The 55,789-nt window shown below is 66.7% G+C and carries 56 protein-coding genes and 4 tRNA genes (1 of these 60 cut by a window edge); 30 read left to right on the forward strand and 30 right to left on the reverse strand.

The window, feature by feature from the left end:
- Positions 1-666, reverse strand: the 5' end (the start) of a protein-coding gene (locus QK291_RS06245; RefSeq protein WP_282380113.1) for an Rne/Rng family ribonuclease. 2,625 nt of this gene lie to the left of the window's left edge; 666 of the gene's 3,291 nt are visible here — the first part of the coding sequence; its start codon is at positions 664-666; its stop codon lies beyond the left edge, outside the window.
- A gap of 472 nt (positions 667-1,138) precedes the next feature.
- Between QK291_RS06245 and QK291_RS06250 the strand changes: the two genes are divergently transcribed.
- A complete protein-coding gene (locus tag QK291_RS06250; protein WP_282380115.1) occupies positions 1,139-1,810 on the forward strand; it encodes a vitamin K epoxide reductase family protein in 672 nt (223 codons plus the stop codon).
- A gap of 145 nt (positions 1,811-1,955) precedes the next feature.
- Here the strand turns inward: QK291_RS06250 and ndk are convergent, their stop codons facing one another.
- Genes ndk through ileS form a run of 4 tightly spaced genes read right to left on the reverse strand, consistent with a single transcriptional unit; the run spans position 1,956 to position 7,668 of the window.
- Positions 1,956-2,375, reverse strand: coding sequence for a nucleoside-diphosphate kinase (gene ndk / locus QK291_RS06255; RefSeq protein WP_282380118.1), 420 nt, complete (start codon positions 2,373-2,375; stop codon positions 1,956-1,958).
- 40 nt (positions 2,376-2,415) lie between these two features.
- Positions 2,416-2,859 (reverse strand): DUF4233 domain-containing protein, encoded by a 444-nt coding sequence (locus QK291_RS06260; protein WP_282380121.1) that lies wholly within the window; start codon positions 2,857-2,859, stop codon positions 2,416-2,418.
- 3 nt (positions 2,860-2,862) lie between these two features.
- Positions 2,863-4,221 carry a folylpolyglutamate synthase/dihydrofolate synthase family protein gene (locus QK291_RS06265; protein ID WP_282380125.1) on the reverse strand — a complete coding sequence of 453 codons (1,359 nt, stop codon included), beginning with the start codon at positions 4,219-4,221 and terminating at the stop codon, positions 2,863-2,865.
- A gap of 3 nt (positions 4,222-4,224) precedes the next feature.
- Entirely contained in the window at positions 4,225-7,668 is a 3,444-nt protein-coding gene (gene ileS, locus QK291_RS06270; protein WP_282380126.1) for an isoleucine--tRNA ligase, read from the reverse strand.
- 327 nt (positions 7,669-7,995) lie between these two features.
- Here ileS and QK291_RS06275 point away from each other — a divergent pair, with 327 nt between their 5' ends.
- Positions 7,996-9,054 (forward strand): endonuclease/exonuclease/phosphatase family protein, encoded by a 1,059-nt coding sequence (locus tag QK291_RS06275; protein WP_282380128.1) that lies wholly within the window; start codon positions 7,996-7,998, stop codon positions 9,052-9,054.
- Positions 9,055-9,185: 131 nt separating this feature from the next.
- Here QK291_RS06275 and QK291_RS06280 read toward each other — a convergent pair whose 3' ends face one another.
- Both QK291_RS06280 and QK291_RS06285 read right to left on the reverse strand, forming a co-directional pair.
- On the reverse strand, positions 9,186-9,959 hold the full coding sequence (locus QK291_RS06280; protein WP_282380129.1) for an SDR family oxidoreductase: 774 nt from the start codon (positions 9,957-9,959) through the stop codon (positions 9,186-9,188).
- A 93-nt stretch (positions 9,960-10,052) separates the two neighbouring features.
- Positions 10,053-10,424 carry a DUF488 family protein gene (locus QK291_RS06285; protein ID WP_282380130.1) on the reverse strand — a complete coding sequence of 124 codons (372 nt, stop codon included), beginning with the start codon at positions 10,422-10,424 and terminating at the stop codon, positions 10,053-10,055.
- 94 nt (positions 10,425-10,518) lie between these two features.
- On the opposite strand from QK291_RS06285, the gene valS reads away from it, so the two are divergent.
- Positions 10,519-13,137: a valine--tRNA ligase gene (gene valS, locus QK291_RS06290; RefSeq protein ID WP_282380132.1), complete on the forward strand. Its 2,619-nt coding sequence runs from the start codon at positions 10,519-10,521 to the stop codon at positions 13,135-13,137.
- Between the two features lie 97 nt (positions 13,138-13,234).
- Here valS and QK291_RS06295 read toward each other — a convergent pair whose 3' ends face one another.
- The 8 genes from QK291_RS06295 to QK291_RS06330 all read right to left on the reverse strand — a co-directional run bounded on the left by QK291_RS06295 (position 13,235) and on the right by QK291_RS06330 (position 21,245).
- Entirely contained in the window at positions 13,235-13,528 is a 294-nt protein-coding gene (locus tag QK291_RS06295) for an antibiotic biosynthesis monooxygenase family protein (protein WP_282380134.1), read from the reverse strand.
- 148 nt (positions 13,529-13,676) lie between these two features.
- Positions 13,677-15,515, reverse strand: coding sequence for a glycoside hydrolase family 15 protein (locus QK291_RS06300; protein WP_282380136.1), 1,839 nt, complete (start codon positions 15,513-15,515; stop codon positions 13,677-13,679).
- A 391-nt stretch (positions 15,516-15,906) separates the two neighbouring features.
- Positions 15,907-16,518 carry a DsbA family protein gene (locus QK291_RS06305; protein ID WP_282380138.1) on the reverse strand — a complete coding sequence of 204 codons (612 nt, stop codon included), beginning with the start codon at positions 16,516-16,518 and terminating at the stop codon, positions 15,907-15,909.
- Positions 16,519-16,623: 105 nt separating this feature from the next.
- Positions 16,624-17,904 carry an ATP-dependent Clp protease ATP-binding subunit ClpX gene (clpX, locus tag QK291_RS06310; RefSeq protein ID WP_282380141.1) on the reverse strand — a complete coding sequence of 427 codons (1,281 nt, stop codon included), beginning with the start codon at positions 17,902-17,904 and terminating at the stop codon, positions 16,624-16,626.
- A 214-nt stretch (positions 17,905-18,118) separates the two neighbouring features.
- The gene (locus QK291_RS06315) at positions 18,119-18,778 is read right to left on the reverse strand and encodes an ATP-dependent Clp protease proteolytic subunit (protein WP_282380489.1); all 660 of its coding nucleotides are present in this window, start codon (positions 18,776-18,778) and stop codon (positions 18,119-18,121) included.
- A 38-nt stretch (positions 18,779-18,816) separates the two neighbouring features.
- Complete coding sequence (locus tag QK291_RS06320; RefSeq protein ID WP_282380143.1) at positions 18,817-19,458, reverse strand: ATP-dependent Clp protease proteolytic subunit; 642 nt, start codon at positions 19,456-19,458, stop codon at positions 18,817-18,819.
- Between the two features lie 245 nt (positions 19,459-19,703).
- Positions 19,704-21,101 carry a trigger factor gene (tig, locus tag QK291_RS06325; RefSeq protein ID WP_282380145.1) on the reverse strand — a complete coding sequence of 466 codons (1,398 nt, stop codon included), beginning with the start codon at positions 21,099-21,101 and terminating at the stop codon, positions 19,704-19,706.
- Positions 21,102-21,170: 69 nt separating this feature from the next.
- Positions 21,171-21,245, reverse strand: a tRNA-Pro gene (locus tag QK291_RS06330).
- A gap of 131 nt (positions 21,246-21,376) precedes the next feature.
- Here QK291_RS06330 and QK291_RS06335 point away from each other — a divergent pair.
- A tRNA-Gly gene (locus tag QK291_RS06335) sits at positions 21,377-21,447 on the forward strand.
- Between the two features lie 245 nt (positions 21,448-21,692).
- Here QK291_RS06335 and QK291_RS06340 read toward each other — a convergent pair.
- From QK291_RS06340 to QK291_RS06350, 3 genes are all read right to left on the reverse strand, one after another.
- Positions 21,693-22,631, reverse strand: a complete 939-nt coding sequence (locus tag QK291_RS06340; protein ID WP_282380147.1) for a DNA-formamidopyrimidine glycosylase family protein — start codon at positions 22,629-22,631, stop codon at positions 21,693-21,695.
- The gene (locus tag QK291_RS06345; protein WP_282380149.1) at positions 22,631-23,122 is read right to left on the reverse strand and encodes a ribose-5-phosphate isomerase; all 492 of its coding nucleotides are present in this window, start codon (positions 23,120-23,122) and stop codon (positions 22,631-22,633) included. The genes QK291_RS06340 and QK291_RS06345 overlap by 1 nt, the downstream gene beginning before the upstream one ends.
- 167 nt (positions 23,123-23,289) lie before the next feature.
- Entirely contained in the window at positions 23,290-24,291 is a 1,002-nt protein-coding gene (locus QK291_RS06350) for a hypothetical protein (protein WP_282380151.1), read from the reverse strand.
- A 145-nt stretch (positions 24,292-24,436) separates the two neighbouring features.
- On the opposite strand from QK291_RS06350, the gene pepN reads away from it, so the two are divergent.
- On the forward strand, positions 24,437-26,992 hold the full coding sequence (pepN, locus tag QK291_RS06355; RefSeq protein WP_282380153.1) for an aminopeptidase N: 2,556 nt from the start codon (positions 24,437-24,439) through the stop codon (positions 26,990-26,992).
- Positions 26,993-27,137: 145 nt separating this feature from the next.
- On the forward strand, positions 27,138-27,647 hold the full coding sequence (locus QK291_RS06360; protein WP_282380154.1) for an OsmC family protein: 510 nt from the start codon (positions 27,138-27,140) through the stop codon (positions 27,645-27,647).
- Here QK291_RS06360 and QK291_RS06365 read toward each other — a convergent pair.
- Complete coding sequence (locus QK291_RS06365) at positions 27,644-28,507, reverse strand: sialate O-acetylesterase (protein WP_282380155.1); 864 nt, start codon at positions 28,505-28,507, stop codon at positions 27,644-27,646. The genes QK291_RS06360 and QK291_RS06365 overlap by 4 nt on opposite strands.
- 322 nt (positions 28,508-28,829) lie before the next feature.
- Between QK291_RS06365 and QK291_RS06370 the strand changes: the two genes are divergently transcribed.
- The gene (locus tag QK291_RS06370; protein ID WP_282380157.1) at positions 28,830-29,489 is read left to right on the forward strand and encodes a mechanosensitive ion channel domain-containing protein; all 660 of its coding nucleotides are present in this window, start codon (positions 28,830-28,832) and stop codon (positions 29,487-29,489) included.
- A 4-nt stretch (positions 29,490-29,493) separates the two neighbouring features.
- Positions 29,494-29,952: a globin gene (locus QK291_RS06375; protein ID WP_282380160.1), complete on the forward strand. Its 459-nt coding sequence runs from the start codon at positions 29,494-29,496 to the stop codon at positions 29,950-29,952.
- Between the two features lie 43 nt (positions 29,953-29,995).
- Here QK291_RS06375 and QK291_RS06380 read toward each other — a convergent pair whose 3' ends face one another.
- A complete protein-coding gene (locus QK291_RS06380) occupies positions 29,996-30,703 on the reverse strand; it encodes a Pr6Pr family membrane protein (protein ID WP_282380162.1) in 708 nt (235 codons plus the stop codon).
- 39 nt (positions 30,704-30,742) lie between these two features.
- Positions 30,743-31,402 carry a hypothetical protein gene (locus QK291_RS06385; RefSeq protein WP_282380164.1) on the reverse strand — a complete coding sequence of 220 codons (660 nt, stop codon included), beginning with the start codon at positions 31,400-31,402 and terminating at the stop codon, positions 30,743-30,745.
- A gap of 63 nt (positions 31,403-31,465) precedes the next feature.
- On the opposite strand from QK291_RS06385, the gene QK291_RS06390 reads away from it, so the two are divergent.
- Positions 31,466-32,446 (forward strand): acyl-CoA thioesterase II, encoded by a 981-nt coding sequence (locus QK291_RS06390; protein ID WP_282380166.1) that lies wholly within the window; start codon positions 31,466-31,468, stop codon positions 32,444-32,446.
- A 139-nt stretch (positions 32,447-32,585) separates the two neighbouring features.
- On the opposite strand, the gene ettA is transcribed toward QK291_RS06390, so the two are convergent.
- Together ettA and ssb are read right to left on the reverse strand one after the other, a co-directional pair.
- Positions 32,586-34,268 carry an energy-dependent translational throttle protein EttA gene (gene ettA / locus QK291_RS06395; protein ID WP_282380168.1) on the reverse strand — a complete coding sequence of 561 codons (1,683 nt, stop codon included), beginning with the start codon at positions 34,266-34,268 and terminating at the stop codon, positions 32,586-32,588.
- Positions 34,269-34,379: 111 nt separating this feature from the next.
- Entirely contained in the window at positions 34,380-34,958 is a 579-nt protein-coding gene (ssb, locus tag QK291_RS06400; protein ID WP_282380169.1) for a single-stranded DNA-binding protein, read from the reverse strand.
- 263 nt (positions 34,959-35,221) lie between these two features.
- On the opposite strand from ssb, the gene QK291_RS06405 reads away from it, so the two are divergent.
- A tRNA-Arg gene (locus QK291_RS06405) sits at positions 35,222-35,294 on the forward strand.
- Between the two features lie 79 nt (positions 35,295-35,373).
- Here QK291_RS06405 and QK291_RS06410 read toward each other — a convergent pair.
- The 3 genes from QK291_RS06410 to QK291_RS06420 form a co-directional block, all read right to left on the reverse strand.
- Complete coding sequence (locus QK291_RS06410) at positions 35,374-35,901, reverse strand: hypothetical protein (RefSeq protein WP_282380171.1); 528 nt, start codon at positions 35,899-35,901, stop codon at positions 35,374-35,376.
- Positions 35,898-36,968, reverse strand: coding sequence for a site-specific integrase (locus QK291_RS06415; protein WP_282380173.1), 1,071 nt, complete (start codon positions 36,966-36,968; stop codon positions 35,898-35,900). Before QK291_RS06415 ends, QK291_RS06410 begins: the two co-directional genes overlap by 4 nt.
- Before the next feature lie 124 nt (positions 36,969-37,092).
- Positions 37,093-37,719 carry a helix-turn-helix transcriptional regulator gene (locus QK291_RS06420; protein ID WP_282380175.1) on the reverse strand — a complete coding sequence of 209 codons (627 nt, stop codon included), beginning with the start codon at positions 37,717-37,719 and terminating at the stop codon, positions 37,093-37,095.
- 117 nt (positions 37,720-37,836) lie between these two features.
- Here QK291_RS06420 and QK291_RS06425 point away from each other — a divergent pair, with 117 nt between their 5' ends.
- The 14 genes from QK291_RS06425 (at position 37,837) to QK291_RS06490 (ending at position 46,497) form a co-directional block, all read left to right on the forward strand.
- The gene (locus tag QK291_RS06425; protein ID WP_282380177.1) at positions 37,837-38,070 is read left to right on the forward strand and encodes a helix-turn-helix domain-containing protein; all 234 of its coding nucleotides are present in this window, start codon (positions 37,837-37,839) and stop codon (positions 38,068-38,070) included.
- A 317-nt stretch (positions 38,071-38,387) separates the two neighbouring features.
- Positions 38,388-38,732: a hypothetical protein gene (locus QK291_RS06430; protein ID WP_282380179.1), complete on the forward strand. Its 345-nt coding sequence runs from the start codon at positions 38,388-38,390 to the stop codon at positions 38,730-38,732.
- Positions 38,729-38,854, forward strand: a complete 126-nt coding sequence (locus tag QK291_RS06435) for a hypothetical protein (RefSeq protein ID WP_282380180.1) — start codon at positions 38,729-38,731, stop codon at positions 38,852-38,854. The genes QK291_RS06430 and QK291_RS06435 overlap by 4 nt, the downstream gene beginning before the upstream one ends.
- Positions 38,855-38,887: 33 nt before the next feature.
- Complete coding sequence (locus QK291_RS06440) at positions 38,888-39,637, forward strand: helix-turn-helix domain-containing protein (protein WP_282380181.1); 750 nt, start codon at positions 38,888-38,890, stop codon at positions 39,635-39,637.
- Positions 39,634-39,786 (forward strand): hypothetical protein, encoded by a 153-nt coding sequence (locus QK291_RS06445; RefSeq protein WP_282380182.1) that lies wholly within the window; start codon positions 39,634-39,636, stop codon positions 39,784-39,786. The genes QK291_RS06440 and QK291_RS06445 overlap by 4 nt, the downstream gene beginning before the upstream one ends.
- Positions 39,787-40,002, forward strand: coding sequence for a hypothetical protein (locus tag QK291_RS06450; RefSeq protein ID WP_282380183.1), 216 nt, complete (start codon positions 39,787-39,789; stop codon positions 40,000-40,002). It begins immediately after the preceding gene.
- The gene (locus tag QK291_RS06455; RefSeq protein WP_282380184.1) at positions 40,002-40,268 is read left to right on the forward strand and encodes a hypothetical protein; all 267 of its coding nucleotides are present in this window, start codon (positions 40,002-40,004) and stop codon (positions 40,266-40,268) included. Before QK291_RS06450 ends, QK291_RS06455 begins: the two co-directional genes overlap by 1 nt.
- Positions 40,265-40,660 (forward strand): hypothetical protein, encoded by a 396-nt coding sequence (locus tag QK291_RS06460; RefSeq protein ID WP_282380187.1) that lies wholly within the window; start codon positions 40,265-40,267, stop codon positions 40,658-40,660. The genes QK291_RS06455 and QK291_RS06460 overlap by 4 nt, the downstream gene beginning before the upstream one ends.
- A gap of 25 nt (positions 40,661-40,685) precedes the next feature.
- The gene (locus tag QK291_RS06465; RefSeq protein WP_282380189.1) at positions 40,686-41,531 is read left to right on the forward strand and encodes a hypothetical protein; all 846 of its coding nucleotides are present in this window, start codon (positions 40,686-40,688) and stop codon (positions 41,529-41,531) included.
- A gap of 2 nt (positions 41,532-41,533) precedes the next feature.
- Positions 41,534-41,710: a hypothetical protein gene (locus QK291_RS06470; protein ID WP_282380191.1), complete on the forward strand. Its 177-nt coding sequence runs from the start codon at positions 41,534-41,536 to the stop codon at positions 41,708-41,710.
- 166 nt (positions 41,711-41,876) lie between these two features.
- On the forward strand, positions 41,877-42,251 hold the full coding sequence (locus tag QK291_RS06475) for a hypothetical protein (RefSeq protein WP_282380193.1): 375 nt from the start codon (positions 41,877-41,879) through the stop codon (positions 42,249-42,251).
- Entirely contained in the window at positions 42,241-42,489 is a 249-nt protein-coding gene (locus QK291_RS06480) for a hypothetical protein (protein WP_282380195.1), read from the forward strand. The genes QK291_RS06475 and QK291_RS06480 overlap by 11 nt, the downstream gene beginning before the upstream one ends.
- A gap of 102 nt (positions 42,490-42,591) precedes the next feature.
- Positions 42,592-45,924, forward strand: coding sequence for a phage tail tape measure protein (locus QK291_RS06485; RefSeq protein ID WP_282380197.1), 3,333 nt, complete (start codon positions 42,592-42,594; stop codon positions 45,922-45,924).
- Between the two features lie 108 nt (positions 45,925-46,032).
- A complete protein-coding gene (locus QK291_RS06490) occupies positions 46,033-46,497 on the forward strand; it encodes a hypothetical protein (protein WP_282380199.1) in 465 nt (154 codons plus the stop codon).
- A gap of 350 nt (positions 46,498-46,847) precedes the next feature.
- Here the strand turns inward: QK291_RS06490 and QK291_RS06495 are convergent, their stop codons facing one another.
- Together QK291_RS06495 and QK291_RS06500 are read right to left on the reverse strand one after the other, a co-directional pair.
- Complete coding sequence (locus QK291_RS06495) at positions 46,848-47,138, reverse strand: hypothetical protein (RefSeq protein WP_282380201.1); 291 nt, start codon at positions 47,136-47,138, stop codon at positions 46,848-46,850.
- 366 nt (positions 47,139-47,504) lie between these two features.
- Positions 47,505-48,521, reverse strand: coding sequence for a magnesium and cobalt transport protein CorA (locus QK291_RS06500; protein ID WP_282380203.1), 1,017 nt, complete (start codon positions 48,519-48,521; stop codon positions 47,505-47,507).
- A gap of 215 nt (positions 48,522-48,736) precedes the next feature.
- On the opposite strand from QK291_RS06500, the gene QK291_RS06505 reads away from it, so the two are divergent.
- Entirely contained in the window at positions 48,737-49,231 is a 495-nt protein-coding gene (locus QK291_RS06505; protein WP_282380205.1) for a lipopolysaccharide assembly protein LapA domain-containing protein, read from the forward strand.
- Between the two features lie 565 nt (positions 49,232-49,796).
- On the opposite strand, the gene map is transcribed toward QK291_RS06505, so the two are convergent.
- A complete protein-coding gene (gene map / locus QK291_RS06510; RefSeq protein WP_282380207.1) occupies positions 49,797-50,564 on the reverse strand; it encodes a type I methionyl aminopeptidase in 768 nt (255 codons plus the stop codon).
- A 44-nt stretch (positions 50,565-50,608) separates the two neighbouring features.
- Here map and QK291_RS06515 point away from each other — a divergent pair, with 44 nt between their 5' ends.
- Positions 50,609-51,289, forward strand: coding sequence for a DNA alkylation repair protein (locus QK291_RS06515; protein WP_282380209.1), 681 nt, complete (start codon positions 50,609-50,611; stop codon positions 51,287-51,289).
- On the opposite strand, the gene mptB is transcribed toward QK291_RS06515, so the two are convergent.
- Positions 51,282-52,838: a polyprenol phosphomannose-dependent alpha 1,6 mannosyltransferase MptB gene (gene mptB, locus QK291_RS06520; RefSeq protein WP_282380211.1), complete on the reverse strand. Its 1,557-nt coding sequence runs from the start codon at positions 52,836-52,838 to the stop codon at positions 51,282-51,284. The two genes, QK291_RS06515 and mptB, sit on opposite strands and share 8 nt — an antisense overlap.
- Positions 52,839-52,997: 159 nt before the next feature.
- On the opposite strand from mptB, the gene orn reads away from it, so the two are divergent.
- The 4 genes from orn (at position 52,998) to def (ending at position 55,789) form a co-directional block, all read left to right on the forward strand.
- Positions 52,998-53,651, forward strand: coding sequence for an oligoribonuclease (orn, locus tag QK291_RS06525; RefSeq protein ID WP_282380212.1), 654 nt, complete (start codon positions 52,998-53,000; stop codon positions 53,649-53,651).
- A 192-nt stretch (positions 53,652-53,843) separates the two neighbouring features.
- Positions 53,844-53,916, forward strand: a tRNA-His gene (locus QK291_RS06530).
- Positions 53,917-54,022: 106 nt separating this feature from the next.
- On the forward strand, positions 54,023-55,177 hold the full coding sequence (locus QK291_RS06535) for an acyl-CoA dehydrogenase family protein (protein WP_282380213.1): 1,155 nt from the start codon (positions 54,023-54,025) through the stop codon (positions 55,175-55,177).
- Positions 55,178-55,216: 39 nt separating this feature from the next.
- Positions 55,217-55,789, forward strand: a complete 573-nt coding sequence (def, locus tag QK291_RS06540; RefSeq protein WP_282380214.1) for a peptide deformylase — start codon at positions 55,217-55,219, stop codon at positions 55,787-55,789.

Below are 55,789 nucleotides of genomic sequence, written 5' to 3' on the forward strand. Positions count from 1 at the left end.
CACGGTGGCCAGGTCGGGGGCCTGGAAGATCATCGAGGTGACCGCTCCGGGCTCAAGGAAGAGCGAGGCGGCGGAGGCTGCCGCGGCGGGTGTGTCGGTGGCGTCTGTTGCTGCTGGCGCAGCGGTTTCGGCGGCTGATTCCACGGGGGCTGCCGCTGCTGCCGCTTCCGGAGTCGCGGCGGAGTCTGCTGCTGCAGGGGTCTCAGGGGCGGGGCTGTCGGCGGCGGGGGCAGCCGCGGCGGGGGCAGCGGCCTTGGCGCGGCTGGCGCGGCGCCGGACCGGCTTCTCAACCGGAACTTCAGCGGCGGCAATGGCGGCGGCGCTCTCCGCTGCTGCCGGGGCGGCCGCCGCTGCGGCGTCGTCGGCGAAGGCCGGGAGGGGTTCGGTCGGTTCGGCGACCTTGCGGGCGCGGGTCCGTCGGGCGGGTGCTTTGGCCTTGGCTTCCGCAGCCGGAGCCTCGGTTGCCTCCGAAGGGACTGCCGCGTCGGCAGCGTCCGCGGAAGCGGCTGCCGTGTCCGCTGCGTCCGCGGGGGCCTCCTTCTTCGGCAGGGCCTTGCGGCGGGTCCGGACCGGCCGCTTCGGCGGCGTTGCCGCAGCTGCGGTTTCTGCTGAGTCCTCGGCACCGAGGGCGTTGTCGTTGGCCGTTACAACCTGGTCATTATCCATATGTGGCGACACTCCTGCCCCTGAGTTGCCGCCACATCCGGCACCCGTTGGGGCAAATATTTGTCAACACCCGCAGGCATTGACAGAAGTCAATTGGATACCCTCAGGTTCGCACCGGCAGTGGGGTGCGGCAGCCCTGGAGGGCCGGCGGAATTGTTCTGAAACCCGTTGATCTACACGTCACAACCAGGTGCCGTCCAATGGCATTGCGGGACAGCCTGGATCAGAGGATCCGTGGCTCCCTGCTCATCATTGGCGGTCTTGGGAACAAAGTCGCCGGACCGGAATCCGGATGTGGATCGGGTTCCAGCCACGATCATTGTCTCACAGGACCTGCGAAATCAGGCGTAAGGGAGGCATCCGGCCTGCACCGTGGACCGAATCACTGGGGACCGCACCACACTTCCCCGGCTTCATCCAGTCTCCGGCGATAGAATCGGACCAGTTGCACCGACCAAAGGACTTTCATTCCATGCCCACCATCTCCAGTGCCACCAGTGAGGCGGCCGCGCAGCAGCAAGGCTCCAGTGAGTTGGCCGCTGAACGGCCGTTGCCTCCGATGACCCGCGACCGTCCGTTCGCGTGGCTCCTGCTGATCACCGGCGTCGTCGGCTGGCTTGCCTCCGGGGCGCTGGTGCTGGAGAAACTGGCGGTCCTTAAGGATCCCAGCCATGTGACGGTGTGCGATGTGAACCCCTGGATCTCCTGCGGGCAGGTCATGCAGACCTGGCAGGGTTCGGTGTTCGGTTTCCCCAACATGTTCATGGGGATTGTGGCGTTCGCCGTCATCATCACCACGGCCATGGGCCTGCTCGCGGGCGCCTCGTTTGCCCGCTGGTACTGGCTGGGCCTGCAGGCCGGCGTGACGCTGGGCTTCGCGTTCGTGGTGTGGCTCTGGTCCCAGGCGCTGTACTCCATCCACATCCTGTGCCCGTTCTGCATGGTCGTCTGGGCGGCGATGATTCCCCTGTTTGTCTGGGTCACCGTCCGCAACGTGACCCACGGCATGATCCGCCTGCCCGCGGGCGCAACCCGGGTCCTGGGCGACTCGGGCTGGATCATCACGGCGCTGCTCTACGTCGCCGTGATCGCCACGATCTTCTTCGCCTTCATCCAGGTCTTTATCGGGACCTCCGGCTACTAGGCGCACGACCCGCAGACCTACGGGGCGCACGACCCGCGTCCAACCTCCGCGAGGTGACAGTTAAGGCCCATGTTCGTCACGAACATGGGCCATAACTGTCACCTCGGCGGAAGGGTGGGTCCGGAGGCAAGGGTGGGTCCGGAGGTTAGTCCTGGAACCAGATTTTGATCTCGCGCTCCGCTGATTCCACGGAATCCGAGCCATGGACCAGGTTCTGCTGCACCTTCAGGCCCCAGTCGCGGCCGAAGTCGCCGCGGATGGTCCCGGGGGCCGCCGTCGTCGGGTCCGTGGTGCCGGCGAGCGAGCGGAAGCCCTCAATCACGCGGTGGCCCTCGAAGATCGCGGCGACCACAGGTCCGCTGAGCATGAACTCGACCAGCGGCTCGTAGAACGGCTTGCCCACGTGCTCCTCGTAGTGCTGCTCGAGCAGTTCGCGGCTCGCGTCGACCTTCTTGAGCTCGGCCAGGGTGTAGCCCTTGGCCTCGATGCGGGCGAGGATGCTGCCGGTCAGGTTGCGGGTGACGCCGTCGGGCTTGATCAGGACGAGGGTGCGCTCAATGCTCACAGCTGCTCCAATGTGTTGGGGGCGGGATTCGGAAATAAGTCTAGTTGCTTTGATCTTCGGGGTGGGCTGCGTCCCAGGCGGCCTGATCGCGTTCGCGCTGGGCGGCCTCCCGGTCGATCCGGATGCCGGTGCGGATGCCGTACCACCAGGCCACGGCGAAGAGGCCGCCGACCAGGAACATGGCCGGCTCCAGGATGCCGGTCAGGATCAGCACGATCTGCAGGATCCAGCCGAGGGCCACTCCCCACGGTTTGGTCAGCACCGCGCAGGTCAGGGCGTAGACCAGGCACAGCGTGATCCCGACCGCGAAGATCAGGACCGGCGGGAATTCATCCCGCCGCAGCCCGAAGACGGTGAGGATGCCGAAAAGAACCACAAAAGCTTCCAGCAGCAGCACCGTCGAGGCAAACAGGACCTTGGTGGAGCGGCGCTTCTTGGGCATGCCGGGCTGCCAGTCGCGCTGGGCTTTGGTGAGTTTCGCCATGGGCTACGCCTCCGCCTTTCCGAGCAGGATCCGGGCTTCCGCGACGAGCGTGATGGACCCGGTGACGAGGACGCCGCCGGCGAGGTCGTCGTTGGCTTCGGCGCGTTCCACGGCCCATTCGAGGGCGTCGTCGAGCTTCTCCGCCACGTGGATGTTGTCCTCGCCGAAACCGAGCTCCAGCGCGAGTTCCGCCAGGTCCTCGGCCGGAACCGCGCGGGGCGAGTTGGACTGCGTGAAGCAGTATTCGGCGGCCAGGTCGCCGAGGAATTCCTTGAGCTGCCGGAGGATTTCCTCGGCGTCCTTTTCCCGCAGGACCCCGACCACCACCACCAGTTTGGTGAAGCTGAACGCCTCGTGGATGGCCTCGGCGGAGACCCGGATCCCTTCGGGGTTGTGCGCGGCGTCCACGATGATGGTCGGCGCGGTGCGAACCACCTCCAGCCGGCCCGGCGCGGTGACGGAGGCGAACGCCTCCTGCACCAGCCCGGCGTCGAGCGCCTTTTCGGCGCCGAAGAAGGCCTCTAGCGCGGCGATCGCGACGGCGGCGTTCTCCGCCTGGTGCGCGCCGTGCAGCGGCACCAGCAGGTCCTCGTAGCGGCCCGCGATGCCCTGGATGGTGACCATCTGGCCGCCGACGGCCACGGTGCGGGATTCGACGCCGAACTCGACGCCTTCGAAGCGGAACGGGACGTTGGTTTCCTTGGCTTTTTCCAGCAGCACCTGGGCCGCGTCGCGGGGCTGCGCGGCGCTGACCAGGAAGCCGCCGGGTTTGATGATGCCAGCCTTTTCGTGGGCGATGTCCTCGGTGGTGTCGCCCAGCAGTTCCGTGTGGTCCAGCGAGATCGGGGTGACCACAAAGACCTGGCCGTCGCCGACGTTGGTCGCGTCGGTGATCCCGCCCAGGCCCACCTCGATAACGGCGACGTTGACCGGCTGGTCCGCGAAGACGGCGAAGCCCAGGATGGTGAGGCATTCGAAGTACGTCAGCCGGGGCTGGCCTTCGGCCTCGAGTTCGCTGTCCACGATGGCCAGGTAGGGGCGGATCTCGTCCCAGATCCGGACGAAGGTCTCATCCGGCACCGGGGCGCCGTCGATGCTGATCCGCTCGGTGACCTTGGACAGGTGCGGGCTCGTGTACCGCCCGGTGCTGAGCCCGTGCGCGCGCAGCCCGGCCTCGATCATGCGGGCCGTGGAGGTCTTGCCGTTGGTGCCGGTGACATGGATGATCGGGAACGCCTTGTTCGGCTCCCCCAGGATGTCCATGGCCCGGTGCAGCGGGGCCAGCCGCGGTTCCATCTTGTTTTCCGGCGCCCGGCCCAGCAGCTCGGCGTAGACGCTTTCTACGGAGAATTCGTCGGTCATGGACTACGCCTCAACTTTCTTGGCAACGCTGACCTGGGGTTCCTTGACGTCGGCCGCAACAGTTTCCAGCTCGATAGTCAGGGTTTCGGTCTTGACGAGTTCCGCGTTGGCCAGCAGGTCGTCGATGACGTCCTGCTGTGCGGTGACGGTGGTGCGGATCCGGTCGCTGACGTTGAGTCCGGCGTCCTTGCGGGCCTGCTGGATGGCGCGGACCATGTCGCGGGCCGCCCCTTCGGCCTCGAGCTCGGGGGTGACCTCGGTGTTGAGGACCACGAAGCCGCCGCCGGGCAGGACCGCGGCTGCCCTTGTGGCAGGACCAGATCCCTCGCCGTCCGCGGCTTCCGCCACGACGGTTTCCAGGGTGAATTCCTGCGGCTCGAGTTCGAGGCCGCCGGCGGTGACCACTCCGTCGTCGCTGAGCGACCAGTCGCCTGACTTGGCGCCCTTGATGGCCTGCTGGACGTTCTTGCCCAGCCGCGGGCCGGCGGCCCGGGCGTTCACTACGAGCTTCTGCTCGATGCCGAACTCCGCCGGGGAGGCGCTGTCGGCGTCGAGCAGGCGGACGGAGCGCAGGTTCAGTTCATCGGCGACGACGGCGGCGAAGCCTTCCAGCGCGTCCGCGCCGGGTGCCACGACAGTGAGTTCCTGCAGCGGCAGCCGGACGCGCAGGTTGGCGGCCTTGCGAAGCGAGGAGCCGGTGGAGCAGATCTGCTGGACCCGGTCCATGGCCTCGACGAGGCCCGGGTTGGCCGGGAACAGTTCCGCGTCCGGCCAGTCGGCCAGGTGCACGGAGCGCCCGCCGGTGAGGCCGCGCCAGATCTCCTCAGAAACCAGCGGCAGCAGCGGGGCCGCGACCCGGCAGACCGTCTCCAGCGCGGTGTAGAGGGCGTCGAAGGCGTCCACGTTCTCGTCGAAGAAGCGCTGGCGGCTGCGCCGGACGTACCAGTTGGTGAGCATGTCCAGGTAGCTGCGCAGTTCATCGCAGGCGCCGGAGATGTCGTAGCTGTCCAGCTGCGCGGTCATGTTCCGGACCAGGTCCCCGGTGTTGGCCATCAGGTACCGGTCCAGGGTGTCGGCGTAGCCGTCGTAGCGCAGCTGCGCGTCGTAGCCCTTCGCCTGTCCACCGGCTGCGCCGGCCGCGTTCGCGTACAGCGTGAAGAAGCTGTACACGTTCCACAGCGGCAGGATGACCTGGCGGACGCCGTCGCGGATGCCCTGTTCGGTGACGACGAGGTTGCCGCCGCGCAGAATCGGGCTGGACATCAGGAACCAGCGCATCGCGTCGGAGCCGTCGCGGTCCAGGACCTCGGAGACGTCCGGGTAGTTGCGCAGGCTCTTGGACATCTTCTGCCCGTCCGAGCCCAGCACGATGCCGTGGCTGATGACATTGCGGAACGCCGGCCGGTCAAACAGCGCGGTGGAGAGGATGTGCAGCATGTAGAACCAGCCGCGGGTCTGGCCGATGTACTCGACGATGAAGTCCGCGGGGTTGTGGGTGTCGAACCATTCCTCGTTCTGGAACGGGTAGTGGACCTGGCCGTAGGGCATGGAGCCGGAGTCGAACCAGACGTCCAGGACGTCCTCGACGCGGCGCATCACGGACTGGCCCTCCGCCGGGGTGCGGGGGTCGTCCGGGTTGGGGCGGGTGAGCTCGTCGATGAACGGCCGGTGCAGGTCCACCTCGCCGGCCTTGTTCAGCGGCAGGCGGCCGAAGTCGGCCTCGATCTCCGCGAGCGAGCCGTAGACGTCGGTGCGCGGGTAGTCCGGGTCGGTGGACTGCCAGACCGGGATGGGGCTGCCCCAGTAGCGGTTCCGGCTGATCGACCAGTCGCGGGCGTTGGCGAGCCACTTGCCGAACTGGCCGTCCTTGACGTTGCCCGGGATCCAATTGATGTCCTCGTTGAGCTCGGACATGCGGTCCTTGAACTTGGTGACCTCGACGTACCAGGAGGACACAGCGCGGTAGATCAGCGGGTTCCGGCAGCGCCAGCAGTGCGGGTAGCTGTGCTCGTAGCTGGCCTGGCGGACCAGCCGGCCCTGGGCGCGGAGCACCTGGGTGATCGGCTTGTTGGCCTCGAAAACCTGCAGCCCGGCGATCTCGGACAGCGGGCCGTGGCTGAACAACGGCAGGAACCTGGCGCCTTCGTCCACGGAGAGGACGACGGGGATGCCGGCCTCTTCACAGACCTTCTGGTCATCCTCGCCGTAGGCGGGCGACTGATGGACCAGGCCGGTACCGTCGGTGGTGGTGACGTAATCGGCCACAAGGAAGCGCCAGGCGTTCTGGTTGCCGTACTTCTCGTCGTCAGCGAAGTAGTCCCAGAGCGGCTCGTAGGTCAGGCCCTCGAGTTCGGTGCCGGTGTGGCTGGAGGTGACCGCGGCCTCGGCCGCGGCGGCACCCTCGGCGCCGTCGCCGTAGCCCAGATCCTTGGCGTAGGCGCCGAGCAGTTCCGCGGCCAGCAGGAAACTGCCAGTGACGGGTGCGTCCGTGGTGGCGGCCTTGACGCCGTGGGGTCCGGCCGGCAGGACCACATACTTGATGGCGGGCCCGACGGCGAGCGCCGCGTTGGTGGGCAGCGTCCAGGGCGTGGTGGTCCAGGCGAGCGCCTGCACACCGGCGAGCTGCCTGGACAGCTCCGACTCCCCTGCCGTGATCGGGAAGGTGACCGTGACGGTCTGGTCCTGGCGGTTCTTGTAGACGTCGTCATCCATGCGCAGTTCATGGTTGGACAGCGGCGTCTCGTCCTTCCAGCAGTACGGCAGCACGCGGTAGCCGTTGTAGGTGAGGCCCTTTTCGTGCAGCTGCTTGAAGGCCCAGAGCACGGACTCCATGTACTCCACGTTGAGCGTCTTGTAGTCGTTCTCGAAGTCGACCCAGCGCGCCTGGCGGGTGACGTAGCTCTTCCACTCGTCGGCGTACTTCATCACGGAGGCACGGCAGGCGTCGTTGAACTTGTCGATGCCCATGGCCTCGATCTGGGTCTTGTCCGTCATGCCCAGCTGCTTCATCGCTTCCAGCTCGGCGGGCAGCCCGTGGGTGTCCCAGCCGAAGCGGCGCTCGACGCGGCGTCCGCGCTGGGTCTGGTAGCGGCCCACGAGGTCCTTGGCGTAGCCGGTCAGCAGGTGGCCGTAGTGCGGCAGGCCGTTGGCGAAGGGGGGACCGTCGTAGAAGACGAATTCGTTGCTGCCACGCTCCCCGCCAGGAAGGTCAGAGGGGCGCTGGTCGATGCTGGCCTGGAAGGTGCCGTCCTCGTCCCAGTACTTGAGGATGCGCTCTTCGACCTCCGGGAACCTCACGGAGGCGGACACACCAGAGGTGTTGGAAGCTGCGTTGGACGCTGCGCTGGAAGCAGAGGTGTTGGAAGCTGCGTTGGACGCTGCGCTGGAAGCAGAGGTGGTGGCGCCTGCGCCGGACGTGGCGGCGGAGGCCTTCGGGTAATAAGTCATCTCGACATCCTGGGTTGAGCTGGTGAACAAAAGGATTCATTCAGGATGCGAGGACGGCCCCTGCACTGTCTTTCGACAACACCGGCACCGCGGTACCACCTCACTTACCGTCGCCGGGCCCCTCAGCGGGACAGAGCACCGGCGTCGGCCGCTCATTACTGCTGTGACGGGCTTACCCGTCCGGTTCTACCGGCCCTGGCGCACTATGTTGCGGGAAACTCGTGGCGCCGGGGCGTTCTTCCGGAAGCTCACCGGTGATGGCCGGGTCAAAGCTGCTGTAAGAAGTCTAACAACTGGAACGGGCCTGCAATGCCTACACTGAATCCCATGATGTTCCGGACCCGGGGCCGCGCTGCCCCGCGAATGCCGGCGGGCGGGGCAGCCGCCGGCTGGCGGTGGCTGGCTGGGCTGGCGGCGGCACCCGTTGTGGTGGTCTCGGTCTTCCGTGCCGTGCCGCGCGAATGGCCCATCACCGCGGTCCAGCTGGTGTCCTTCACACCGTGGCTGGTGCTGCCCGCGGGCGCTTCGCTGCTGTTCGCAGTGCTGGGCCGGCGGCGGTGGATGGCAGGCGCCGCGGCCGGCCTCGTCGCCGTACAGCTCTTCTGGCTGGTCCCGCTGGACTACGCCCGCCCAGCGACGGACCCCGCGGCGGGCCCCGCGCCGGATGCTGTCGCTAACGCCGAGGACGGAACAGTGGAGCTGCGGACCATGAGCCTGAACGCCAAACTGGGCAAAGCGGACGCGGCGGAAATCGTCAGGCTGGTCCGCGCGAACGGCGTCACCCTGCTGGCCCTCCAGGAGTACACCCAGGGCCTCGAGGACCGGCTGGCTGCTGCGGGTCTGCCCGCTCTGCTGCCGAACAGGATCAGCGATCCCGCAGGCCGCGCCGCCGGCACTGCCGTCTACTCGGTCCACGGACTCGTTGCCGCCGGGGAAGTACCCGACTCCCACTTTCCGATGCCGCTGATCCGGCTCACCGCCGAGGCCAACGGGCGACGCGCCGTCGTCGAACTGACGAACGTCCACGTACGTGCACCCGTGGGCGTGGGCCTGCCGAAGTGGCGCAGCGACCTGGCGGCCCTCGGCCGGCTCGCGTCACAGCCCGGGAACGTGGTGCTGGCCGGCGACTTCAACGCCAGTTATGACCATGCCGAGTTCCGGGAGATCCTGCAGGGTGGGGCCCGGACACTGGTGGACGTGGGAACGGCCGCGGGCTCACGCCTGGTCCCCACCTGGCCGATGGGTGACCTGTTCCTCCCCGGCATCACGATCGACCACGTGCTGACCAGCCCGTCGGTGCGCAGCGCGGACTATGCCGTGCACCGCGTGCCCGGGACGGACCACGCCGCCATCATGGCCACGCTCACCGTCCCGGCCACCGGCTGAGCCACGCAACGCGGGGTCACTTTCGGCCCATAAACGCCCGGTTTATAGGCCGAACGTGACCCCGCGTTGCCGCTCCGGGGCCGGGTAAGCGCTGGGCCGCCTCCCGGTATGCGGCGCGCCGGGGCTGAAGGCTAGGCCTTGCGGATCAGTTTGTGGTTGGCGGCCTGCGCCACCGGGCGGATCACGATCTGGTCCAGGTTGACGTGGTGGGGCGCGGTGACGGCGTAGCGGACGACGTCGGCGACGTCCGCCGCGGTGAGGGGCTTCTCGACGCCCTGGTACACCTTGGCGGCGGCCGACTGGTCGCCGAGGCGGTTCAGCGCGAACTCCTCCGTCTGGACCAGGCCGGGGGCGACCTCGATCACGCGGAGGTTGTGCTCGGCCTCCTCGAGGCGCAGGGCGCCGGTGAGCGCGTGCTGGGCGAACTTCGCCGCGTTGTAGCCGCCGCCGCCCTCATAGGCGGAGAGCCCCGCCGTCGAGGTCAGGTTAAGGACGGTGCCTTCACCGCCGGCCCGCAGCATCGGCAGGAACGCCCGGGTGAGCTTCAGGGTGCCCAGGACGTTGACCTCGAACATCCATTCCCAGTCCTCGGTCTTGGCCTCGGCCACCTTGTCCGCGCCCCGGGCGCCGCCGGCGATGTTGATGAGCGTGTCGACGCCGCCGGCACGGGTCACCTCATCGAGGAGCCGGGCGATGTCGGCCTCGTCGGTCACGTCCGCCGGCAGCGCGATGGCGCCGGTGTCCGCAGCGAGCGCCTCCAGCCGGTCCGCGCGGCGGGCGACGGCGTACACGGTCCACCCCTCGGTCCGGAGCGCCCGCACGGTGGCCTCGCCGATTCCGGTGCTGGCGCCGGTGACAACTGCTGCTTTGGCTGCTGATGTCTTGATATCGATTCCTTCAGTCATGGCACCACCCTAACGGCAAGTCCCGCCCCCACGCCGGGCTCCCCCGCGGGAGAACCTGAATGAAGCCGATGGACTCGGCCGACCCAGGAGCGGTCAGCGGGCCAGGAATTCCTGCAGTACCCGGGCATGGTTGGTCTGCGGGTCCCTCGCCGCGAACAGCAGAGTCACCTTCCCGTGCTCGGCGGCCAGGTCCCGCAGCGTCTGCACGGCCGGGTTGCCGTCGAGTTCGGCCTCATAGGCGGCCCGGAAGTCGGCAAAGCGTTCCTGCATATGGGCGAACCCGGTCCGCAGCGGCGGCGAGGGCGCCACGTCCTTGAGCCACAGCTCCAGCTGCGCGCGTTCCTTGCTGATCCCCCGCGGCCAGAGCCGGTCCACGAGGACCCGGCAGCCGTCGTCGTCCGCGGGTTCGTCATAGATGCGCTTGATCGCGAAGGGTCCGGCAGGACTTCCCTGAGAATTGCCCATCTGCGCATGCTACTTCACGCCGCTTCCGCTCCGGCTACACCCGGACAACCCCTCCGGTGTCTTCGACGGTCGAACTAATGGAAGAATTGGGCCCATGGCTGAAGACACGCAGGGTACAGACACGCCCACCACCGCCCCCATCAACGTTCCGGACAAGCCCGCCCTCGAGGGGCTGGAAGACGCCCTCACCCGGCGCTGGCTTGACGAAGGGACCTACAAGTTCAACCCGGACACCACGCGGGAGCAGGTGTACTCGATCGACACTCCCCCGCCCACGGCGTCGGGTTCGCTGCACGTCGGCCACATGTTCTCCTACACCCAGACCGACGTCCTGGCCCGCTACCAGCGCATGACCGGCAAGAACGTTTTCTACCCGATGGGCTGGGACGACAACGGGCTGCCCACCGAGCGCCGCGTGCAGAACTACTACGGGGTGCGCTGCGACCCGACCACCGCGTACGACGCCGGCTACCGGCCCCCGGCCGAGCCCGCCAAGAACCAACGCGACTTCGACGTCGTCTCGCGCCGGAACTTCATCGAACTGTGCGAGGAACTCGCCGTCGAGGACGAAAAAGTCTTCGAGAACCTGTTCCAGACGCTCGGCCTGTCTGTGGACTGGGACCTGACCTACCGCACGATTGACGACAAGTCCCGCGCGATCTCCCAGCGCGCCTTCCTGGCGAACCTCGCGGCCGGCGACGCCTACATGGCCGAGGCACCCACCCTGTGGGACGTCACCTTCCGCACCGCCGTGGCCCAGGCCGAACTCGAGGACCGCGAGGTCGCCGGTGCGTACTACCGCTACCCGTTCTTCACCGAAGACGGCGAGAAGATCTACATCGAGACCACCCGCCCGGAACTGCTGGCCGCCTGCGCCGCCCTGGTGGCGAACCCCGACGACGAGCGGTACCAGCCGCTGTTCGGCAAGAAAGTCACCTCCCCGCTGTTCGGCGTGCAGGTCGAGGTCAAGGCCCACCCGCTGGCCAAGGCGGACAAGGGCTCCGGCGTCGCCATGGTCTGCACCTTCGGCGACCTGACCGACGTCACCTGGTGGCGGGAACTCCAGCTGCCCACCCGGGCGATCGTGGGCCGCGACGGGCGCATCATCGGCGAGACCCCGGAGTGGATCACCACCGCCGAAGGCCGCACCGCCTTCGAGTCGATCGCCGGCAAGACGGTCTTCAGCGCCAAGGAAGGCGTCGTGGAGCTCCTGGCCGCCGACGGACTCCTCGACGGCGAACCGAAGAAGATCATGCACCCGGTGAACTTCTTCGAAAAGGGCGACAAGCCCCTCGAAGTGGTCACCTCCCGGCAGTGGTACATCCGCAACGGCGGCCGCGACGCCGAACGGCGCGAGCGGCTCATTGCCCGCGGCCAGGAAATTGAGTTCCACCCGGCGTTTATGCGGTCGCGGTACGAGAACTGGATCTCCGGACTGAACGGCGACTGGCTGGTCTCCCGCCAGCGCTTCTTCGGTGTGCCCGTACCGGTCTGGTACCCGCTCGACGCCGACGGGAACCCCGACTACGACGCACCGGTGGTTCCCTCCGACACGCAGCTGCCGGTGGACCCTGCCGCGGACGCGGCTCCGGGTTACGAGGAGGCCCAGCGCGATGTGCCGGGCGGCTTCACCGGCGACGCCGATGTGCTGGACACGTGGGCCACGTCCTCGCTGACCCCGCAGATTGTGGGCGGCTGGAGCACCGACGAGGCGCTCTTCGCCAAGGTCTACCCCTTCGACGTGCGCCCGCAGGGCCACGACATCATCCGGACCTGGCTGTTCTCCTCCGCGGTGCGCGCCGACGCCCTGCAGGACTCCGCGCCGTGGAAACACGCAGCCATCTCCGGCTGGATCCTGGACCCGGACCGCAAGAAGATGTCCAAGTCCAAGGGCAACGTCATCGTCCCCACCGATGTGCTTGAGGAATACGGCTCGGATGCCGTGCGGTACTGGGCGGCCTCGGCCAAGCTCGGCGCGGACACGGCCTACGAGATCGCGCAGATGAAGATCGGCCGCCGGTTGGCGATCAAGCTGCTCAACGCCTCCAAGTTTGTGCTGAACCTGGGCGCCACGGAGAACTCGGTGGTGTCCGGTGACCTGTCCGTTCTGGGCAACCCGCTGGACCGGGCCGTGCTGGCGCAGCTCTCCGACGTGGTCCAGCAGGCCACGAAGGCGTTCGAGAACTATGACTATGCCCGGGCCCTGCAGATCACCGAGAGCTTCTTCTGGCACTTCACCGATGACTACGTGGAGCTCATCAAGGACCGCGCCTACGGTGCCGCCGGCGAGGCCGAGCAGGCGTCCGTCCTCGCAGCACTGGCAACGAGCCTGGACACGCTGCTGCGCCTGTTCGCCCCGTTCCTGCCGTTCGCCACGGAGGAAGTCTGGAGCTGGTGGCGCACCGGTTCCGTGCACCGCGCCGCCTGGCCGTCCGCCATTACGATCGACGGTGACACGAACCTGCTGGCCACCGTCGGGACCGCGCTCAGCGGCATCCGCAAGGCCAAGTCGGAGGCCAAGGTCAAGCAGCGCACGGAGGTGCTGTCCGCGACCATCACGGCCTCGGAGTCCCTCACCATTCAGCTCAAGGCCGGCCTTGCCGACCTCAAGGCGGCGGCCAACGCCCGCGAGCTGACCCTGGCGGTGGGCGACGGCGACCTGACCGTCAGCGACGTCGTCCTGGCGCCGGCCGAGGAGCCCGCGCAGGCATAAGGACGGCCGTAACGGCATCCACAACGGGGGCTCTCCGCCCGGCTGAGGCCGGGCGGAGAGCCCCCGCTTTTGTTCCAAAGGTCGTGCGGACCGGGCCTCAGGCCTCGAAGGAGGTCTCGAAGTGCGTCAGCACCGGTGGGGCGGCCAGGATGTCCCCCAGTCCGCTCGCGCCGTCGCCGGCCCGCCACGCGCGGTAGGCGGAGTCGTGCTCCAGCGACGCCCACTGTTCGACCACAAGAAAGTGCGCCGGATCGTTGCTGTCGACCAGGACATCGACACCGAGGCATCCGGCGAACGCCCGTGTGTCGGAGAGGATCTCACGGAGCACGGCCGGCGCTGTGGGCAGGGCTTCCGCTTTGAGGGTCAGGTCAAGGTGGGCTGTAATGGGCATGGCGCTCCAATGTTCGCAGGTGGGCAAAGGCCACAGGACACTACCGGGCAGGATGCCTGGACCTCCCGGCTCCGGGACCGGTGCCCTGCCATTGGAGGCAACAGCGGCGCCGCCGGGCTTGTTCCTTCGGATCTGCTCAACGGGCCTTCTACCGCTGCTGCCCCCCGGAACCCCGGCTGCGCCGTTCCGCTTCGCTGATGGCCCAGGCGGCATTGACGAGGCCGATGTGGCTGAACGCCTGCGGGAAGTTTCCGAGCAGTTCGCTGCTGTCCGGTGCGACCTCCTCGGCCATCAGGCCAAGGTCGGTGGCGAACCCGGCGGCCCGATCGAAGACGTCCCGCGCGCGTTGCGTCTCTCCGGCCAGGGCCAGGGCATGGGCCAGCCAGAACGTGCACAACAGGAAAGTCCCTTCCTCCCCCGCGAACCCGTCCTCGTCCCGGTAACGGTAGACGAGGCCCCGGGAATCTGTGAGCCGTTGCTCAACCGCCTCGATCGTGGCGCGCATCCGCGGGTCGTCCGCCGGGAGGAACCCTACGATGGCGAGCATCAGGGCCGAGGCGTCGAGGTCGTCGGAGCCGTAGGCCTGGGTGTAGGCATTGGCGGCGGGACTCCAGCCATCGGTGCGGATGGAGGCCGCGATCTGCCCGCGGGCCGCGGTCCAGCGCCGGACCCTCCCGGGCGTCCCGAGGATGTCGGCGAGTCCGATGGCCCGGTCGACGGCCACCCAGCACATGAGCTTGGAGTGCAGATAGTGGCGTGGCTCCCCGCGCACCTCCCAGATGCCGTGGTCGGCTGAGCGCCAGCGGGAGGCGGCGGCATCGGCGGCGTCGGCCAAAAACCGCCGGGTGTCCGGTGCGAGCTCCGCGAGGTACTCCGGCAGCGTGGCGGCGGCGTCGAGCAGTTCACCGTAGACGTCGAGCTGGCGCTGGTTCCACGCGCCGTTGCCCACCCGGACCGGGGAGCTGGCGCGCCAGCCGGGCAGGTGCGCCAGGTTCCGTTCGGGCAGCTCGCGTTCCCCGCCGACGCCGAACATGACCTGCAGCTCCTCGCCGGCGGCGAGCTGGCGTGCCGCCGCCGTCGCCAGGAACTGGAAGAATTTTCCAGCCTCGTCCGGGCAGGCGGCCACCCAGAGTGCCTGCAGGGTCATGCTCGCGTCCCGGATCCAGGTATACCGGTAGTCCCAGTTGCGCGTGCCTCCGGTGACCTCCGGCAGCGACGTCGTCGGGGCGGCCACGATTGCCCCGGTCGGGTAGTAGGTGAGCGCCTGCAGCAGCCGTCCGCTGCCGGCGACAAGGTCCTGCCACGGTCCGCGGTAGTTCTGGTGCATCCCGGACCAGCTGCTCCATCCCTGCACCGTGTCCCCGAGCCGGCGGGTGATGTCGGTCTGGCTCCACAGTACCGGCCCGCCGTCCGCGCCGGGGCGGGAGTGGAGGGCGAACCCGAGAACGTCCCCGGCACGAAGGCGCACCCGGGCCTGTGCGGTGTCCGGGCCGAGCTGGAAGGGCACCGCCGTCGAGAACGACATCACCATGGACCCTGCCCTGATCAGGATGCCGCCATCCTCTGCGTACAGCAGCGGCCGGGACAGACCATAGTCGGGACGGGCGCTCAGCACGATGTCGACGTCGACGGTTCCGTGGCTGCAGGACACCTGGCGGACCAGGGTTCCGGGCGAATCCGCCCCGAGGTCATGACCCCGCCGGCCGTCGCCGAGCACCAGGGCGTCCGTGACCGTGACGCCGCCTTCCGGGGTGGTGTGGGCCGTCTCCAGCACCATCGTCGGGCCCAGGTAGCGGCGGGTCGAGGAGCATGCACCGGCCGGTCGGATCGACCAGAATCCCGCATCCTGGCCGAGCAGCCGTCCGAACACGGAGGGGCTGTCAAAACGCGGGAAACACAGCCAGTCAACGGAGCCGGAGGCGCTGAGCAGCGCCGCGGAGCAGCAGTCGGACAGCAGTGCGTAGTCGGCGATGGGTTCACTGCTCATGGGCACCCTGTCCGTGGGTTGAGCCGGTCCGGTGAAGCTGTGCTGGGCGAAGCCGTTTTTGGGCAAAGGGGAAGCCCCATCAGCGTGTTGCCGTTGGTGGGGCTTCGACTTTTCGATTGTCACGTGACGTCTTAGACAATCTGGCGGGATCCTTGGATTTTCAGGTCTTCCTACCTCGTCACTGGTAGCCATCATCTGACTTTGCCGAAGGCTGCGTCGGATGAGTGTCACTGAATCTTTGGTTCCTGCGTCCCGCTTCTTTCGAAGTGGGTAAGTTCAATTGTGATCCCGGCCGCCCGGATACACAAGAGCCCCGGAAGAACTACATCAGAGTAGTTTCTGCCGGGGCTCTTCGCTGCCCACCGGGGGCGTTTTTGGCCCGCCAGGGCGGCTAGTTGAAGACGGGGCTTTCGGTCCGGCTGCGCTTGATTTCGAAGAAGTACGGGAACGATGCGAGGGTCACCGACGCGTCCCACAGGCGGCCGGCGTCCTCGCCCCGCGGGATGCGAGTGAGCACGGGGCCGAAGAAGGCGGTGCCGTTGAAGGCAACGATGGGTGTGCCGACGTCCTGGCCCACCAGCGAAATTCCGGCCTCGTGGCTCGTGCGCAGTGTGGCGTCGAATTTGTCGGTCTCCCCTGCTGCCGCGAGTTCCGCGGGCAGGCCGACCTCGGCGAGGGACTTGGAAATGACTTCGGCGATGTCCTTGTTGCCCTCATTGTGGATCTTGGTGCCCATGGCGTCATAGAGTGCCTTGACGTGCCCGGCGCCGTGCTGCTCGGCGGCGGCCGTGATGACCCGCACCGGCGCCCAGGCCTTGGTGAGGAACGCCTTGTACTCCTCCGGGAGCTCCTCGCGGCCCTCGTTGAGCATGGCGAGGCTCATGACGTGCCATTCGGTGCCGATGTCGCGGACGTCTTCCACCTCGCTGATCCAGCGGGAAGTCACCCAGGCAAAGGGGCACATCGGATCAAACCAGAAGTCAGCTTTATTGGTTTCAGGCACAGGTGTTCTCCTCGGGAAGTCTGCGGGAAAAAGAGGGCGCAGCGCCGGACCAGCGACCGGGAGCACCACAGGGAACAGCAAGCAGCGGGGCCTGTTTATTCCGGATCAGGCGGACTTGCGGCGCTTGACGTCGTGGGCGATCATCGTGGGCTCAGCCTTCTTGGAGACCACGTCTTCGGTTATGACGACCGTGGCGATGTCGTCGCGGCTGGGCAGGTCGAACATCACCGGGAGCAAGACTTCCTCCATGATGGCGCGGAGCCCGCGGGCGCCGGTGCCGCGCTCCAGCGCCTGGTCCGCGATCGTGTTCAGGGCCTCCTCATCGAAGACCAGCTCAACGCCGTCGAGCTGGAACATCTTCTGGTACTGCTTCACGAGGGCGTTCTTCGGCGTGGACAGGATCTGGATGAGCGCAGACCGGTCCAGGTTGGACACCGTGGTAATCACCGGGAGGCGGCCGATGAATTCCGGAATGAGCCCGAACTTCAACAGGTCCTCGGGCATGACCTCGCCGTAGGAGTCGGCGTTGTTCTTGACCTCATTGAGCGGGGCCCCGAAACCGATGCCCTTGCGCCCGGACCGTGAACCGATGATCTCCTCGAGGCCGGCGAAGGCGCCGGCGACTATGAAGAGCACGTTGGTCGTGTCGATCTGGATGAATTCCTGGTGCGGGTGCTTGCGCCCGCCCTGCGGCGGAACCGAGGCGACGGTGCCCTCGAGGATCTTGAGCAGGGCCTGCTGCACACCCTCGCCCGAGACGTCCCGGGTGATGGAGGGGTTCTCGCTCTTGCGCGAAATCTTGTCGATCTCATCGATGTAGATGATGCCCTGCTCGGCCTTCTTGACGTCGTAGTCGGCGGCCTGGATGAGCTTGAGCAGGATGTTCTCGACGTCCTCGCCGACATAGCCGGCCTCGGTCAGCGCGGTGGCGTCGGCGACGGCGAAGGGGACGTTGAGGCGGCGGGCCAGGGTCTGCGCCAGGTAGGTCTTGCCGCAGCCGGTGGGGCCGATCAGCAGGATGTTGGACTTGGCGATCTCGACGTCGTCGTGATGGACGCCCTCGGCGAGGCTGCCGCTCTTGGGGGCGTGCCCGGCCTGGATGCGCTTGTAGTGGTTGTAGACCGCGACGGCGAGGGAGCGTTTTGCGGGCTCCTGGCCGATCACGTATTCCTGCAGGAAGTCGAAGATCTCGCGGGGCTTGGGCAGTTCAAAACTGCCCAGGTCAGCTACTTCGGCGAGTTCTTCTTCAATGATCTCGTTGCAGAGTTCAATGCACTCGTCGCAGATGTAGACGCCGGGCCCGGCAATGAGCTTCCGAACCTGCTTCTGGCTCTTTCCGCAGAAAGAACACTTCAGCAGATCCGTGCTCTCGCCAATCCGAGCCATATGTGAACCCCTTTAGAATCTTGCTGCCGGCCGTGTTCGACTCCTGCGCAGCGCTGCACCCGTTACTGGAATCACGGACGCGCCTTGGAAGGCGCCAGCCGTGACATGTTCCACTCTAGGTCACTTTGGGCCTGTTGGGTGGAAAGCCGACGCCGGTGCGGCCACAAAAGTGGGCCGCACCGGCGTCGGGTACTGCTTGTGACGTAACGGCTTGCTACTTGGTAATCGCCTGGGGCTTCATCTTGCGGGAATCCAGCACCTGGTCGATCAGTCCGTACTGCATCGCCTCGGCCGCGGTGAGGATCTTGTCGCGCTCGATGTCGTTGTTGACCTGTTCCGGCGTCCGGCCGGAGTGCTTGGCCAGCGTGTCCTCGAGCCAGGCCCGCATGCGCATGACCTCGGCGGCCTGGATCTCCAGGTCGGAGGCCTGGCCGCCCTGGCCGCCGGAGAGCGAGGGCTGGTGGATCAGAACGCGGGCGTTCGGAAGCGCGAGCCGCTTGCCCGGCGTGCCGGCGGCGAGGAGCACGGCGGCGGCACTGGCTGCCTGGCCGAGGCAGACGGTCTGGATCTCCGGGCGGATGTACGTCATGGTGTCGTAGATCGCCGTCATGGCGGTGAAGGAGCCGCCCGGGGAGTTGATGTAGAGCGTGATGTCGCGGTCCGGGTCGGTGGACTCGAGCACGAGCAGCTGGGCCATCACGTCGTCGGCCGAGGCGTCGTCGACCTGGACGCCAAGGAAGATGATCCGGTCCTCGAACAGCTTGGTGTACGGGTCCTGACGCTTGAAGCCGTAGGGGGTGCGTTCTTCGAACTGCGGCAGCACGTAGCGGCTGCTCGGCAGGTTACCGGCCGTCGAACCGAAGTTGTAGTTCATGTTCATTGCTCCTGAATTCATTGCTGTCTGCCTGCCGGTCAGTTCTCGGTGGCATCGTCGGTTGAGTCGGTGACTGAGGCCGTGTTGTCGGCGTTGGTTCCGCCACCGCCCGCTACGGATCCCGCGTGCGCCGCGATCTTGTCAAAGAAGCCGTATTCGAGGGCGTCCTTGGCCGTGAACCACTTGTCGCGGTCATTGTCCTTGAGGATGGTCTCGACCGTCTGCCCGGTCTGGTCCGCCGTCAGTTCGGCCATGACCTTCTTCATGTGCAGGATGAGCTCGGCCTGGATCTTGATGTCCGAGGCCGTGCCGCCGATGCCGCCGGAGGGCTGGTGCATCAGGATGCGGGCGTTGGGGGTGGCGTAGCGCTTGCCCTTGGTGCCGGAGGAGAGCAGGAACTGCCCCATCGAGGCGGCGAGGCCGGTGGCAACGGTGACGACGTCGTTCGGGATGAACTGCATCGTGTCGTAGATGGCCATGCCGGCGGTGACGGAGCCGCCCGGGGAGTTGATGTAGAGGTAGATATCCTTCTCGGGGTTCTCGGCCGAGAGCAGCAGCAGCTGCGAGCAGATCGCGTTGGCGTTCTCGTCGCGGACCTCGGAGCCGAGCCAGATGATGCGCTCTTTCAGCAGGCGGTTGTAAATGTAGTTATCCTGGGCTGCCGGATCGACAGTAGCCATCCGGGGTGCCCCTGCTTGCTGTGACATGTGTACTTACCTCTCGCTGGCGACGGTGACGCCACTGGACGACATCACTGAACTTTCCTACATGGACACTAACGGTTTTCCCGGCGCCATTGTGCTCAGGCGCGGGGCTGTTCGCTGACGGCGCACGATTGCCCGGGAGGGTTCATCACGGGCTTAAAAAGCCGCACCCCCGGATCAGTGATCCGGGGGTGCGGCAGGAACTGCGGGAACAGGAAGTGCTAGAACTTCGCTGCTGCCGGGTCATCATTCTTCGCGGTCTCGGCTGCTGCTTCCTCGGAAGCGGCGTCCTCGACACCGGCGTCAGCCTCGGCTGCTGCCTCTTCGCCGCCGGGGCGGACGAAGTCGCTAAGGTCAACCTTGTTGCCCTCGGTGTCGGTGACCTCGGCCTGGCCCAGGACGACGGCCAGTGCCTTGCGGCGGCGGACCTCGGAAACCATCATGGGGACCTGGCCGCTCTGATCGATGATCTGGGCGAACTGGTTCGGGTCCATGCCGTACTGGCCGGCCGTGGTGACGATGTAGTCGATCAGCTCGTTCTGGCTGACATTGACTTCTTCCTTTTCGGCGATGGCGTCAAGGATGATCTCGTTCTGGAAGGCACGCTCCGTGTTGGCCTTGACCTCGGCGCGGTGCTCCTCGGTGTCGTGCTCGCCTTCACCGTGGGCGTTCTCGGCGTTGAAGTGCTGCTCGAGCTGTTCTTCGACGACGGAATCCGGGACGGGGACCGCGACGAGCTCAACGAGCTTGTCGAGGACCTTGTCGCGGGCCTCGACGCCCTGCTCAACGACCTTGGACTCGGCAGCCTGCTTGGCGAGGTCCTCGCGGAGCTCGGCCAGGGTGTCGAATTCGGAGGCCAGCTGGGCGAAGTCGTCGTCGGCCTCCGGAAGCTCGCGCTCCTTGACGGACTTGACGACAACCTTGACCTGGGCGGACTCGCCGGCGTGCTCGCCGCCCACGAGGGTGGTGTCGAAGATGGCGTCCTCGTCGGCGCTGAGGCCGGTGACGGCCTCGTCGAGGCCTTCGAGCATGGTGCCGGCGCCGACCTGGTAGGACAGGCCGGTGGCGGAATCAACCTCGGCGCCGTCGATGGTGGCGGTGATGTCGATCGTCAGGAAGTCCTTGTCGGCGGCCGGACGGTCCAGGGACTTCAGCGTGCCGAAGCGGCCGCGGAGCTCGTCCAGCGCCTTGTCGACGTCGGCGTCGGTGGACTCAGCGGCGGCAACCTCAACCTTGATGCCGGCGTAGTCGGGCAGTTCGATCTCGGGGCGGACGTCAACCTCGGCGTGGAACTTCAGTTCACCGTCGGTGGCGGACGGGTCCGGGACCTCAGTGATTTCAACCTCGGGACGGCTCAGCGGGCGGATGCCGGTTTCCTGCACGGCTGCCTGGTACCAGCCGTTGAGGCCATCGTTGATGGCAGTCTCCAGCACGTAGCCACGGCCAACGCGCTGGTCAATGAGCTTGGAGGGGACCTTGCCCTTGCGGAAACCCGGGACCTGGATCTGCGAAGCAACAGTCTTGTATGCCTCTGCGATGCTGGGCTTCAGTTCCTCAAAGGGGACCTCAACATTGAGCTTGACCCGCGTGGGGGTGAGGTTCTCGACAGCGCTCTTCACAGTCTAAGTACTCCTGGTTTTTAGGGGGTGGGGTTCTGCACTGCCAAGGGTCTGGCAGTACCTGCAGAGTCGGGGTGACAGGATTTGAACCTGCGACTTCCTGCTCCCAAAGCAGGTGCTCTAGCCAAGCTGAGCTACACCCCGTAAGTGCACAGAACAGTCTACGGTCAAATCATCCCGGTTTGCACATTTGACACCGGGGCCCTGAATTAGGTTTAGTTGTACCCGGCTTCAACAGCCGCCCGGAAGTCTTGCTGAAGGTCCAGCATGTTCCCGGGGACGTAGCTTAGTGGTAAAGCCTCAGTCTTCCAAACTGATGATGCGGGTTCGATTCCCGTCGTCCCCTCCGAAATATGACGAAAAAGCCCCGCTCCGGTGGGGCTTTTTTCGTATGCGGGTCCTGCACTCCAGGGTTTGCGCACTCCGACTCCCAGGCGTCCGCCCAGGCATGATCGGCTCGGACACGGATCGGGGCTACTTTGACACGGACACGCCGCAACTGGCGGGGCTAGGGACCGGAATCGCAGCCAAAGGCGCCCCCGGGGGGACGCCGGCTCGCGTCCTGTCCCGCAGCTGTTCAGTGCCTATGGGTCAGCCGCACTGGCAGGACGGGCACCAGTAGAGCTTGCGGGCACCGAGGTCGGTCAGGGCAACCGGCGTCCCGCAGTTCCGGCAGGCGAGTCCCTGCCGGCGGTACACGAAGTGGGCCTCGTCCGCGGCGGGAAAGGCGCGGGAAGTTCCGCCCGGTGGGGCGCCGGCGGGAACGCTCCAGTAGCGCGGGGGCGTGGTGATGATCCGGCCGTCGCGGACGCCGTCGACCATCACCGCAACGGTGTCGTCCCAGAGCCGTCCGGCCGCCTCCGCCGACAGTCCCCGCCCCGGCTGCCAGGGGTCCAGGCGCTGCCGGAACAGCAGTTCCGCGCGGTAGACATTCCCGACGCCGGCGATCACCTTCTGGTCCATCAGCAGGGCCGCGAGCGGTGTGCGCCTGGCCAGGATGCCGGCAACAAAGGTCTCCCGGTCGCCGGGACGGTTCCGCAGCGGGTCGGGGCCGAGCCGTGCCAGCACGGCTGCCGCTTCCGCTTCCGTGACGGTCTCGCAGGTCGTCGCGCCGCGGAGGTCGGCCCAGCCGTGGGCGCTGGTGAGCCGGACGCGGACGGCACCCACCGGGGCGGGCGGTCCCTCATACCCGGCCGGCCCGGGCGCTCCGGCGCTGTCGTCGCCGTCGTCGTAGACCTCCCGCTCCCCCACTTTGCGGGGCGCGCCGATGCTGGACGCTCCCCGGAAGCCGGCGTCGCCGCCGAAATCCCAGGCGCCGTAGAGGCCCAGGTGGACGTGCAGCAGCAGCCCGTGCCCGAACTCCAGGAAGAGGTGTTTCCCGTGCGCCGTCGAACCGGTGAGGGTGTGGCCGTCGAGCAGCGCCGCGCCGTGGACGAAGCGGCCCTGCGGGCTGGACACGGCGAGCCGCTCCCCCGTGAAGACGTCCCCGAACTGGCGGGCCAGCCGGTGGACGGAGTGCCCTTCGGGCACTAGTCGGTGACCTCGCCGGTGCGCTCGTACGCGGCAATCTTGCCGATCCGGCGGACGTGGCGCTCGTCGTTGCTGAAGGGTTCGGCCAGGAACGCCTCGATGATGTCCGTGGCCTCCTCGACGCTGTGCTGGCGGCCGCCGACGGCGACGACGTTGGCGTCGTTGTGGTCGCGGGCCAGCTTCGCGGTGGACAGGTTCCAGGCCAGCGCGGCGCGGACGCCCTTGACCTTGTTGGCGGCGATCTGCTCGCCGTTGCCGGAACCGCCCAGGACGATCCCGAGGGCGTGGGTGCCCGCTTCCTGGTCCGCCACGACCGCGAGGGCGGCGTTGATGCAGAACGAGGGGTAGTCATCCAGGGCGTCGTACACCTTGGGCCCGTGGTCGATGACCTCGTAGCCCTGGGCGCTCAGGTGGCTGACGAGGTGGGCGCTGAGTTCCATGCCGGCGTGGTCGGTGGCGATGTGCACGCGCGGGAGGTCAGAGGGGGTCACGGCGGATCCGTTCAGTTGGGCAGATCAGTGGAGTCACGTGGGCTGCGGGGCGGTTGCGGGGGCTGTTCCCAGCCTACTAGGGCGCGGGCCGGGGAGGTTTGGCCCGGCGGGAAGGTTGGCCCGGCGGCGCCGCCGGGCCGGCGGGCGGGCTCGGCCGGCGGGCGGGTTCACACACCGGCGGCGCCGTCGGGCCGGTGCGCCCGTTCCGCCACCCGTGAGATCACCTGCGCGACGTTGTCCGCCGTTGTGGCGCTCCCCCCGCTGACTGTCAGGGTCCGGCCGTCGGAACGGTCGACGACGACTGCCGGTCCGCTGCTGACAAGCAGCGCCGTCGTGGTGCCGTTATTGCGGTATCCCCAGCCGCCGTAGTCGGCCGCCCTGACCTCTTTCGGCGTCGCCCCCTCGATGGCGGCGGCCGGGACGTCCATCACCCTGACGAAGCCGGCGGCGAAGACCCGCAGCCCGCTCCGGTCCACCCGGATGCGGGCGAACAGGCACGCGGCGGCCAGCAGGGCCAGGGCCACCAGGAGGGCAGCGAGCCAGGGCACGGCGATGGTCAGGAGGGCGGCGGGAAGCAGGGTGGCGATCCCGAGCATCACGAAGACCGAGCTGCGGGCGTGGACCCACAGGCTCACCGAGTCGCGGGCCAGGTCGGGGTCCAGTTCGCGGGCCAGGGCTTCGGCCATGGCCCGGTCGTCGTCCGTGGACCAGCGCTGGTCGGCTTTGAAGACGAAGCCCATAACGACGCCCAGGCCCAGGGCGGCGCCGCTGCCCATGGCGAGGACGGCGGCATCCACCTGGGCGTCCCGCGCGTTCGGCAGGCCGAGCTGTCCGACCAGCACGGCGGCGAGGACGGTGGTGACGAACAGGCTCACGAACAGCCCGGCACCCATCATGATCCGGCGCATGATTGCCGGACGGGACAGCGGCACGGCCTGCACCAGCACGGCCCCGCCGAACAAAACGATCATGGCCGCGCCGACGCCGACGACCGCCTCAAACGGCGCGAAGTCCGCGGCGGCGCCCTCGGCCCACCGGACGGCCAGCGGCTCGGGCAGGTCCGGGCGGAGCAGGGCGGCGCACACCACAAACGCGGCGGCCAGCACCAGCGGGAACCCCACGGCGAAGCGCAGCGCCCGGACATCTACGGAATTCCGAAGCTTTCCCATATCCCCAACGCTACCCCCGGCGATTTGTCCTTAGTACCGTGGTGTGACCCGGGCTACTTGCCAAGCGCCGCAGAAGTGAAAGAATGGTTTCATAGTACCGAGTTCCCCCATCCCCACGCATCCTGGAGGCCCAACTTTGCCCGGAATGAACCTCACGCGCGCCGAAGCACGCGAGCGCGCCGAACTGATCGCCGTCGACTCCTACGAGGTCGAGCTTGACCTGACCCGCGGGGACAAAGTCTTCGGCTCCACCACCGCCGTGAAGTTCACGGCCAGGCCGGGGTCCTCGACGTTCATCGACGCCGTTACCGGCGCCGTGCAGAGTGTGACCCTGAACGGCCGTGAGCTGGACCCGGCCGAGGTGTCCGACGGGATCCGCATCCAGCTGCCGGATCTGGCGGCGGACAACGAGCTGCTGGTCGTCGCCGAGGCCCCGTACATGAACACGGGCGAGGGTCTGCACCGCTTCGTGGACCCCGTGGACCATGAGGTGTACCTGTACACGCAGTTCGAGGTGCCGGATTCCCGGCGTATGTTCGCTGTGTTCGAGCAGCCCGACCTCAAAGCCAGCTTCACGTTCACGGTGATTGCCCCCTCGCACTGGGACATCGTGTCCAACTCCCCCACCCCGGTGCCGGTCGAGACCATCCCCGGCACCGACGGCGGCGCCCGCTCCGTCTGGGAGTTCACCCCCACCCCGCGGCTCTCCTCCTACGTCACGGCGCTGATCGCGGGGCCCTACCAGTCCGTCCGCAGCGAAGTGGTCTCCGCCTCCGGGAAGGTCACCCCGCTGGGCGTCTTCGCGCGCAAGTCGCTGATGCAGTACCTCGACGCCGACAACATCTTCGAACTCACCCGCCAGGGCTTCGAGTTCTTCGAGGCGCAGTTCGGCTGCCCGTACCCGTTCGAGAAGTACGACCAGCTCTTCGTCCCGGAGTTCAATGCCGGCGCCATGGAAAACGCCGGGGCGGTGACTATCCTGGAAGGCTACGTTTTCCGCAGCAAGGTCACCGACGCCCAGGTGGAGCGCCGCGCCATCACCGTGCTCCACGAGCTGGCTCACATGTGGTTCGGGGACCTCGTGACAATGCGCTGGTGGAACGACCTCTGGCTCAACGAGTCCTTCGCCGAATACATGTCCCACCTGGCCGCGGTGGAGAACACCAGGTTCGACCACGCCTGGACCACCTTCGCCTCGGTGGAGAAGTCCTGGGCCTACCGCCAGGACCAGCTTCCCACCACGCACCCGATCTTCGCCGAGATCAACGACCTGGAGGACGTCGAGGTGAACTTCGACGGCATCACCTATGCCAAGGGCGCCTCGGTGCTCCGCCAGCTGGTGGCGTGGGTGGGTCCGGAGGAGTTCATGGCCGGCGTCCGCGAGTACTTCCGCAAGCACGCCTGGCAGAACACCGAGCTCAGCGACCTGATGGCTGAGCTCGAAAAGGCCAGCGGCCGGGACCTGGACCAGTGGGGGCAGCTCTGGCTGGAGACCGCCGGCGTCAACACGCTCAAGCCCGAGCTCAGCGTGGGTGACGACGGGACGATCTCCTCGTTCGCGATCCTGCAGTCCGCCACCGAGTCCCAGCCCACCATCCGCCCGCACCGGCTCGCTGTCGGCTTCTACAACCTCACCGCGGCCGGGAAACTGGAACGGGTCCACCGCGAGGAGCTCGACGTCGACGGCCGACGCACCGAGGTGCCGTTGCTGGCCGGGCTTTCCCAGCCGGACCTGATCCTGCTCAACGACGACGACCTTGCCTACGCCAAGGTCCGCCTCGACCCGAAGTCCCTCGCCACAGCCACTGCGCACCTCAAGGACTTCAGCCAGAGCCTTCCCCGGACCCTGGTGTGGGGTTCGGCCTGGGATGCGGCCCGCGACGGGGAAACCCCGGCCCGCCGTTACGTGGAACTGATCCTGGCCAACATCGCCGAGGAATCCGATTCCTCGGTGATTCAGGTACAGCTGCGCCAGCTCGCGACGACCTTGAATTTCTATGTGGCTCCGGAGCACAAGGAAGCCACTGCGGTGGCGGCCGTCGACCGGCTCTGGGGGCTCGCCTCCGGCGTCCCGGCAGGCTCCGACGCGCAGCTGCAGTTCGTCAAGTCCCATGCCCTGCTCGCCCGCAGCGCCGGGCAACTGGACACCGTCTCAGGTTTGCTGGAGGGCAGCCTGACGCTGGAGGGCCTCACCGTGGACCAGGACCTGCGCTGGGAACTGGTCACCTCTCTCGTCGCCGGCGGCCGGGCCGGGCAGGAGCAGATCGATACCGAACTCGCGCTCGACAACACCGCCACCGGGCAGAATGCGGCGGCCCTCGCCAAGGCCGCCATCCCGACGCACGAGGCCAAGGCCGCGGCCTGGGACTCGATCGTGGTCAAGGGCGAGCTGTCCAATGCCCTCCAGGGCTCAGCCGTCAGCGGCTTCACCCGGGTGCTGGACACCTCCCTGCTGGAGCCCTACGCCGGGAAGTACTTCGCCGCGGTGCCTGGCATCGTCAAGGAGCGCACGCACGCGCTGGCCCAGCAGATCGTCGTCGGGCTCTACCCGGCGCAGCTGACCACGCAGGCGACCGTGGACCGCACGGACGAGTTCCTGGCCTCGCTGCCGGAGGACAGCGCGGCCCTGCGGCGGATGATGTTGGAGAACCGCGACGGCGTGGCCCGCGCGCTGCGCGCCCGCCAGGCCGACGTCGGCTGAGGCGTCGCTCCCGGGCCCGCCCGGGTAGCCGCCCGCAGCCCGTCCAGCCCGCAGCCCAGGTGGCCCGCAGCAAAGGCCGTTTTGGAAGCCCAGAACGGCCTTTGCTGCGAGTCAGTCGGGCCGGGGTGTGTCCTAGGCTGGAGCCATGAGCCTTGATGAGCACCGCTATGCGCTGACAGTCCGCTGGACCGGGAACCTGGGCGAGGGGACGGCGTCCTACCGCGGCTATTCACGCGACCATGACGTCGAGATCCCCGGACTGCCGGTCCTGCACGGTTCGGCGGATCCGACGTTCCACGGCGACCGCACCCGCTACAACCCGGAACAGCTGCTGCTGGCCGCCCTGTCCCAGTGCCACATGCTGTCCTTCCTGCACGTGGCCGTAAAGCAGGGCGTGGTGGTCACGGGGTATGAGGACCGGGCCGAGGGACTGATGCGGACCAACCGTGACGGCAGCGGCCAGTTCGAATCGGTCACGCTGAAGCCCCGGGTGACGGTAGCGGCCCCGGCCGCAGGGGCGCTGCCGGACGCCGGGCTCCTGGAGCAGTTGCACGCCGAGGCGAACAGGGTCTGTTTCATCGCCCGCAGCGTCAACTTTCCGGTACTCCACGACCCCGCCGTGGTGGTCGAGGCCGGCGGGTTGCCGCGCGGCTAGCGGATTATGCTGGTGCTCGCGCCGGCCGCAACAGCCGCCCAGTACCCGGCAAGGTAGGTCTTGCCCAGGAATTCGACGCCTGCCCGGGAGAAGTGGATCCTGTCATCCACATTCGCGCCGCCGGTCATGGGCGGTGCGAATCCCGAGGACGGCACCCGTGCGGGGGTTTCGCGGTGCGACCGGTCCACGTTGGCTCGGGGCGGCGTGTCCGCGATGCCCTCCGGCGTCATGCCCCCCACAACGAAAGGCAGCATCGGCGCGGCCAGCCGGGACCGGAAAAACGCAATGAGCTCGTCCAGCCTCGTGCTGTATTCGGAGGTGGACATTGACGAATTGCTTTCGCCCTGCAGCCAAAGGATCCCTTTGAGCTCAACGTCCAGGCCTGAAGCGCTCGCCGCTGCGATTCCGTCGTGCGTCTGCGTGACCGCCAGCGTGGAGAGGTCGAACTCCGGAGCCGAGGCGCTACCGACAGACCAGGTGAGAGTATTCGCGGCGCTGGTGAAAGCGGTGCCACTGTGAGCGGCCGGAATGATAAGAACGCCAACGTTGCCGGCCTGGGTCTTCAGGTACTCGCGGGCCAGCGTTGTGGCCGGGGACAGTCCGGGTGGCGTGTCGTGCATGTCCAGGGGGACGGTAGCGGGCCTCAGTGAGCGGACTTTGGCCCCGTACTGAAAAATTCGGGGATCCACCGCGTCGCGGTCGCCCCCGCCCGGGAGGCCCCACCCGGCCATGTTCGACTGTCCGGCCGCGAGAAAAACATGAAGCTCCGTGACGGGATCCTGTGTGTGCGCGGGCACCACGCCCCCGAACGCCAGGACCGAGACGTCGAGGCCGACCAGCAGCCCTCGGAACCTTTTCACCGCACTGCCAGGCACGGTTCCACCATCCCTAACTGCGCTCCGCCGCCTGAAAACTACAAGCCCGGCCCCCGGTGCCGGCAAGGCCCTTCCGGAGCACCCACGTGGATACAGTTGCACCAGGACCTTCATCATTCCTTGGCATCCGCGCGGGATGCAAGAGCATTGGCCGGCCGGCGTCCGATGCGCATGGGGACACGCTACGGCGCTAGTGTTGAATGAGACCACAGCGTTATGCGCCCGGCGATCGCCGGGCCGTCCAGGACGCCCAGCCCGGCGATACCGGCCGGCAGCAGGAACGCAGCAACGAGGAGTATCCCCGCCGATGTACAGCATGACCACGACCGAACCGATCGCCACCCCGGACATCTCGGCCATCAACGTGCCGGGTGTCCTCATCAGCCTGGGGGTCGGCGTCGCCGTGTGGCTGATCGCTTCCTTCGTGATCGCCGGAATCACCAAGCGCGTGGCCGCGGGCAGCACCTTGTTCAAGAAGCCGCATTTCCGCTGGGTGGCTCCAGCCTTCCGCGCCCTGGACCACGAGCGCCGGGTCCAGCGGGCCAACACCATCGGTGCCCTGCTCAGCAGCGTGGTCGGCGTGCTGGTGGCCGTCCTCACCAGCGTGTATGTGCTCAAGAACCTGAACGTGGACGTGGCGCCGATCCTGACCAGCGTCGGAATCCTCGGTATCGCCATCGGTTTCGGCGCCCAGCAGCTGATCCGCGACTTCCTGGCCGGTATCTTCATCACCATCGAGGACCAGTACGGGATCGGCGACATCATCGAGACTTCCGAGGTGGTGGGAACGGTCGAGGCCATGAACCTGCGGATCACCCGGGTCCGGGCGGAGGACGGCGCCATCTGGTACCTGCGCAACGGCGAAATCCTGCGCGTGGGCAACCGTTCCCAGGGCACCTACCTTCCGCCCGGCGCGCCGCCGGCGGACGAGGCCGACAGCGCACCCCAGCAGAAGGCCGGAGAATAGAACCATGACGATTCCCAGCGCCGGCGAACCCCGCCAGCCCAAGCAGCTGCTGCAGAACGACCCGTTCACGCAGCCCGGGTACACGGACAACTTCTACGATGCCGTGGGCGGCCACGAGACCTTCGTGAAGCTCGTCGACGTGTTCTACGACGGCGTGGCGACTGATCCGCTGCTGCGGCCGATGTACCCGGAGGAGGACCTCGGCCCCGCCAAGCGGCGCTTCCTGATGTTCCTCGAGCAGTACTGGGGCGGTCCGACGACGTATGGCGAGGAGCGCGGCCACCCGCGGTTGAGGATGCGCCACATGCCCTTCCGGGTCACCCCGGAGGCCAAGGAACGGTGGCTGTTCCACATGCACACCGCGGTGGATTCCCTGGCGCTGCCCCCGCTGCACGAGGGGACGCTCTGGGACTACATGGAACGGGCCGCCCTCTCCATGGTGAACAGCGCCTCCGGAGCCTGAGGCCGGTCCCGGACAGAACGGCCCGTCCCACGTGGACAGGTGATCATCGCCGCCTGTGCCCCACGGCCAGTGCGGCGCGCCCGTTCCCGGCGACGTGCACGAGGACGGCGATCAACAGGAACGCGACGAGCACCGGCGCCGTCGTCGCCAGCGCGGCCGGCCAGCCGCCATCGAGCGTCGGATCAAGGAAGTCGTAGACGTACCACCCGTCGACCGCACCGCGCACCCAGGAAAAAACGAGGAAGCCCGCGGGGTAGCTGAGCCACAGAACCGGCCGCCACCATTTTCCGCGGACGGTGCGGGTGACGAGCAGCCAGTCGAGCGTGACAAACAGCGGGGCGAGCCGGTGGTGCGCGAGCTGGGGCCAGTACATGTCCCAGCTCCACCATGGCTCGTCCGGCGGGGCCACGAGCACCGCGTAGATGATGCCGGTCATCACCAGGTAGAAGACCAGCGCACCGAACAGGTGGTCCCACCACTCCGGCAGCCGGGTCCGCGGCCGGGCGGCGGAGGCGATGAGCACGATCCCGAGTGCGAGGTTGGACTGGACCGTGAACTCCGAGCAGAGCTGGAAGCGGTCCACGTCGCTGCCCGGGAGCGTCGCGTCGTACGTCTTTTGGGCGAGGGCGACGAGCACGAAGACGCCGACCGCGACGCGGGGCAGGCGGATCCAGCTGCGGTCCGGATGCAGCGCATCATTGAAGCCGAGATGTCGCTCGACCGGGGGATCCAGCACCGCTGCGCCGCTCATGCGCCCAGTCAATCAGACCGGCCGCCGCTGCCTAAGGACCTAAAGTCCCGTACCCGTGCGGGCCAGGACGTGCCCGCGGGCCCCGCTGAGCCGGAACCAGCGACCCGCCCGGTACAGCTGCTGCTCGCCGTCGGCAAGGAAGCCAAGGGTGAGGGCCGCGAAGGCGGCGCCCAGCGGAAGCCCGCCGGCGCCCGGAAGTTCCCGCCCCCAGACCGTGGCGCGGGCGTTGTTGACGATCAGGGCGCCGGGTTTGTCCGGGATGATGGCGGCGATCTCGGTGATGCCGGCTTCGGCGGACCGGCGCAGCGCGGCGTCCTGCAGCGTGGCCACGGCCTCCCACCCGGTACGGGGCGCACCGACGCCGGCCCAGGACTCGGTGACCGTCACCGGCGGCAGCGGAAGCTCGACGTCGTTCTCCCCCGCCCGTGCCAGCCGGTCCAGCACCGCCGAAATCAGGACGGTGACATCAGTGTCCGCCGGCCGGGCCAGGGCCATGGTCCGCAGCCCGAGGATCGTCGGCGTCGATTCCCCCAGCAGCCGCGGCCGCAGCACACACACATAGGCGGCGAGCACCGGGCCGGACGCCTGAAGGCGGATGGCACCGTCGTCGATGGACCTGGCACGGGTGGCGAACGTGCGCAGATCGGCGAGGTCTCGGGGATCGGTGAACTGCAGGGGCTGGGTTAGGACGTCAGACACAATATCGACTCTACCGGCTGTGCCTCTTTGGGGCGGTGCCGGAGGGCCGTCTAGAGTCGAACCATGACTGAAGCCGAAGCCGGATTGCAGGGCCCGCCGACACAGGACCCAACCTCCTCGCTCCTCCAACTGCTGAACCTCGGTGAGCTGGAGGGTGCCCGGACGGATGAGGACATCTTTATGGGTCCCTCGCAGCAGCAGCCCCGGCACCGCGTCTTCGGAGGCCAGGTGCTTGCCCAGTCGCTGATCGCCGGCAGCCGGACGGTTCCCGAGGGACGTGGTGTGCATTCGATGCACGGATACTTCCTGCGCCCGGGTGACACCAACAAGCCGATCACCTTCGGCGTCCAGCGGCTCCGGGACGGCCGGTCGTTTTCGGCGCGGCGTGTCCACGCGTACCAGGAGGGCATGCCCATCCTGTCCATGATCGCGTCGTTCCAGGACGAGGACGAGGGAATCGAACACCAGTCAGAGATGCCCGCCGGCATTCCCGGGCCGGAGTCGCTGCCGAGCACGGCGGACCTGCTGGGCAAGTATGACCACCCGGTGGCACGCCACTGGGCCTACGAGCGGCCCTTCGACATCCGGCACGTCGACCCGGCCCTGTACGTCTCTGCCAAGGGCGACAAGGAACCGCGCAATGCCGTCTGGATGAGGACGTTCGGGCCCATCCCGGACGATCCGGAGCTGCACCGCGCCGCACTGGCCTACGCCAGCGACTACACCATCCTGGAATCAATCCTCCGCAAGCATGGGATGAGCTGGATTACCCCGGGCATGTCGGTGGCGAGCCTGGACCACGCCATGTGGTGGCACCGGCCGGTCCGGGTGGACGAGTGGCTGCTCTACGTGCAGGAGTCCCCCAGCGCCCAGGGCGCCCGCGGGCTGGCGACCGGAAAGATCTTCAGCCGCGACGGACTGCACGTGGCCACCGTGGCGCAGGAAGGCATGATCCGGGTTCCGACGGACCTCAAGAACAAGGTGAAGGGCGCCGTCCAGTCCAAGGTCCTGCAGCACCACTTGCGCAGGGCCGAACGCGGCTGATCCGACGCGGCTGGTCCCACACGGCTGGTCCCACACACGCTGATCCACCGCGCCCCGGATCCTGCCTGCAGATGACAGGCGAAAGGCCGGCCCCCATTTGGGAGCCGGCCTTTTCTGTTCCGCTTTATGCCCTGCGGGCTTAGTCGCGGGTGAGGCGGCGGTGGGTCACGCGGTGCGGCTTGGCCGCATCCGCGCCCAGGCGCTCGACCTTGTTCTCCTCGTAGGATTCGAAGTTGCCCTCGAACCAGTACCACTTCGAGGGGTTCTCCTCGTCGCCTTCGTAGGCGAGGATGTGGGTGGCCACCCGGTCCAGGAACCAGCGGTCGTGCGAGACCACAACGGCGCAGCCCGGAAATTCGAGCAGGGCATTTTCGAGACTGCTAAGCGTTTCAACGTCGAGGTCGTTAGTCGGCTCATCGAGAAGCAGCAGGTTTCCGCCCTGTTTGAGGGTCAGCGCGAGGTTCAGGCGGTTGCGCTCACCACCGGAGAGCACCCCTGCCTTCTTCTGCTGGTCCGGGCCCTTGAAGCCGAAAGCGGCGACATAGGCGCGGGACGGCATTTCGACGTGGCCGACCTGGATGTAATCGAGTCCGTCCGAGACAACTTCCCAGAGGGTCTTATTCGGGTCGATGCCGCCGCGGCTCTGGTCGGCGTAGGAGATCTTGACGGAGTCACCGATCTTCAGCTCGCCGCCGTCGAGCGGCTCGAGCCCGACGATGGTCTTGAACAAGGTCGTCTTGCCGACACCGTTGGGGCCGATGACACCGACGATGCCGTTGCGCGGCAGGGTGAAGGACAGCCCGTCGATCAGGGTGCGGTCCTCGAAGCCCTTCTGCAGGTTCTTCGCCTCCAGGACGAGGCCGCCCAGGCGCGGTCCCGGCGGGATCTGGATCTCTTCGAAGTCCAGCTTGCGGGTGCGGTCAGCTTCGGCAGCCATTTCCTCGTAGCGGGCCAGGCGGGCCTTGGACTTTGTTTGGCGTCCCTTGGCGTTGGAACGGACCCACTCGAGTTCCTCGGTGAGGCGTTTGGCCTGTTTGGCGTCCTTCTTGCCCTGGACTTCCAGGCGGGCGCGCTTTTTCTCGAGGTACGTGGAGTAGTTGCCCTCGTACGGGTACAGGTGGCCGCGGTCCACTTCGGCGATCCACTCGGCCACGTGGTCGAGGAAGTACCGGTCGTGGGTGACGGCGAGGACGGCGCCGGGGTAGTTGGAGAGGTGCTGCTCGAGCCAGAGCACGCTCTCGGCGTCGAGGTGGTTGGTGGGCTCGTCCAGGAGCAGCAGGTCCGGCTTCTGGAGCAGGAGCTTGCAGAGGGCGACGCGGCGGCGCTCACCACCGGAGAGCAGGGTGACGTCCGCTTCCGGCGGCGGGCAGCGGAGGGCGTCCATGGCCTGCTCGAGCTGGGAGTCGAGATCCCAGGCATCGGCGGCGTCGATCGCTTCCTGCAGCTGGCCCATTTCCTCAAGGAGGACGTCGTAGTCAACGTCGGGGCTGGCCATCTCTTCGGAGATCGCGTTGAAGCGCTGGATCTTGCCGATGATTTCCCCGACACCTTCCTGGACATTGCCCAGGACGGTCTTGTCCTCATTCAGCGGCGGTTCCTGCAGCAGGATGCCGACCGTGTAGCCGGGGCTGAGCCGGGCCTCACCGTTTGAGGGAGTGTCCAGTCCGGCCATGATCTTGAGAATGGTGGACTTACCTGCACCATTCGGGCCGACGACGCCAATCTTGGCCCCCGGGAAGAAGGACATGCTTACGTCATCGAGGATGAGTTTTTCGCCAACGGCCTTGCGGGCCTTGGTCATTGTGTAGATAAATTCCGCCATGCCTACAAATCTAGTGGTTCCGCCGGGATAACTCACATTCATGCCGTCGGCATCGACCACCTGCCGCGGCCCGGAGCCGGCCCCACGAGGCGTGGCGCCGGCGCTGCCCGTTCAGGCCGCTGCCCCTTTCAGTTCGCCGGTTTCCTCATCGAGCTCTTCTTCTTCGCCGCTGATGTCGTCGACGAAGACGCCGCGGGCGGCCGGCACATCGCCGTCGTTGTTCTCGTCGTAGTCCTGGTCGTAGTCCTGGTCGCCCTCCTCGCTCCCCTCCCGGTTGCCGTCCGGCGGGAGCGCCCCCGGGCCCGACGGTCCGGCAGCGGCCTGCGGACCGCTGGCGGCCGTGCGGATGAAGTTGGCCGAACCCCAGCTGAGGTCGTGACCGACGGAATCGGCGTCGATTTCAGCCGAGTGGTAGATCCTGCCCTCATGTTCCCAGCTCCTCAACTTGAGCCGTCCGACGACGATGACCTTCTGGCCCTTTTTGACGCTGCAACCGATGTTTCCGGCCAATTGCCGGTACCCCTGAACCTTGAACCAGTTGGTGTTCCCGTCAATCCAGGCCTGCGTGGCGCGGTCGTAGCGCCGTTCGGTGGAGCCCAGCCGGAAGTTCGCCGTCGCCACGCCGCCGGGCGTCGTCGAACTCTTGGGCTCCGTGGCAACGAAGCCACGAACCGTGATGTTGTCACTCATGCTCATGTCCTGTCTCGAAATGTCGTGCCCTAGCAGGCTCTTTCAGCTTCGCGCCAGGGAAGACCCTCCGCGAGGGGCCAGATGCGCCATGTGGATAACCCGGCCGCGGGCCGCCGGGGCAGGGCCACTTGATAAACGCGTATGCGTGCGTCGGCAAGGCCGGGCGTTTCAGGGCGGCCGGTGTTCCTGACAGCGGACGGCCGCGGGGCGCGGTAAGCTTTTTGAGGCGTCCCCCGGCATCAGCCGGGCGGATACGACGGGACGCCCCAGTAGCTCAGGGGATAGAGCAGCGGCCTTCTAATCCGCCGGTCGGGGGTTCGATTCCCTCCTGGGGCACAACAAAAGGGGCCCTGACCTGCGGAAACGCGGATCAGGGCCCCTGCACTTCTGGCGGCTTCAGCGGGAGTTCCACCGCTTACCCACCGCTTTGCCCGGAGGCGGCGCCATTCCAGCGTTCCAACTCAGCGGCCACAACGCCGCCAGTCGCGAGCTGTCGAACCTCGCTATGGGTCAAGCGTCCGAACTGTATGGCAGCAGCGGCCACGCGCTCGATATCCTCCCAGCGGGAAGTGACGATGGCCAGGGCAAGCGGCAGCGCGGCGGCCGCGCATGGCCCGGCGTCCGTGTAGTCGTCCGGTTCGGCGCAATCGTCCAATTCCGCGAATTCCATCCGTTCCCGGAGGGTGCTCGTGATCCACTCATGGACCGCTGCATCATCGCCCCTGCCGTGATTGAAGATCAGCGACTCGACAGCCGGCCCCGCCATGGAAGTCACGGCCCGGTCCCATGCGTCTATTGATTCCCCGTTGCCAACGAGCCGCCATTCCTCAACTGACAAGTATTGGAAGCCCCGCCCGCTACTCAGATAGGCGACTGCGTGCCCGGCCTCATGTAGCGCGGTAGCCAGGCGCTGATCGTCGCGCGCCGCCTTCATGAGGTTCATTTCTCAGTACTCGAGGTGGATCCGCCGAACGACTGCAGCAGCGCCGTCATGTCGGGCGCCTCGTGGGTCTTCTGGACATAGTGCCGGCTGGTGATTTGCTCGTTCGAGTGGCCCAGCTGGGCAGAGGCCGATGCCATCCCCTCAGCGTTCGCCAGTAGCGTGCCTACCGACTTCCTGAACGTGTGCGGAGTGACCCATTTGAAGCCGATGTCATCACGTGCGGAACGCCATTGCTTCCGGAAGTTTCCCGGATCCCGCAGCGTGCCTGTGGACGACGGAAAAACCACGTCCCATGAAGTGGCCTCCAGCTGCTGAACCTGACGCCGCAGGAGCATCTCGACAGCGAACGGCGGCAGGTAGTAGCGCTGTCGTGAGTTGGTCGACTTGGGATGTTCTTGGATAGTCATCCCCTGGCCCTGCACGTAGATAACCGTTCCCGTGACGGTCAAAGTCGGGCGCGCAGATTTCAGGTCTACGTCCTTCCACCGGAGTGCCAGAGCTTCGCCGATTCGGGTACCCGTGGCAAGCATGACGTCCACGACGTCGAGCAGATCATCCGGCCGCTTCCGGCCGCGAGGCTTCGAGTCGCGCTGCCACTGCCGGAGGCCGGTCCGGAGCGCTGCCGCCTCTTCAACGGTCAGGGCCCGGACGTCCTTGTGGTTGGTCGGGACCTTCGCCACGTCTCGCAACGGGTTGGCGCCCACCGCGCCGTGTCGGGCTGCGAGTCCGAGCATGGCGGACAACACCGTTTTGGCTAGCTTCGCCGTGGCACTTCCATGCTTGGCGGTGGTCGCCTTCAGGAATCTGTCCAGACGAGAAACAGTGGCCTCCCGAACCGTCAAGCCTCCCACGCCGGGGCCCACATAAGAATCCAAGACTTCCCGATAGCGCCGCTGGGTATTGATGGCGCGGTCCAGGTCCATGAACTCCAGCCACCACACCTCCGCTAGCCGGTTCAAGCGTGTATCCGGCGTGACGTCGTCACCAGCAGGCATCGCCCGTTCCTTCAGCGCAGAGATTAGCGTCTGCTCAGCCTTGCCGCCGCGGTCATTCTTGGACGTAGCCACGGCCCTGGCCTCAACTTTCCGGGTCACGCCGTCGAAGTCCCGGAACCGAGCCATCGCCCGCCACACGCCGGGCGTAACCTCGTCCCGGCTGATCCTGCCCCACGTGCCAACCTGCAGCGGCGGCCTAGGCATCCTTGTCATCCCAGTCAGTACTGAGTACGTCCTTGTCGCCAAACCACTTGTCAAAGTCAAAGGGCTCTTCAAGCCCGCCACGCAGCTCGTTCATTAGAAGATCGAGCACGGTACGGTCCCGCTCGAAGACCTCAGCAGCAGCTTTGTAGGCCCGCTCCAGCTCTTGCACTGCCGGGTGCTCCCAAAGCTTTGCGGGCAATTCCTTATGCAGCACTGGCGGGCGGTGAGGTCTGGCAGCTTTCTGAAAATCCAGCTGCTCCCGAGCCGTAGCTGGAGTCAGGGGCAACTCACCATCGGCCCACGTCCAGACTTCATCCATTGGCGCGGACCGTTCCCGAGTTATCTGTACATTCGCAGGCCCTAAGTAGCGCTCAGATCCGAAGAGTAGAACGTTCGGCGTCACGCCCAGGACGACCGCAAGAGCTACTAGGTCGGCCGCGTCCAATCGTCTGGCTTCGTTTTCGATTCGGCTCAGCGCCGGAACTCCGATCGGCCTTCCAACTTCAGTAAGCCTCAGGCTCACCTGTGCCAGATCAAGGCCCAGCGCGGTGCGTATCCGGTTTACATTCTTCGCCGCTCGCCGGCCTGCCGGGCCGAGCTCAATAGGTACGTTTGCCATGATCGCAACCCTATTTCATTTTTTGTTTGACGTCCACCGTTGCCGTGTGTAAAGCTTGGTCCGTCGCAAGTTGCGATAATCGAAAGCAGCTTTCGTAAATGACAACTGGAGGAAGACATGGGAAGTAAAGTCCTTGAGGAGGTCCGGACGCTGGATGGCCAACTCGAAGCCCGCCACCTGAGTGCCATCGAATTGGCTGCCCGCGCAGGAGTTCCCGTTGCCACCGTCTACACGTGGCGGGCCACCAACAAGGGACCCCGGGCGATGCGTATCGGAAAGTATCTCCGCTTCCGACGAGAAGACGTCCTGGCATGGGAAGAGTCCCTGCTGGAGCCCAAGGCCACAGCGTGATTACTGAGGCCGAGCTGAACGCCGCGTTGGCAGTCGCATGGGACCGAGGTTACTGGCGCGGAACGTCGCACACTGGCCCTTTGAACGGCGCCGCCGTCGCTGCCCGGAACCCGTATCTGAAACCGGCCGAGCCGGAGGCTGCAGAGTGAGCGCCTGTGAGTGCGAGTGGCCGGGGCAGTGCACCTGCCAGCCGCAGCACATTCCCACCGCCACTCCGGCGAAGCTGTGCAAGATCCGCCTCAAGACAGCAAAAAGCCGTGACGCCTCGCCAAAGTCCGTCACGGCCTCAGAACCAACCCATTCCTAGGAGATTCACCATGAACACTACCAAGACCCCCGCAACAGTGCGAGAAGCTGGCGACATGGCCCACGCCAAGGGCATGACGCTTTCCGAGTTCCTGGACAGCATGCCCCCGATCCCGACGCCGCCAGCCGGATACGTCCTGGCGGAAGGATGCTCGGATCACTGGATCGGTACCGAGACGATAAACGGCGGCTGGTTCATCACGCCAGCGTGGAACTCCACCACCGGCGCCCACTCGCTCGAGCTGTGGGTAGCGGAGCACCAGCCACCGTCCTACGCGAACCTGACACCCGACGAGGCGTTGCAGCTCGCCGCCGACCTCACCGCCGCCGCCCAAGCCATCAGGAACGCCGAATGATGCGCCTGGCGATCCGGCAGGCCGCAAGGGCAGTCTTCTGGATCCTCGCCAGCAGCTTGGTGTGTATCGCCATCTCGGTCCCGGCCATCCTCAACAAGCTCATCTTCGGCTCTCCCTTCTGAGCCCCCGAGCCTTCCAGTTAGGACACTGACAAGTTGAACGAGAGCCATCCGGATTTCACCCGCGAACCGCAAGGCCGGTTTGAGTGGGAACGATTGGTGCGCCGTGCCGTGATCAAGCCCCCGAGCGTGAAGCTGCTCGGTCTGGTTATGGCGACGTACGCCAACTCGGATGGTACGCGTGTTCGGCCGGGCCAGAAGCGCCTGGCAAACGTCATGGGGACGAGTATCAGCACCGTAGAAAGAGGCCAGCGAGCCCTAGAGGCGATCGGTTTCATAGAGATGACATACAAGGGCCACTCGGCTGGCCGCGGCCGGTCAGGCGGCTATGCCAGCGAGTACAGGCTAACGATTCCATCGGATCTCTTGGAGCGGATCCCAATGCTTGACCCGGACGAGAATCACCCCGCACCAGTGACGGGTGATTCCACTAAAGACCCAGCACCAGTGACGGGTGACATGGGATGTTCGGAAGATGTTCGGGCGAACAATTCCACGGATATACCCGTCAATCCGAAAGAGTCACCCGTCACCAGTGCGGAAACACCCGTCAATTTGGAGGAAATACCCGTCACCCAAGACGGCCCACCAGATCATTACCACCACATCAAAGACCACTACATAAATCACCAACCAGCGTCGGTCACCTTAGGTGACGCACGCGCGAGCGGATTTCAGGAATTGGCTGAAAGCCCCTCGATCGAAGATGAAAGATCCCGGCAGCTCGCAGGGCTGGAAAAGCTCCAGGCCGAGTACGAAAAGCAGCAGGAACGGAAGGCATCGTGACCGCCAAGCTCTCCCGCCAGGACCTCATGGACCTCTGCGAAATCTTCAAGGCAAAAACCCTCGAAGAGCACGAACAAGCCCGCCGCTGGCGGGACCGTGCACTCGAAGCCGAACAACGCCTAGCAATCTACGAACCAGGAGACGAATAAATGTTCATCAGCCACGCACCCTTTCACGCGCAGAACCTCGAAGCCGGCAGAAGCCTCAAGGCAACGCCCGCACTGATCAGCAGCCCCGACGGGGACGTGAACGCCATAGCAGTCTTCAACGGCATCCATCTCAAATTCTGCATCCCAACCAGTGACGCCATCCGGGTAGCCACCGAGATAGCCGACGTCGCCGCCGGCCAGGGCAGGGCGAACTGATGTTCACCTCACAGCCTGACCACCACCGCAGGAACATCGTGCAAGCGTTCAGCTACCGGGCCCGGCCCGCGATCCTCAGCACGCCCACCGGAGAGCAGGAACCCGCGGTAATCCTCCGGAGCGGCGAACGGATCCACGGCATTCTTCCCATCGCGCAAGCCCTCAAACTCGCCGACCAGATCGCGGACGCCGTCGAAGCCCACGACACAAGTCCGAACTCTCCCCCGCCCGCCTCCACCCCCGCAACAAAGGAGCCCAGCAAATGACCACCGACCATAACCAGCCCCACTACTTCGCCGTAGTCGGCACAGACCAAGCCCCCACCGAGCTCACCGACATCGGAGACCCGTTCTACGAATTCGGCGGCCACCTAGCCGGCGCCGTCGCGGCCACGTCCAACGACGTCGAAACCATGAAATCCGCCATCTGGGGCAGCGTCGTCACACTCGCGGCCACCGGCGTCGACCAGAAACACATCATCGGAGCACTCTCCACAGCCCTCGCCATCTTCGCCGTCGAAATCTTCAACCCCGCCGTCGACACCATGGAAGGGCTCAACCCCGGATTCAACTACCGCGAAGCCATCGGCCGCGCATCAGGCCCCACCACGGAGGAGTCCTCGATCGCAGACGCCGTGGAACACCCCCACAAGTCCTGACAACCCCCACAGAAAAGGAAACCCCATGACCTACATCCCCTCAGCCCCCCGCTTCCACAGCCCGTCAGCGCCCCTCCGAGCCGCCCTCGCGTCCCTCCCCGGCTACGACACCCACGTCAACGCCGTCGAAGGGCTCAAGGCGCCCCTCGTCGCAGCAGTCCGCGCACAGCACGAAGCCACCGCCACGCACGCGGGCATCGCCGCCGCCCTGGCCGAGACCATGCTCGACACCCCCGCCACCGAAACACCCGGGGTCATCGCAGCCAGCACCAGCGCCGCAGCCGCCGCCACCGACCAGGCACGCACGGCCGCCGCCGGAATCCAGATCATCGAAGCAGCAGAGAAGCAGCTCGGCATCGAACTCGACAACATCATCCGCCGCGGATACGACCAGCTACTCAGCCACCTGAACGGGACACTGAAAGACGCCTACACCCAGTCCCGCAAGCTCGGACTCCACGGCATCCACGACGCAGAGCAGGCCATCGAAGCAGGCAAAGCAGACGAATGGTCAGCCATGCTCAAGCACCGCGCCACCATCTTCCACATCCGCGCCGCACAGACCATGCTCGTTGAACGGCTCGGCTCCCACGAAAGCCTCCAACGCGTCGGCACCTTCGGATTGCTCGCCAACTACGCCGAGCTCTGGCCCGGATGGTACGGCGGCACAGCACGGGACCGTTGGGCCCGCGAAGACACCGCCGCACCATGGCCCACCCGCAACGGCGACACAGACCCCGCCGCACTGCACGCCTGGATCCTCGACCACGACGACGCCGAACCATGGGTACCCACCGCCGCCCAACTCACAGCCGCAGTCAAGACAGCAGAAGCAGCAGCCCGAGCAGCACAAGCCAAGCAGGACGCATAGCCATGGCCGACACCACCGACACCGAAGACCATCCCATCAGCGCATGGGACAAAGGCAAAGCCGAAGCAGCCAAACGATTCGGCAACGCCAAGCCCAGCCCCAACACACCAGCCGCAGGGACAGCCGCCGGCATCGCTGAAGCCCGGCGCAGGTTCGGGCACACAACCAAGCAGACGTAGACAACGGCACAGCATGGGGCCGAGCACACACCGCCCGGCCCCATGCACCATCCAGAAGGGGTGGGGAGGGGACCCCAAAGGCCCCCGCCCCACTGACCGCCGGAGAGGGCGCTCGGATGTCTGCCAACCGCTCAACCTCAATGCAACGACGAAAGGAGGCCCAAGAATGGGCACTCAGAGGAACACGACCAAGCCCAACTCGAGGGCGTACCGGCCGCAGGCGGCGGCGATCCGGGCGGCCCTTGTGGAACTGCCGGCGGAGGGGTGCACGCTGCCGGTGCCGGATCTTCCGAAGTCGCGGGAGTGGTCCGATGTTGAACAGGACCGCTGGTCGGAGCTGTGGGAATCCCCGCAGGCCACGCAGTGGGACGACAGCTGCCGCGGCACGGTGGCCCTGCTTGTGCAGTACGAGTCCCGCCTGCTCAGTGGCGACGGGGGCACGGCGTGGGTTGCTCAGGAGTGCCGTTATGCCTCCGAGTCTCTGGGGCTTACCCCCAAGGCGATGGCGGCGCTGGGGTGGAGGATCGCTGATGGCAAGTAGCAGACGGGCGGCCAGGGCCCTCCAGCCAGCCCCGGAGCTGCCGCCAGTGGAGACCGATGTGCGGCGCCGGCGGACGGCGCACGAAACGTTCGGCTTCCGGGGAATCATCACCTGGGAAAACGGCGTGCCCGTCAGGGTTTGGGACGTGTCCGGAGGCGCTGCCATCGAGGGCGCAAAGGCACGGGAATTTGTCCAGGCTATGAGCCTCAGGCCGGCGCAGTTCGGCAACGGCAGGTAAAGCCGCGGGGACGAAGACTAGCGTGTATCACCGGCATGGACGGCCCTCTGACTGATAGGCTCATGTCAAAACCTTGGACCGTTTTTATTCCAAGGGAGAGATATGACCTCACGAGATGTAATTGTCAAGATCCGGGCCGAAATCGGCGATTTCCGCCGTCAGATGGATCAGGCCGCGACTGCCGCACGTGAGATGGGGCGGACCACTGAGCAGGCGGGGCAGGCCACGCAGGAGGCGCTGACGGAGGCGCGCGCCGCTGCGCAACTTGCCCGGGTCGCACTGAATGACGCCGGCAAGGCTGCTCAGGAGGCTGCGCAGGGGTTCGGGCTGTCGTACAACTCGGCGGGCCGATTGACGGACCAGTTCGGGAACATGGTCACGGAGGCGCACGCGGCGGAGCTGGGTCTGGATACTGCCAGCGACGCTACCCGGGAGTTTGCCGCGCAGCAGCAGCACGCCGCCGGGGAACTCGCCGCGACTACCGCGGCGGCAGGCGAGGCAACGACCCACATGGGGCGGCTGTCAGCCTCGGTCCGCGATCACGAAGACGCCTGGGACAAGGCTGGCGGGACCCTGCTGGCGTTCGGTGCCGCCGTCGTGGCCGGTGTTGGTTTGGCTATCGCCAAGTACGCCGAGTTCGACAAGGCCATGTCAGAGGTTAGTGCCGCGACGCACGAGACTGCCGGTAACATGCAGCTCCTGCGGGACGCCGCTATCGAGATGGGCGCCGACACGTCGTTCTCCGCGACGGAAGCCGCTGACGCGATCACCGAACTGTCCAAGGCTGGCGTTCTCACCAAGGACATCCTCTCCGGCGGCCTCGCCGGTGCGCTGTCGCTCGCCGCTGCCGGGTCCCTCGGCGTCGCTGACGCTGCGGAACTCGCCGCCACGGCGATGACCCAGTTCAAACTCAAGGGCTCCGACCTGCCGCACGTCGCTGACCTCCTGGCCGCTGGCGCTGGCAAGGCTCAAGGTTCTGTCGAGGACATGGGCGCGGCGCTGAAGCAGGGCGGCCTCGTCGCCGCCGCTACGGGGCTGACCATCGAGGAAACCACGGGCACCTTCGCGGCGTTCGCTTCTGCGGGCCTGATCGGCTCGGATGCTGGCACGTCCTTCAAGACGATGCTGCAGGCCCTCACGCCCTCATCGGAGGCCGCCAGCAAGGAGATGGAACGACTCGGCATCTCCGCCTATGACTCTCAGGGCGACTTTATCGGCATGGCCGAGTTCGCAGGCAAGCTGCAGACCTCACTCTCGACCCTGTCGGTTGAGCAGCGCGCCGCATCGCAGAAGATCATCTTCGGTTCCGATGCTGTCCGTGCCTCCAATGTTCTGTACGAGCAGGGCGCGGCAGGCATTCAGGGCTGGATTGACGGCGTCAACGAGTCCGGGTTCGCGGCGTCTACCGCGGCGATTAAGCAGGACAACCTGGCTGGCGATCTGGAGAAGCTGGGCGGGTCCTTCGATACCGTCCTCATCCAGGGCGGCGGCGGCGCGGCAACAGCCCTGCGCGGGCTGGTGCAGGGCCTTGAAGATGTCATCGACGGGCTCGGCAAGGTCAAGCCGGAGTTCCTGGGGCTGGCCACCGGCATGACTGGCGTGATCGGGGTTACGGCGCTGCTGGCCGGCGGGTTCATCACCTTGCTTCCGAAGGTCCTCGCTACCCGGGCGGCGTTCCAGACGCTGGCCGCTACCAACGCACCCCTTACCGCCGGGCTGGGCAAGATCGGTAAGGCCGCCGGCGGGGCGATGGTCGCCCTCCTGGCACTCAGTGCGATCGGCGCGATCTTCGGAGAGAAGCAGACGACGTCCGCGGCCGAGTACGCCAACGCGATCATGAAAGTGTCCGCGGCGGGCAAGAACGCGGATTCCTCCGGCCTCGATTCGCTGTTCCAGTCCTTCGACAAGTTCGGCGGGTCCTCGACCGTGTCGGGCGTGAATAGCCTGTCGGACGCCATCGGGAAGCTGACGAAGAACGACTGGCAGGCTAACGTCAACCAGTTCTTCGACGGCTTCACCGGGATGATTCCCGGAGTGGCAAAGTCCGAACTCGGCCAGCTGGACGAGAAGCTGAAAGGCCTTGGGGAAACCCTCGGTGAGGTCACATCGAACGGCGGCGCCGCGTCGGCGGCGAAGACCTTCAACCTGCTCACGGAGGAGTTCAAGAAGAACGGCAAGGGCGCGCAGGACGCGCTCGATAAGATGCCGGGCTACAAGGACGCACTCCTGAAGCTGGGGCAGGCCGCCGGCATAGCACTGGAGCCGAACGAGCTACTTGCGCTCGCGGCAGGCACGATCCCGACAAGGATGCTGGCGGCTCAGAAGTCGACCGAGGGTCAGGCCGCGGCCGCCGAGGCTCAGGCGGTCGCCTCCGCCGAGGCCGCCGAGGCGCTTGAGGAGATGGGACTCTCCGCGGACGGCGTAGTCATCTCCCTGTCCAAGCTGTTGGATGCCATGTTCGCAACGGGCATCGCCACAATGTCGGCGCGGGACGCGGAAGCCGCCTACCAGGAGAATCTCGACGCGCTCAAGGTCAGCATCGATGAAGTCATGGCGACTCAGAAGGCCGGGAACATGGTGCTCGATGCCACGACCGGGGCTTTTGACCTGTCCACCGTCGCAGGACGGGCGGCTAATGGAGTGTTCGGGGAACTGGAAGGCAGCGCAAGGGCCACGACGAAGGCGATGGCCGACGCCGGGGCAACCCAGCCGGAGCTGCAGGCCAAGCTCGGGCAGACCTACCAGTCGCTCAAGGACACGGCCATGGGATTCGGGATGGGTGAAACGAAGGCCGACGACATGGCCCGCGCCGCGCTCGGCATCCCCAAGGGGGTCCCGATCGACGTCGCCATCCAGGGCTACGCCGACACCATGGCGAAAGCGGCAGCGATCAAACAGGCCGTCGACAACATCAACCCGAACAAGACGATCTTCTTCAGGACCGACGCGTCAGGGTTCTACGACCCGTCAGCTGGCACCGACGGTAAAGGCGCGGGGTCCGGTGGGAAATCGTCGGGGCCCAAGGCTTACGCGAATGGTGGCATCAACGGCGCGTTCGGGGCTCCCCATGTGTTCGCGGCGAACGGTTTGCACCGTCAGTCGATGATCGCCCGCGGCGGGGCGAACATCACCTGGGCGGAACCAGAAACCGGGTGGGAGGCCTACATCAGCGGGAAGCCCGGGCAGGAAGCACGCAACCGCGGCATCATGCAGACCATCGCCCCCCGGCTTGGTCTGGAAGTCGTCCCGTCAAAGTCCATGACCGGCGGCTACGGGCAGAACCAGTCATTCGCAGGGTACTCACCGGCCGCGGTGAGCATGTCCGCAGCATCCGGCCGAGGCGCCACCTTCGGAGACATCAACATCACCGAACAAAGCGACCCGCGGGCGACCTTCATGGAGTTCTCCCGCCGCGCCAACGCACTGTCCGTCTAGAAGAGAATCGGCGGGCGGGAATCTGTACATCGAGGATTCCTGCCCGCCCCTTCTGGAAGGGGGAGAGGTTGGCCCCGTTTTGTCACCCCCGGTGGCTAGCATTGGGGCATGTCGTACAACGCGCACCCAGATGACCAGCCTTCCGCCCAATGGCGACGCTTTGCCGCCGACGACGAAGCCGAGACGGTGATGCCAGAATTCTCGTTCCAGGATCCTGTGGCCGTGGGAATGATGTTCTGCAACGCGCTCGATGACCCCAAGGAATACCACGTTGCGCTCTCACGGTTGGCAACCCCCGAGTCGCTACTCGCGTTCGGTGACTTCGCGGAGGCTTCCGCATTTCTGGCCTCAATCGAGGATCCCGGCTACGGCTCGCAGGTCAACCGGGCACACGGAGATGACGACGTGGCCTACTTCAAGATCTTGGCTGGCACCACGGACAGCTTCCAAGCCCTCGAAGATCAGGTCTTACCCTTCGCGGCCGTCGTCACACTGGTGTGGCGGCCAGAGTTTGGCGAGTGGCGCGTGCACGGCATCGGCAACTACATCCGGCCGGAGGACGTCCCCCACTAGGTCGCAATCCAACCCGCAGCCCAAACCCGTAACGGCGTCTGCACCTAAGCGCAGGGCCGCCCACGGATCGGGGAAGCAACACACCCGTGCTAACTCCGGCCGGCCGTTGCCGCCAGGGCACCCGCGGCACATATGCTGGGTAGTGAATCGCCCGCCGCCATGCCCCCCTTCATGGCGGCGGGCATTTTCGCGCAACAAGCCGTTGCGCAAGTATCCAGACGCTGGCTGGACGTTTGTCCCGCAGCTTGTGGGACATTCCATTGCCGCCCTCAGGGCTGACCGCTGACGGCCACAGAAAAGCCCCCGGACCCATGACAAGGTGCCGGGGCGAGTCCTAGGCGCTCACGCCGTCAGGCTGGCCCGGTCCCGGCGTACCTGGATGCGAGGGCAGCCAGGGCAGTTCCCGCCGCCGCTGCCTGCGGAGCCGTCAGCACGCCTAGGGCATAGCCACTACCCAATGGCAGGAGCTCGAAGGCTACGCCGCGCTCGAAGGTGAATGTTGTCTCGATCCGCCAGCCGTCTCCGGTCTCGGACGGCCCGTCCCAGTAGCCCGCCGGCAGATCCGGCCGGACCGCGTCCATAGCCTCGATGAATCCCGCGGGCACGCTCGAGTCTTCCGGTGCCGTGATTGTCGTGCTCATGGTTCCCCCTGGATGTTGTGGCGATTGCCCCAGATTCTAACCGGCGCCGACGTCGTATAAGTGAACGGCGCCGGTCCCCAGCTTCATACGCGGCTCTTCGCTGAGCCAGCCGCCCACCGTTTACCCACCGGAAACAACGATTACTGACGACAAACAACGAGCCTAACCCACTCCGCATAAGCGCAGAATCCCCGGAATCTAGGGGTCAATGGGGAACAACGAACAAGGACAAAAACCAGCATCCCCTAATCCGCCGGTCGGGGGTTCGATTCCCTCCTGGGGCACCAGAGCGCCGGTCTGGCCTGCCGGAAGTTTCCGCAGGCCAGACCCGCGGCCCCTCCGGGGCCGTGCACACGCAGCGAGGGCCTAGATCCACTTGTTGCGCTTGAACGTCCAATAGAGCAGACCGCCCATGACGATCATCAGGCCCAGTGCCATTGGGTAGCCAAAGACCCAGTCCAGTTCAGGCATGCTGCGGAAGTTCATTCCGTAGATGGTGCCGATCAGGGACGGTGCGAACAGAATGGCCGCCCAGGCCGAGATCCGTTTGACCTGCTCGTTCTGGGCGTAGCTCGACTCGGTCAGCAGGCGCATTTCGTCGTTCTGCCGCTGGGCCACGAGCGCCGCGTTGACGGCGAGCGCGTTTTGCAGCAGGGCGCGGAAGGCCGCGACCCGCTCACCGAGCCGCCACACATGGTCCAGGACGTCCCGGTAGTGGTCCTGCAACTCGGGCCGGGGCTGGTGGTCCGGGGCTTCGGCCATCAGGGACTGCAGGATCAAGGCCAGGGGTGCCGTCGCCCGCTGGAACATGATGACCTGGCGGGAGAGTTCGTAGATCCGGCGGGATACGCCCGGGTCTGCGGCGAAGAGCTCGTCCTCGATTTCGTCGACGTCGTTTTCCAGGCCGGAAGCGACCGGCTCGTACTCGTCCACGACCTGGTCCAGGATCGCGTAGAGCACGGCGTCCGGACCGAGCGCCAGGAACTCAGGCTGGGATTCCATCCGGCGGCGGACCCGGGCGAGGTCCGGTGATTCGGCCCGGCGGACGGTGACCACAAAATCCGCCCCGCGGAAGACATGGATTTCGCCGAACTCAACCTTCTCCAGGTCGTCAAGGTAGCGGGCCGGGCGCAGCACCAGGAAGAGCGTTTCGCCGTAGTGTTCCAGCTTCGCCCGCTGATGGCCGGCGAGCGCGTCGTCCACGGCCAGGTGGTTGAGATCGAACTCCTCGGCCACGGACCGCAGCTCTTCCGCGTCTGGCCGGTAGAGCCCGATCCACGCCATGCCCTGGCGCTGCCGCAGGATGAAGTACGTCTCGTCCAGGCTCTCCGGGTCCGCGGTCCGGTAACCCTTCACGTACACCGCGTTGTCGACAATGCTCACGGCAGCGCCTCCTCCACCAGGCCTTCCTTGGCTGCGACGCTATACCGTCGCCCGCCCCGTGCCAACAGCCCGAACCTGCCGCCCCACAAATTGCGGCAGCGCGCCCCTTCCCGCGCATAACCACCCGTCAGCCATCAGCACTCTTAGAATGGAGGATCGGCAGGACACCAGGGGCAGCCTGTGCGTTCCGCCCGCAACCGAAAGGTACGGCCGCCATGACCCAGACCCCCCGCGGATTTGACCCCCACGATCCCAACAGTCCCAACGGTGCGTCGCCCACCCGGTCCTCCGGGCCGGCTGACGAGTACCCGGGGGCCGCTGACGTCCCGGCCGGCGGCACCGATCTTGTGTCCGGGGCTCCGGCTGCGCCGGCGCCGGTGGAGGAACCTGCCCGGGCCGCGACGCCCGAAACGCCCGCCCCGGAACCGCGCCAGGTGACCCGCGCCGGTATGGTCTGGGCCGCGGTGGCCTGCGCGCTGGTGGTGCTGATTTTGCTCATCGCCTTCATCCTGCAGAATCAGGAATACGTGCAGGTGAAGTTCTTTGGCCTTCAAGGGGCCGTTCCGCTGGGCATTGCCTTGTTCATCGCGGCCGTCGGCGGCGGGGTGCTCGTGGCCATCGCCGGAGCCGCCCGCATCATTCAGCTGCGGGTCGCGGCGCATCGTCAGCGCGTCAGCCGCCAGGCCCGTCCGGGGGCGCGCACGCGCTGACATCGGCAGGAGCTGACCCCGGCAGGGAGCTGACCTCCTTCCATGGGTGATCCAGACCCCCGCGGGCCCGGACCCCTGACCACCGCGGCGGCGGACTGGCCCGACGTCGAGCGCCTCGTCGGCTTCCGCGGCGAGCCGGCGCGCTGCTGGTGCCGTTTCTTCGCCCTCACCGGGACACAGTGGTCAGAGTCGACCCCGGAACAGCGGAGAATCCAACTGCGGAACAAGTTCGGCGGCGGCGCCCCGGCTCCGGGGTTGCTGGCCTTCCGCGACGGGAATCCCGTGGGCTGGTGCGCCGTCGAGCCCCGCGGCTGCTACCCCAGGATCCTGCGCTCGAAGGTTCTGGCAGCGGCATCCCCTGAGGCGGTCCCGGATCCTGGCGGGCAACAGCTGTGGTCCGTGAGTTGTTTTGTGGTCTCCCCCGGCCGTGCCGTCGTCCGCCCGCCGGCGCCGTTCCCTAAGGAGGCGCCACCGCCACCGCCGTTCCCTAAGGAGGCGCCACCGCCACCGCCGTTCCCTCAGGGGGCGCCGCCGCCGGGCCCTCAGGGCGCGCCGCCGCCGGGCCCTAAGGCAGGGTCAGGATGACCGGGCCGTCCTTCGTGATGGCGACGGTGTGCTCGCTGTGGGCCGCGCGGTGGCCGCCGGCCGATCGCAGGGTCCACTCGTCGTCGTCGTGGAAGTAGTCGTCCTTGCCGCCCAGAATCAGCATCGGCTCAATCGCTATGACCAGCCCCTCGGTCAGTTTGATCCCACGGCCGGGACGGCCTTCGTTGGGAACGTGCGGCTCGGCGTGCATCGTCCTGCCGATCCCGTGGCCGCCGTGGTCGGCCAGCAGCCCGTAGCCGGCGCGCCGTGAGGCGCCGCCGATCGCGTAGCCCAGGTCCCCCATCTTGTTGCCGATCCTGGCAGCCTCGATGCCACGGGCCAGGGCGGCCTCGGTGGCATCGATCAGGGCCTGGTCCACGGGGTCGGCGGTGCCCACGATGAAGCTGATCGCAGCATCCCCGCACCAGCCTTCGAGGAACGCCCCGCAGTCCACGCTGAGCAGGTCGCCATCCTGGAGCCGGTAGTCGTTGGGGATGCCGTGCACCACGGCATCATTGACGGACGTGCAGATCACCCCCGGGAACGGCACCGAGGCCCACCGCGGTTTGTAGTCCAGGAAGGCAGGCGTCGCCCCGGCGGCGGCAATGGTCGCCGCGGCCAGTTCGTCCAGTTCCTTCAGGGACACGTCGACGGGGGCAGCCTCCCGGACGCGTTCCAGCGTATTGGCCACCACCCGGCCGGCTTCGCGCATCAGGGCAATCTCGGCGGGACTCTTGATCATCGACATGTCTTCAACTCTAGGGCCAGCCGGAGCCTGGCTAAAGTTGCCCCATGGCCAACCTTGAACTCATGTCAGCGATCCGATCGGGGCTGCGGGCTGCCGCCGATCCGGCCCGGGCCGCGGGGGCGCAGGCCTACCTGAAGTCCGAGATGCCCTCGCTGGGCGTCCGGGTTCCTGAGGTCCGGCGGATCGTGAAGGACGCGGCCAAACGGCTGCCGCCCGGTTCCCTCCCCGACGTGCAGTCCACCGTACTGGAGCTCTGGCGCGGTGCCAGCTGGCGGGAGGAACGCTACGCCGCGATCGACCTCACCGGTTTGAAGCTGGCCGCCGGTGAAATGAGCATGCTGCCGCTGTACGAGGAGATCATCCGCAGCGGCGCTTGGTGGGACCTGGTGGACGGGGTCTCGCACCGGCTCTGCGAGCTGCTGCAGAGCCACCGGGAGGACATGTCCAACGTGCTCCGCCGCTGGAGCACGGATGCGGACTTCTGGATCAGGAGGGCGGCCATCACGGCGCAGCTGGGCGCGAAGTCCGCGACGGACCCTGACCTCCTGGCGGCCGTCATCGAACCCAATCTGGCCGACCGCGAGTTCTTTGTCCGGAAGGCGATCGGCTGGGCCCTGCGTGACTACTCCGCCACGGATCAGGACTGGGTCCGGAACTTCGCGGCTCGCCACGGCGAGGCACTGAGCCCGCTCGCCCGCCGGGAAGCCCTGCGGAAACTCAGATGACCGGGCGGGTGGTGACCGGTTCCTCGGACTTGGTGAACAGCAGCTTGGTCTTGGGGTCGAGGAAGATGAGGTAGAGGGCGAAGAGCAGGGCAATGATCGCGGCGGCATTGCGGGCCAGGGCCAGGGCCAGGCCGAGATCGGCCGTCTGCAGGTACGGGAACACTTCCAGCTGGTCCGAGATCGCGTACACCATAAAGAACGACACGATGAAGTACAGGGCCTTGACCTGCCAGTCATCGCGGATGCCGGTGACGGCGAAGAGCGGAATGAGCCAGACAACGTACCAGGACTGGATCATCGGGGCCAGGACGACGACGGCGGCGAACGCCAGCGTGAGGCGGCGAATCAGCCGGTCGTAGTCGCCGCGGAAAATCTGCCACGAGATGATGCCGAGCGCCAGCAGCTTGCCGGCGTCGTACACCCACTTCGCCAGCCCCCAGCCGTCGAGTCCGAAGGCGTTGAAGATGGAAGCGACCACCAGGCCCAGCAGCCCGACCGGGGCGTACCAGATCCAGATGCTGCCCGGGGCGGAGAGTCCGTTGATCCAGCCAAACCCGAAGCCGTTGACCAGGCTCATGGCGTACAGCAGGGCCAGGCTGATCCCGGCGGTGAGCCCCCAGAACACGAACTTGCGCGGCCAGCTGGCGTTCTTTCCTGCCCAGAGGAGGCCGATGAAGGGCAGGAAGACGATGGTGATGGGCTTGACCGAGATGGACAGGGTCACCAGGACCAGGCCGAGGATGACCCGCCGGGTGGCGCAGTAGTAGAGTCCGGCCAGGGCCAGTCCGATCATGAGGGCGTCGTTGTGGACACTGGCGATGAAGTTGGTGAGGAAGAGCGGGTTGGCTGCGGTCAGCCACAGGGCGCGGTGCGGGTTGACGCCGTGCAGTTCGGCGAGCTTGGGCACGTAGATGACGCACAGCACGATTCCCACCAGCGCGGCGAGGCGGAACAGCATGATGCTGGCTTCCGGGTGCACGTTGGTGGACCAGACGACCAGCTGCTCGATCCAGAGGAAGAGCTGTCCGTACGGCACCGGGGCCTCGGTCCACATCTTGTCGGCACCGAGCTGGAAATAGTTCGACAGGGCGGAGATGCCGTTTTCGTAAGGGTTGAAGCCCTCCACCATCAGGCGTCCCTGCCCGATATAGGCATACACGTCGCGGCTGAACAGCGGCACGGAGAACATCAGGGGCAGCCCCCACACCAGGACCGCCTGCAGGGTGGCCTTGCGGGCCTCGGCTCCCCAGACCCGGACGCGCTGGCCGAGCCTGAGCCAGGCCCGGACGAGCAGCATCCCGCCGACGGCCAGCAGCACAATGCACAGGGCAACGCCGACGGCTTCGGTACGCATCCAGATGAACAGCGGAATGCGGCGGAGCTCGGAAGCCGGGGCAAGCCAGCCCACGCCGAGCGAACCGATCGCCATCAGCAGGGACCCTACGAATCCCGCCAGCAGCGGTGAACGGGCATTGTCCACTTCAGCAGCGGTGGCCGCCGGGGACGTGCCGGCAGCCGTTTTCCCCGCCGCTGGCACAGGCACCGTCATCTCAGGATCGTCCAATCTGTTGTGGGGCTCTTCCGCGCGCTCTGCCAGCCGTGGGAACCGGTCCGGGGCACGCCGCGACGACAAAAAAATTTCGCCGCCCGCGTACCCGAAATCCTAACATCGGGCTGCCCTGCGGCGACGGAACGGTAGGCTGGGCGCGTGCCTATATCTAATGAACGCATTGTCTGGATCGACTGCGAAATGACCGGCCTGGACACCATCAACGACGCCCTCATCGAGGTGGCCGCGCTGGTGACGGACTCGGAGCTCAATATCCTCGGCGACGGGGTCGACGTCGTGATTAAGCCAGATGACGCCGCGCTGGCGCAGATGAACGACTTCGTCCGCGACATGCACACACGTTCCGGGCTGCTGGCGGAACTCCCCCACGGCAAGACCATGGCGGAGGCCCAGACGATTGTCCTGGACTACATCAAGAAGTGGGTGCCGGAGCCCAAGAAGGCCCCGCTGGGCGGCAACTCGGTGGGAACCGACCGCGTCTTCCTGGTCCGTGACATGCCGGACCTCGTGGAACACCTGCACTACCGGGTCATCGACGTGAGCACCATCAAGGAACTCTCCCGGCGCTGGTACGCGCGGGCCTACTTCCAGTCCCCCGCCAAGCTCGGCGGCCACCGCGCCCTCGGCGACATCCAGGACTCCATCGACGAGCTGCGGTACTACCGCGAGGCAGTTTTCGTCCCCGCCCCGGGGCCGGACAGTGCCACGGCGCAGCGGATCGCCAGGAAAGTCATGGGCGTGGCGGAGGAACAGGCAACCGCCGAGGCCCCCGCCCGGACGCCGTCGCAGTAGCGCCGGTGCTGACCGCGCAGCTCACGCACCAGACAGCCCGGCGGCCGGCCGCCGGGAGTAATCTGCGCCACGTTAGCGGAAAATTTTGGTGAAAAACCGAAAAATGGCAAAAGCAGCCCCGAAGAGCAGGTAAGCTGTTTGTCGTTGCCTTTTCAGCCAGCCGGTTCGCCGGAAGGCATGGCGGGGCACATGGTGGGCGTAGCTCAGTTGGCAGAGCGCCTGGTTGTGGTCCAGGAGGTCGCGGGTTCAACCCCCGTCGCTCACCCTCATGAAGGACGGCAGTAAGTGTCCGACCTTAGACGAAGGCCGTACCGGATATCCGGTGCGGCCTTTGTTGTCTGTCCATGGACCCGTGAACGGAGGGAACCGCAGTGAAGCGCACGCTTTTTGAAGAAGACCACGAGATGTTCCGTGAGATGGCTGCCGAGTTCAACACGCGCGCCGTGGCGCCGCACTACGCCCAGTGGGACCAGGACCACATGATGTCCCGGGACCTGTGGACCTCGGCCGGCGAGCAGGGCCTGCTGGGCCTGGCCGTTCCGGAGGAGTTCGGCGGCCTGGGCATGGACGACTACCGCTTCCGCGCCGTGCTGGACGAGGAGTTCGCCAGGAGCAACCACCTCGCCGTGGCGCTGGCGTTCCACCTGCACGATGACATGGTCCTCCCCCATCTGCTGGCCTACGGCTCCGCGGACCTCAAGGGCCGCTGGCTTCCCGGCATGGTCTCGGGCGAGACAGTCACCTCGGTCGCCTGGACCGAACCCGGCGCGGGTTCGGATCTCCGCGGCATCCGCACCAGGGCGGTGCGCGACGGCGACGGCTGGCTGATCAGCGGCCAGAAGACCTTCATCGGCAACGGCATCTCCGGCGACGCGGCCCTGGTCCTGGCCCGCACCGACGGCAGCACCGGCCGCGGGAACCACGACTCCTTCTCCCTGTTCATGGTCGGCAAGGGCGAGGGCTACAACACCGGCAAGCAGCTGGACAAGATGGGCCTCAAGGCCTCGGACACCGCCGAACTGTTCTTCGATGACGTCCGGGTTCCGCACGCGGACCTCGTCGGCGCGGAGGGCAAGGGCCTGCAGTACGCCGCGGAGCAGCTCCCCCAGGGCCGGCTCGCGATCGCTGTGGCAAGCTCCGCCGTCGTCCGCGCCATCTACGAGGAGACCATCCGCTACACGAAGGACCGCAACGCCTTCGGGGAGCGGATCATCGACTTCCAGAACAGCCGCTTCGAACTGGCCGACATCCTCACCGAGGTCGAGGTCACCGAAACCTACGTGGACCAGGCCATCCGGGCCTTCAATGCCGGAGAACTCGACGCATCCTCCGCCGCCCGCGCAAAGCTGTGGGCGTCCGAGCGCGCCAAGTCTGTCACCGACCGCTGCCTCCAGCTGCACGGCGGCTACGGCTACATCCTGGAATACCCCGTGGCGCAGGCCTTCCTGGCGGCCCGGCTGCTGACCATCTTCGGCGGCACCAACGAAATCATGCGCGACGTCGTCGGCCGCACCATCGCCGACTGACCCTGCCCTTCACCACAGCACCAAAGGAACTTTACCGACATGACCGTTCTGCCCATCACGATCTGGGGCGAGCCCGTGCTGCACCGCCGGGCCGCCGAGGTCGAAGTCTTCGACGACGAGCTCCGGACCCTGATCGCCGACATGTTCGAGACCAACGACGCCGCCAACGGCGTCGGTCTCGCCGCGCCCCAGGTCGGTGTGGGCAAACGTCTGTTCATCTACAAATACGACAACGACGACGGCGCCCCGCCCTCCGGCGCCGTCGTCAACCCGGTGCTGACCCTCTCCAAGGTTTCCGGGGCGCTGCCGGATCCGGACGAGGAAGAGGAAGGCTGCCTGTCCTTCCCCGGCGGGCAGTACCCGCTCAAGCGCGCGGACTGGGCCCGGGTGCAGGGCTTCGACGGGGACGGCAAGCCGGTCGATTTCGAGGCGACAGGCTGGTTTGCCCGGGTGATCCAGCACGAATACGACCACCTCGACGGCAAGCTCTACGTCAACCGGCTCATTGACCGTTATGCCCGCAAGGCCATGAAACAGGCCAGCAAGAGCGGCTGGGGCGTCCCCGGGCTCACGTGGATGCCCGGCGTGGACCCGGACCCCTTCGGGCACTAG

Origin of the sequence: Arthrobacter sp. AL12, from assembly GCF_029960645.1 — a bacterium.
Taxonomy (GTDB): Bacteria; Actinomycetota; Actinomycetes; order Actinomycetales; family Micrococcaceae; genus Arthrobacter.

Bases quoted from the DNA above. Each gene is read 5' to 3' on its own strand.
- QK291_RS06250 (WP_282380115.1), top strand. From the start codon at position 1,139: ATGCCCACCATCTCCAGTGCCACCAGTGAGGCGGCCGCGCAGCAGCAA.
- QK291_RS06260 (WP_282380121.1), bottom strand. From the start codon at position 2,859: ATGGCGAAACTCACCAAAGCCCAGCGCGACTGGCAGCCCGGCATGCCC.
- QK291_RS06265 (WP_282380125.1), bottom strand. From the start codon at position 4,221: ATGACCGACGAATTCTCCGTAGAAAGCGTCTACGCCGAGCTGCTGGGC.
- ileS (WP_282380126.1), bottom strand. From the start codon at position 7,668: ATGACTTATTACCCGAAGGCCTCCGCCGCCACGTCCGGCGCAGGCGCC.
- QK291_RS06275 (WP_282380128.1), top strand. From the start codon at position 7,996: ATGATGTTCCGGACCCGGGGCCGCGCTGCCCCGCGAATGCCGGCGGGC.
- QK291_RS06280 (WP_282380129.1), bottom strand. From the start codon at position 9,959: ATGACTGAAGGAATCGATATCAAGACATCAGCAGCCAAAGCAGCAGTT.
- QK291_RS06285 (WP_282380130.1), bottom strand. From the start codon at position 10,424: ATGGGCAATTCTCAGGGAAGTCCTGCCGGACCCTTCGCGATCAAGCGC.
- valS (WP_282380132.1), top strand. From the start codon at position 10,519: ATGGCTGAAGACACGCAGGGTACAGACACGCCCACCACCGCCCCCATC.
- QK291_RS06295 (WP_282380134.1), bottom strand. From the start codon at position 13,528: ATGCCCATTACAGCCCACCTTGACCTGACCCTCAAAGCGGAAGCCCTG.
- QK291_RS06300 (WP_282380136.1), bottom strand. From the start codon at position 15,515: ATGAGCAGTGAACCCATCGCCGACTACGCACTGCTGTCCGACTGCTGC.
- clpX (WP_282380141.1), bottom strand. From the start codon at position 17,904: ATGGCTCGGATTGGCGAGAGCACGGATCTGCTGAAGTGTTCTTTCTGC.
- QK291_RS06315 (WP_282380489.1), bottom strand. From the start codon at position 18,778: ATGAACTACAACTTCGGTTCGACGGCCGGTAACCTGCCGAGCAGCCGC.
- QK291_RS06320 (WP_282380143.1), bottom strand. From the start codon at position 19,458: ATGGCTACTGTCGATCCGGCAGCCCAGGATAACTACATTTACAACCGC.
- QK291_RS06350 (WP_282380151.1), bottom strand. From the start codon at position 24,291: ATGGGAAAGCTTCGGAATTCCGTAGATGTCCGGGCGCTGCGCTTCGCC.
- pepN (WP_282380153.1), top strand. From the start codon at position 24,437: ATGAACCTCACGCGCGCCGAAGCACGCGAGCGCGCCGAACTGATCGCC.
- QK291_RS06360 (WP_282380154.1), top strand. From the start codon at position 27,138: ATGAGCCTTGATGAGCACCGCTATGCGCTGACAGTCCGCTGGACCGGG.
- QK291_RS06370 (WP_282380157.1), top strand. From the start codon at position 28,830: ATGTACAGCATGACCACGACCGAACCGATCGCCACCCCGGACATCTCG.
- QK291_RS06375 (WP_282380160.1), top strand. From the start codon at position 29,494: ATGACGATTCCCAGCGCCGGCGAACCCCGCCAGCCCAAGCAGCTGCTG.
- QK291_RS06380 (WP_282380162.1), bottom strand. From the start codon at position 30,703: ATGAGCGGCGCAGCGGTGCTGGATCCCCCGGTCGAGCGACATCTCGGC.
- QK291_RS06390 (WP_282380166.1), top strand. From the start codon at position 31,466: ATGACTGAAGCCGAAGCCGGATTGCAGGGCCCGCCGACACAGGACCCA.
- ettA (WP_282380168.1), bottom strand. From the start codon at position 34,268: ATGGCGGAATTTATCTACACAATGACCAAGGCCCGCAAGGCCGTTGGC.
- ssb (WP_282380169.1), bottom strand. From the start codon at position 34,958: ATGAGTGACAACATCACGGTTCGTGGCTTCGTTGCCACGGAGCCCAAG.
- QK291_RS06410 (WP_282380171.1), bottom strand. From the start codon at position 35,901: ATGAACCTCATGAAGGCGGCGCGCGACGATCAGCGCCTGGCTACCGCG.
- QK291_RS06420 (WP_282380175.1), bottom strand. From the start codon at position 37,719: ATGGCAAACGTACCTATTGAGCTCGGCCCGGCAGGCCGGCGAGCGGCG.
- QK291_RS06425 (WP_282380177.1), top strand. From the start codon at position 37,837: ATGGGAAGTAAAGTCCTTGAGGAGGTCCGGACGCTGGATGGCCAACTC.
- QK291_RS06430 (WP_282380179.1), top strand. From the start codon at position 38,388: ATGAACACTACCAAGACCCCCGCAACAGTGCGAGAAGCTGGCGACATG.
- QK291_RS06435 (WP_282380180.1), top strand. From the start codon at position 38,729: ATGATGCGCCTGGCGATCCGGCAGGCCGCAAGGGCAGTCTTCTGGATC.
- QK291_RS06450 (WP_282380183.1), top strand. From the start codon at position 39,787: ATGTTCATCAGCCACGCACCCTTTCACGCGCAGAACCTCGAAGCCGGC.
- QK291_RS06455 (WP_282380184.1), top strand. From the start codon at position 40,002: ATGTTCACCTCACAGCCTGACCACCACCGCAGGAACATCGTGCAAGCG.
- QK291_RS06460 (WP_282380187.1), top strand. From the start codon at position 40,265: ATGACCACCGACCATAACCAGCCCCACTACTTCGCCGTAGTCGGCACA.
- QK291_RS06465 (WP_282380189.1), top strand. From the start codon at position 40,686: ATGACCTACATCCCCTCAGCCCCCCGCTTCCACAGCCCGTCAGCGCCC.
- QK291_RS06470 (WP_282380191.1), top strand. From the start codon at position 41,534: ATGGCCGACACCACCGACACCGAAGACCATCCCATCAGCGCATGGGAC.
- QK291_RS06475 (WP_282380193.1), top strand. From the start codon at position 41,877: ATGGGCACTCAGAGGAACACGACCAAGCCCAACTCGAGGGCGTACCGG.
- QK291_RS06480 (WP_282380195.1), top strand. From the start codon at position 42,241: ATGGCAAGTAGCAGACGGGCGGCCAGGGCCCTCCAGCCAGCCCCGGAG.
- QK291_RS06485 (WP_282380197.1), top strand. From the start codon at position 42,592: ATGACCTCACGAGATGTAATTGTCAAGATCCGGGCCGAAATCGGCGAT.
- QK291_RS06490 (WP_282380199.1), top strand. From the start codon at position 46,033: ATGTCGTACAACGCGCACCCAGATGACCAGCCTTCCGCCCAATGGCGA.
- QK291_RS06495 (WP_282380201.1), bottom strand. From the start codon at position 47,138: ATGAGCACGACAATCACGGCACCGGAAGACTCGAGCGTGCCCGCGGGA.
- QK291_RS06505 (WP_282380205.1), top strand. From the start codon at position 48,737: ATGACCCAGACCCCCCGCGGATTTGACCCCCACGATCCCAACAGTCCC.
- map (WP_282380207.1), bottom strand. From the start codon at position 50,564: ATGTCGATGATCAAGAGTCCCGCCGAGATTGCCCTGATGCGCGAAGCC.
- QK291_RS06515 (WP_282380209.1), top strand. From the start codon at position 50,609: ATGGCCAACCTTGAACTCATGTCAGCGATCCGATCGGGGCTGCGGGCT.
- mptB (WP_282380211.1), bottom strand. From the start codon at position 52,838: ATGACGGTGCCTGTGCCAGCGGCGGGGAAAACGGCTGCCGGCACGTCC.
- def (WP_282380214.1), top strand. From the start codon at position 55,217: ATGACCGTTCTGCCCATCACGATCTGGGGCGAGCCCGTGCTGCACCGC.